Source organism: Acaryochloris thomasi RCC1774 (assembly GCF_003231495.1).
Classification (GTDB): Bacteria; Cyanobacteriota; Cyanobacteriia; order Thermosynechococcales; family Thermosynechococcaceae; genus RCC1774.
In genome coordinates this window covers 1-56,650 of sequence record NZ_PQWO01000024.1, presented here as the reverse complement: position 1 = coordinate 56,650, position 56,650 = coordinate 1, and the positions used below count along the sequence as shown (strand labels likewise).

Sequence of the window (56,650 nt, the reverse complement as noted above, 5' to 3'; positions counted from 1 at the left end):
TCAAGCAATTAAGAAAAGCGCCATTTCACCAGTTTTTGCAAGGGGCAGCGAATTGACTTGCAATTTAGATCCACATTTTAGTGCCTGAAAGGCTGGTGATATATGGGCTAATGAGGTTTTTCAGGGAGGACTAATTATTCCGATGCCGAATGGGAATACAAATTATTGGGTCTTTTGAATCGCCAAGGGCAACCGCGACATTTAGATTGGGTTGATGAGCAAACTCAACAGTTACAGCCTATCCCCAATCCTCTGCGCCAGCAAATCCTAACCTCACCAGGACTCACCCGCTTCCCCATAGATCATGATCCAGCCCTAGCCGAAAGCCGCAACATCGTTGTTACAGCTACCGCAAACCAACCGCTATTGTTGGTAGCCCGCCCAGTCCTAACAAGTACTTCCGAAGGCCCCGGCATGGCACAGTGGTTGTAGGTAAAGTTATCGATCAGTCCTTTCTTGAGCAATTAGTGAGCAACAATAGGCTCAAGGTACAGCTAATTCCTATTACGCCAAGCACTCCTCTATCTGTGCCAGCCAAGCCGGATCAAGTCTTGTAAATCCCCCCCACATCGAGGTCTTAAATCATCAGTGGGTATCAACCACTTAAAGGCAGTCAAAATCTTGGAAAAAGCTGATTTTGAGGTGATTCGGCAGGGGAAACATATCGTGATGTCCAATGGCAATCGCATCTTGACCATTCCCAGACATAATCCGGTAAATGCCTTCACAATGGCTGGAATTATTCGAGATGCTGGGTTTAGTATTGAGGAATTTAGAAAGTTTCTATAAAGCTGTGTGGACTCATATCTCTGGGCACTGTCTCCTGCCCACGCTGAGAACTCTTTTCTGAATGGACTGATTAAGATTCTCAACGACTGGACTGTTGCGATGGTCTCCGACCAGCCTATGTCTTTTGGATAGACTGACCTTGTTCAGAGGACAAATACAACAGCTCTATCTATAGATGGATTTTTCGGTTTCCTACACGCAAAATGCGTTGAGTTTCATACCATCAAGGGAGTAGGCTTCTAAAAAATCGATTAGTAAGTCTGCCTGTATTGAATACAACGATATTTTGATTATGGCTTCCCTTAACGCTCAGCAAGAAAATAATTTGACGGCTTTTATGACCGCTCTGAGTCGGCAAGAAGATCCCTTGCCCTCTAGTTTGCAGGCCCAGCTTCACGCAATTGGCCAGAACTTAGAGAATAGGTCAGTGGAACTACCCACAATCGCAGCCAGCCTCCCGAGCCTTAGCAAAGCCTACCGAGAAGCAATGGCTGAGGAAAGAACAGATGGAAATGCGACCCTCGTTTCTGCTACGGAACAAGATCACAGTGATGAACTTTTAGAGCACGCTACTCGAATTCTAACGGATTCAGATCCTGTCAAAGCAGCTCAGCAAGACTTGTCCCGCGTGTCAGGCTTGGTGGCCTCGAATCCTTTAAAGCGTCTCTTTCGCAGAGGCTGATCCCAAACCAGAACCATCTACAATTCGATATGAAAAATCATCAAGCCTTTAATCATGGCCTTTCTCCTGCAGAAGCGGCTCGGCATTTAGGACTGAGTGAACGTAAAGTCCATGACGCTTTACGGTCTGGTCATCTAATGAGTGAGAAAACAGATCAGGGGCACACCGTTGTCAGCCACAGCGCCCTCAAGGAATATCAGCGACGTCATCCAGTCAGTGCTTCGGGGAGCGCCCACATTGACCGTGCTCAAATAGATAAAGCGACAATTGATCGGGCAACGCTGTAGCGGATAGCACCTCCTCCAAAGCCTGTTTCATTGAGAAGGCATTCCAGAGGATCTCAATTCTCTACCTGACCGAGGCAGAGATTACAGGTATGGATGCCCATGGCAATACGATCTCACAGTCAAGGAATTTGCTGCTTCAGAATCACCCTTCCCTACCCACTGGCAACAGAAGAGAAGGAACAACACCTTGAATCTCTATCGAGTGATACTTCCATTGGCCTCTAAAATCTATCATCAGGTTGATACATAATATTGGGACTAGCCTTACACTAGATGGGGCCAATTGAGGGATGGGTACTCTCAATTCAGCAAGTTTCTCATGACCAGAAAATTTGGTTGAATCGAGTAGCCGCAGTCTAACCCATTGCTTTGCACATTCTGTGGGGTAGATGGTTCCCATCCGTCATGGAGAACCAAGATACGCATGATGGAGACAAAAAAGCAGACATGAATAATTTCTGGATTCAGCCTAATTTTTGGCTGTACTGGTTTGTTTTTTGCGGAATCATCATGGGCGGGTATTTTCTGACGGCTTCGGGAGCTTACTATTTGCTCCATTCGACAATTGGCAAAGTTCCGACACTCCCATTAAAGTCTAAAGCAGCTCAGCAAGAGAGCGAGACAATGGTGGGAGACATTAAGCTCTCAGTGCTGTCGGTCATCTTCTTTGCTTTGGGTGCAGCCTGCTTTATGGCCTGCTATGACTGGGGCATTACCCAGGTTTATACCCACTGGAAAATTCAGGACATGGGGTACTTGGCCTGCAGCTATATTGTGGTTTTGCTGCTCCAAGACACCTATTTCTACTTTACCCACCGTCTTTTTCACCTGCCGTTGCTGTTCAAGTGGTTTCATCAAGGACACCATGTGTCGAGGCCCCCAACGCCTTGGACCTTCTTTGCCCTAGAGCCAATGGAAGCCTTTACTCAGGCTTCTTTCTTGTTGGGGATAACGCTCATTATTCCCTTACACGTTGGTGTTCTAATTGCTATTTTGCTGACGATGACAATTTGGGCAACAGGTAACCACCTCGGTTTACAGATTATCCCGCGTTCACGCCAGAGTCGTTGGTGGGGACAATGGTGCATTGGCGCTTCGCATCATCTTGTTCACCACTCACGGTTCACCCGACACTATGGTCTCTACTTCACCTTTTGGGACCGGATTATGGGGACTCAAGACGCAACCTACAAAGCACGTTTTCTACAGTAGCCTCTGTGCAGGTTGTTTCTAAATCAACCGAACGATAGAGCAACCGCGCCATAGATGTATGACTTAAGGGGCTTATCTGAAGCGGCATAGGAGGGTTAGGGTATGCCTAGAAGATAAGTTTAGAAAAAACTGTGATATTTACACGCGTCGAAAAACTTTTAATTACTGGCATTCTTGGATCTCTGACGGTTGGGGGAGTAGCAGGAATAGTCCAAGCAAACTCCACTCTGCAAGCATCGAATCAGCGCTCCAGCTCAGCTCCGGCAGCGGCCACAAACGCAATCCAGTTTTATGGGCAGACACCTCAGCCTAACCAGCTACGGAAAGGCTACGTTGTCTTTCAGCAGCAGGACAGTCAAGTGGTAGGGGCATACTATCAGCCTCGCTCAGAATTCAGTTGTTTCGTCGGTGATTTAGAGAATCGTCGGTTAGATGTTGACCTCCTGTCACCTCAGGGACAAAAGCGGGATGAAGCTCAGATACTGCTGTCAACACTGCACGATTTGGACTCTCCCGACGCTAATGCCAGAAGGATTTTGGGTGTGTGTCGTCAGCAGATGCTCCAATCTTTCCGTTAAAGCAGATCAGATGGATGAATGAGAGCGATGACACAACCTTTCTTGCTGAGTCGAGTACTGCTGCAGTTTAGTAGCAAAGATGAAGATCTAATCGGAGAACTCTCAGCGATCACCCTGACTCCTGACGGTAGCTTGTGGGTTGGCTCTGACGAATTTTTAACCCTAGAGCGCTTGTCCCTCGTCGAACCTTATGTGTACGGTCAGCATCAGCCGTTTGAAATTTCAGACTATATTGACCTATTCAATTCAGACGATGAAATTGATATTGAAGGCATGGACTATGCCGAACCTTACCTCTGGTTCACGGGGTCTCACAGCAAGAAACGAGGTAAATCTAAAGGTAAAAAACCAGAAAAGGATATTGAGAATTTAGCTGAAATCAAGACCGATCTGAATCGTTATTTGATTGCTCGGATTCCAGTTTTTCAGGGAGAGCCGCTTAGATCGAGTTCTCACCCCACCGATCCCGATCGCACTGTTGCGGCAGCCATGCTGCAGAAGGCTGACACTGGCAACCAGTTGATGGAAGTCCTGCAGACGGATCCGCATCTGGGTCCATTTATTGAGATGGATATCCCTAGCAAAGAAAACGGGTTAGATATTGAAGGCTTGGCTGCCTGCGGTGACAAGCTGTTTCTGGGTTTGCGCGGTCCTGTTCTACGCGGGTGGGCCGTCATTTTAGAAATTGAGGTCGAAGAGGCTGAATCGGGTATTCTGTCGCTCAAAGAAATAAGCAAAGATGGCGCAAAATATCGAAAGCACTTCGTTAACCTCAATGGCTTGGGAGTGCGGGAACTCTGCCTGAGGGGCGAAGATTTAATTATTCTTGCAGGTCCCACAATGGATCTAGAAGGAGCAATGCAGGTCTTTCAGCTCAAGGATGTTTTAGAGCATTCTGACAATACCCTATGGGATCAGTCTGCTGACGATCTTGAGCTGTTATTTGATCTGCCGTTCACGATTGGTAGCGATCATGCAGAGGGTCTTGCTCTGATACCCTGCCTGGGACAGCCTGAAGCTTTGCTCGTGGTTTATGACTCTCCAAGTGCGGCTCGACGCAGACAGCCATACACAGTCATGGCCGATATTTTTCGACTAGATCCGTAATGCCGGTTTTAAAGGGATAAGGCGATTTGATTAATACGTATATCTCGTTTCTCCTGATTATCGGTTTGCTGATTTTGGCAGTCACCCTGGGTTCAGGATGGATCAAGCGCCTACCCATCTCCTATGCTCTACTTTATTTGCTTGTAGGCGTCACCCTTGGTTCTTATGGCCTCAATATTTTACCGATGCAGCCCGGCCCAAAGTTGATCGAGCGGCTGACTGAATTCGTTGTGATCGTATCCGTGTTTGGGTGCGGTCTGAAGATGAACCGGCCCCTGAATGCAGCAAGCTGGCAGACGACGGGACGGCTGATCGGGATTGTGATGCCTGTTTCAATTGTTGCGATCGCAACTATAAGCCATTGGCTCCTCGAATTTGATTGGGGACCGGCCATTTTGTTGGGCGCAATTCTGGCTCCCACCGACCCTGTTCTTGCCTCTGAAGTACAGCTTGATCACGAAGCCGATCAAGACGAGCTCCGCTTTGGTCTCACATCAGAGGGGGGCTTAAATGACTCACTTGCCTTCCCCTTTGTTTACTTCGGACTGTACTGGATTCAAAAGGGCGATTTAAACACCTGGTTTCGGCAGTGGGTCCTTATCGATCTGCTGTGGGCAATCACGGCAGGTCTGTTCATGGGCTTTGCCGTTGCCAAGGCCGTTTACTGGATTGACCAGCGTATACAGCAGCAGCAACCTGTCGATGACCTCATGGAAGATCTGGTGGCGCTCAGTACGATTCTGCTCACCTATGCACTAACAGAAATTGTGAATGGCTACGGCTTCTTGGCTGTATTCGTAGCTGGACTGACGATTCGAAATAGCTATCATCACGATCAAAACAAGCGGTTAGCGCAACTAGCCTTCACTGAACAAATTGAAAAGCTACTCGAGATCGTGATCATCGTACTCCTGGGTTCACTTCTCTTGGCAGAGCCGATACAACAATATGCAGGTCAGGCCGGAATCTTAACCGGGCTGCTGCTGTTTGTTATTCGTCCTCTCAGCGCCTGGCTGAGCTTGGGAGGCAGTCGGCTGCCCACTCAAACCCGCTGGCTGTTTGGGTGGTTTGGTATTCGTGGCGTCGGGTCACTCTACTACTTGGCCTACGCGATCGGAAAGGGACTAGAGAGCGATACCGCTGAGTCGTTGACCTGGACAGTATATCTTGTCATTGTTACATCTATTGTCTTGCACGGCGTCAGCACCTCGCCTCTGATGAGATGGTATCAACGTGACATTGAAGATCAGTCTTCTCAAGGTTCTTCAGATTCACAGGTCCCAGATAAGGTTTAGCGTTAGGAGCGCTGTCATGACAAAGAACATAGCTCAATCAGACAATCAATCCTTTGATGAGCCTCCGATCATTCCCGAAGCGTCTGGCAACCGAATCTTCACAGTTCCCTTACCGGACCCGATCTCTAAAAACGTCGAGGCAATTGCCGCCCTCCAGAGTCGTGAAGTCCAGGATCTTCCCTTCCATCAGCGGCTGCTAGAAAGTATTGCCCACCTCTTTGACCAACCTCAGTTTCTCTACTTCTTGCTGATCGGCCTAGCAATTTGGATCCTAGGCGGCTTTCTCGCTAAAACCGGGATTTTTCCCTTTGATTGGCCCATGTTTAGCTGGTCAGGGCAGGGATTGGATGCTGCGGCACTTCTGATCTCGACAGGGGTTTTGGTCCGCCAGTCCCGTCAGGAAAGCTTTGCGGAACAAAGATCGCAACTCACGCTACAGCTCAACCTGCTATCAGAGCAGAAAATCGCCAAAATTATTGCGCTACTAGAAGAGCTACGCACAGATCTACCGAACGTTGTTGAGCGCCATGACCCCGAAGCTCAAATTATGCAAGAGGCAGCCGATCCCCTCCAAGTTATCGATGCTCTACAGGAAAATCTAGAGCGTGAACTGCTATTGGACCCACTGTCTGAGCTGTCCAGTGACCGCACTAATTCTCAATAGTTTTTCAGCGTTGAAGGATACTGGAATCAAACAGATTAAATATTCGCTCGCTTAGCCCATTTGGTCAACAACCCAAGGGCATCCACAAAGTCTGAGAACCGTCAAATCAGAATTAGTCAAGCAATGGACATGATTCTCAGCCAGATTGAAGCTAATTTGAATTGAGTTGTGAGTACGGGGCATGGCAAGACGACTCGCGTAGCGCTCAGAGGATAGACCGTACTTAGAGGTTGCAATGGAAGCTCTTCTCGATCTGATCAACCCAGTACTTGGATTAGAGGCACCAGAAATAACAGTTTGGCAGATGGGAACTCGCGCTGTTGTTGTTTATATTTTCGGTTTAGTCACCATCAGACTGGTTGGAGACCGCCGGTTCATCGGCAAATATGCGGCCTTCGATGTTCTGCTTGGTGTGATTATGGGGGCGACTCTCAGTCGAGCCATCAACGGCAGCGCATCCTTTTTTCCTACCTTGGCTGCAGCCTCTGTCCTTGTAGGGCTACACTGGCTGTTTGGCCTTCTCTCTTTCTACTTCGGCGCTTTTGAGACCCTTCTGAAAGGACAGCCTCACCCGCTAATCACGGAGGGGCAGCTACGGCTGCAGACGATGCGGAAAAGTCACATTACTCGCCGTGATTTAGAGTCTGTTTTATATCTCAAACACCAAACAACAGAGCTGTCGCAAGTGAAGCAAGCTCGTTTAGAGTGTAGCGGTGACATCAGCATCATTCTCAACAGACAATCTCCACCGGTTGTAGACGTCGATGTCGCACCCGGGATACAGACAATTCGGATTCAGCTAGAGCCGTAGCTATCGAGACGATAGACTGCGAAGATATCGCCGCATCCTCTGCCTTATAACACCCAAAGGCCAAGACAGCAGCAGGAGAACTGGAATAATCTCTAGCCGCCCCATCCACATGAACAGAATGAGCACCAACTTCCCAAGCCAGGGCAAATCAGGGTGCGTAATGCCGGTTGTGAGTCCAGCACTGCCTAGGGCGGAAGCAGTCTCGAACACAACATCGCTCAGAGTATAGTCAGGCAAACTAACGTGGCGAAGTACGAAAATACCCAGCAATATCAGGCTCACCCACAGCACAGCTAAGACAGCGGCTGACTCAATTCGACGATTGGCCTCTGCTTCTGGAATCGCCTTGCCCTCTAGAATGTAGCGCATCACTTGATGAGGCTTGAGGGATAGTCTTTGAAACCGCCAAAGGATAGCCTTAAACAAGGACGACACTCGACTCATCTTCAGTCCGCCGGCTGTGGAACCTGCCGCGCCACCGAAAACCATGCCAATGGCAAGTAGAAGTTTTGATGTCGCATTCCAGTCCTGGAGGTCTGCCGTTGTAAACCCACAGGTTCCTAAAGCTGAGGCCCAGAGGAATAGGGCGTCGCTCCAGGGTCTAAATCCAGATAGTTCTAAAAGTAGGGCCAGAAATCCGAGAACAAGCACGATCCAAAGTGCCCTATGCTGCGTGTCTGTCCACAGAACTCGCCAGTTTCGCTTCCGTAGAACCTGATAGTGGATGGCGAAACTCATGCTGCCTAGAATCATGATGGGAATCATCGCAAGCTGGATGCCTAGGTCATAGCTGCCGATACTGTTGTCCGCTACAGAGAATCCGCCCGTTGATATGCCGGTCATGCTGTGATTGAGGGCTTCCCACCAAGACATACCTACAAGATGAAGCCAAAGAATGCCGCCGCCGGTGTAAACCAGATAGATCCACCAAATATGCCGGACCGTTGCATTTAGAGTGAGGCCGATTCGCTGCTGCCGTCCCTCCGCGCTATAAAGCTGATAGGCGTCGGTGCTGGGTTCTAAAACGGTAAGCATAAGCACAATGACACCAACACCGCCAACCCACTGCATAAGGCTGCGCCACCATTGCAGAGAATAGGGCAGCTCGCTGGCATGGAGCGTCACTGTTAGGCCTGCGCTTGTGAAGCCTGAAAATGCCTCAAAAACTGGATTCCAAAAGTTGTGAAACTCAGTCACCGTGAGCGGGGTGGTTGCAGAGTCGGCAAGGTGTGCGGCAATGAGATAGATGGGCAGTGCTCCCACTAATGGAATCAGCAGCCAGCTGAGGGCCACTGTCAAAACGGCATGGCGAAGGCGAGACGGTGCTGAGTTACGGCAGGGATAGCGGAGCAGTTGTCCCGATGCGATCGCAACTCCAGCCGTCAGTGCAAAGGGCCAAGCCGCGTAGGTTTCACCTGCTAGCAAACAAACGGGAATTGTGACCAGCGCCATGATGCCAGGTATGTGGAGCAATGTTCCGACACCGCGACCAATGATTTGGAGATAGGGATTGAAGATCTTTCGTCGGGAGACAGTCATTAACGATCAGACTCATCTTGCCTTTGGGTCAAATGGTAGAGATGTTGGGCAATCAGTCGCTCCGGTTTTGCGAGGACTTGGGCTCCTAGGCGCTCGAACATCGACTGATGATGCGGCTGACTGACGGTGGTAACGAGCGTTTCTATGTTGTGCTCTTTGCCCAGAACCATTGCCATTAAGTTGGCAGAGTCATCATTGGTCGTTGCGATTAGAGCATCTGCTTGCGCGGCCCCGGCTTCGTCCAAAATTTGATCATCTGCGATATCTGCATTGAGAACCGTTACATCGTGTTGTTGCAGAACGGCCCTTGCCCGTTTCTCATCAGACTCGATCAGAACGACTTGGTGGCCTTCTTTTAAGGCCAGATCGACCAAGCTGGCCCCTTCTGGTCCCCCTCCGACAATGATTAAATACATAGGCTGCGTTTATCTGCCGATAGAGTGAATAAGAATTCAAAGAATGCTGTTTGCTCACTTGCATACCCATACGAAAGCAGGACAGCTCATCGACTGTCATCTATCTGCAGTTTGAGTTTTCGCTTGATGCCCCTGTAGTTCTTCCAGTTCGAAGAGGCTAATCAGTACACCCGCAATGGGGATTGATAAAAATAGGCCCATGAGACCCGCAACTCTAGTTCCTATCAGGAGTGCAAGAAACATAACAACCGGATTCATATCGATTGAACCCTGCATGATGCGGGGCATAAGTAAATTCTCCTCGACTTGCTGTAGCACAATGCAGATAATCAGAACTTTGAGACTTAGCCACAGCCCTTGGGGGAGGACGATAACTGACACCAGAGCTACCCCCACCGTGGCTCCGATACCGGGGATCAGATCGAAGACGGCGGCAATGGCGGCGAGTGCAATCGCATAGGGCACCCCTAAAATCAGGAAGATCACGAATGCTGAGATTCCGAAGAAGACAGAAAGCAGCAGCCGTCCCCAGAAGAATCCAATAAAATTACTTTGAATGGCTGCGGTAACCTTCGGGCGAACAGGTTTCGGAAATGCCTTCAGAATCAGCCACCAGATTCGCCGTCCGTCCAGCAGCATAAAATAGGTAATGACGGCAATCAGAACTGTGTCAACGACGCTAAAGAAAACATCTTGAAACACCGTGAAGTTTGTTTCTACGATTTCTAAAGCTCGTCCGCGAAACTGCTCTTCTAGAGCCGTAAAATCCACCTGTAGATTCCAGCGCGACAGGAACATCTGAAGACGTTCTGATAGGTCAATCACTGACTCTACAAGCTGTGGAGACTGGGTTAAGAGCTGCTGGAACTGAGAAACAATCGCCAACCCGAGAGTTGTGACAAGTCCTCCAGCTAGCAATAAACTCAAGAGGAAAACCGCCGTTACGGCCAATCCTCGGGGCAAAAAGCGAGCAACCCACTGCACAGGGTAGTTGAGCAGAAAGGCAAAGATAGCAGCACAGACAAAGATAACCAGAACGGCCTCAAAGTAGGCTAGGAACTGAGCAATCGCCCAGCCCAATGCAAGCAGCAGCAGATAGCGAATGAGCTGAGCCGTTTGCAAATGCGTCCAGAAGGTAGACGTTGCTTTCATTTAGCGGATACAGGCTAGGGCTGTTTAGATCTTTCACTATTTTGGCCTAACACTTTCTGCTTAGTGCTGCGGTATTTGGCTGTAAGTTCTTGGCGATTCTCGGCATAGAGCAGGTAGCGCCATGTAAACCATCCGATGTAGCCAAGGCCGACTAATTCTAGGCTGGGGGCGACCAAAGGGAGCGCGTCAAGGACTCGAAGGACACCGGATGCGATCGCAACCGTCAGCAGCCCCAAAAACGAAACGCCTAATAGATTGATCGGTCTTTGATAGGCACGGTAGAATGCCGCAATCTGTCTCGGCAGATTCTCAATAGCTTGACTGAGCTTTGTGCCTAGTTCCTGCAGATTAGGATCCACTGGCTCACGAACCGACGTGCCTGTTTCAGGAACAATAATTTCTACCTTGCCTTGAGGGGCCTGAACACGCGGATCGATAATATCTACGTCACCCTCTGGTTTCTCATGAACGCGCGGGTCGATAATATCGGCCTCGCTCTGAGGCATCTCGGCATAGGGGTCAACAATAACGGACTCTTCTAAATCTATACTCATAATCTATCTCCATATTCCTAGCTGCATCAATGTGTAGAAAAGAGCAGCAGTCCAATTCACAGTGACTGCTGCTCCCCTACCTCTCAGAGGCAATCACTCTTTTTCTTCTGTGTGCTGCACGTTACTTTGAGTCGCAGAGCTGTTGATCGCAATGTTCCCAGACCCTGGCTGAGACTCCGGCATAGCGGTATCGCGACCGTCTGCCTGCATCTTGTCGATTGCCTTGCGAGAGCCAGGGGCAATAGGCGTTTGCTCGCCCCCTTCATTTAGATCGGGTGCTTGCTCTTTTACATAATTTTCGTCTGGCATGGTTTGACCTCTGTTGAGTGAGTTTTACTAAGGATAAGAATGAAGCTGAGGCTAGAGATCGTTTTTATCCCTGCTCATAGAATTTGCGATAGCAGAGTATCAAACGTGCTACGAACTGGCAGAAAAGCTTCTCAATGTCTGAATCTTTTCAGGAACGAAAGCTCTTTTCAGCAAGAGCTTCAACGTTATCCTTTGACGCTACGATAGCTTTTCCATCAGACCTGATAGATCAGGCTTTGGATAGAGTCTTTGCTTGTCTGCAGATGTAGATCGAATCAAGAGGGAGGCAATCTATCCCTTCAGTGCGATCCTGCTACCCCAGAGGCTGTGAATATACTAAAGACTCTGCCTTACTTATCTATCTCAAGAGCGAGGTGTAATAAGTCTATAGGTCACTAGAATGAGCAGCGAATGAGAGCCAGAGCGAAGGTCGCCGGTTGTCATTTCCGCCTGTACGTATCGCAATAGTTTCCCTCGCTTTCACCTATGTTCTCCCACGATCATTTCCTTACTCCTCGGGATTGGTCTTTAACGGTTTCTCAAGGATTGTTAAAGGCTTTGGGGGCTTGCGTCTCAGGTCATTTTCTAGATCGAGTCCCTATGGGGGAAACGCTTTTGGTGATCAGTAACCACCGCAGCTTTCTGGATGCACCTGTTTTGATGAGTGGTTTAGGACGGGCCATAAACTTCGCCTGTCATCCTTATATGGGCCAGGTGCCTCTGATGCGAGATGTCATTCAAGGATTAGGCGGGTTCCCACTCGACGCTGCAGATAGTGGAGGGCGAAGCTTGCTCAAGCAGGCGGATGCTTTGCTGCAGAGCCAGCGCTGGGTTGGTATTTTCCCTGAGGGTGGAGAACCCATGGTCAACTCAACCCAACCTGGGCAGCTCAGTACGTTTCATCGAGGATTTGCTCACCTCGCGTTGCGATCGCAAGTGCCCAACTTAACAATTTTGCCGGTTGCGATCGCATCCCACAACGAAACCAGCGTACAGACGTTTCCGCTACAGGTCTTGAGCTGGTTTGATCCCGCAGAGCCTTTGTTCAAAGCAGCCGGTCGTCATCCTGCAGTGTTTTATCAGACCGTCAACCTAATGGTGGGCCATGCTATCCGGGTCACGCCTCAACAAAAGCGGCAATATCAGGGTAAGGGTGCTAAGGGAATGGCAACAGAGCTGACTCAACGATGTCATGCTGAGATTTCTGATTTATTGAAGCAGGGTTTGAGCTGATGTCAGAGCTGCTATCGTCCCTCCGGTTCTTAACGCCAAAACCGCTCAGGCCCGACGATCCACTCTTCATTTTTTTGCCAGGGATGGACGGTACAGGACAACTGCTAAAGCGGCAGCTCGACGGGTTGAGTCAACACTTTGATATCCGGTGCCTATCGATTCCAGCAACTGACCTATCTGATTGGGAGCATTTGACAGCCAGCGTCGTGACCTTGATCCAGAAAGAGCAGCGGCAGCGGCCGATCTACTTATGCGGCGAATCATTCGGAGGATGTCTCGCACTCAGAGTTGCGGCAGCAGCCCCAGAACTTTTCGACCGCCTGGTTTTAATCAATTCAGCGACAGCCTTCTCGCGGCTGCCTTGGATGCGCCTAGCCAGCAGTGCTGCAAAGTTCTTACCCTCACCGCTCTATACACTGTCAGCTTCCGGGCTGATACCATTTCTAATCGCTTGGGATCGGGTTGAGTCAAGTGACCGCATCGATCTGCTGAATGCCATGCAGTCTGTCGAGTCTCATAGTGCCACTTGGCGTTTGAACTTGCTGCGTCAGTTTGATTTGCTGCAGTTACCACTCTCGACACTGATGATACCAACGCTGATTATTACTGGAGCCAAAGATCGATTGTTGCCTTCAATGACTGAAGGCCAACGCCTTGTCGGCTGCTTGCCGAAAGCGCAGGTAACCGTACTGGAAAATAGCGGTCACGCCTGTCTGCTAGAGAAAGAAGTGAATCTCTATGAAATTCTTAGCCAGCAAGGTTTCTTGACCTGTCGTTGGCAAGAGCTGGGTGAAGAACTCTCGTCTTGAACGAGTCGGAACCCTGGCTCCGATGTCGTTGAATCGCTTCGGTGACCGGAGAAATCCAACGACATCCTCTAGCTCAGCTTCAGGCTTTTCTACACCGACAACATAGAGACAGGCGCTCCCCGCCTACAAACCTGCGACCGATCCTCCATCAACGCGATAATTAGCACCCACGACAAAGCTCGAGAGTTCAGAGCAAAGGAAAGAGATAACCGCTGCAACTTCCTCGGGTTTGCCGCGTCTCTGTAGCTCTAAATGAGGACGTTTCTCTTTCAAGAATGTATCAATGGCTTCATCAAAGCTCATACCCTTCTCTTTTGCGCGCTTCTGCATCATTTCGTCTGTCATGGGTGTCGCAACATAGGCCGGAGAGACTGAGTTCACCAGTACCCCATCTTTCGCATAGGCCTTGGACAAATTCTTCGCGAGATTCCAAACCGCTGCTTTAGCTGCACAGTAGGGCATCTCGTCGGTGTAGGGCTGCAGAGCATCTTCAGAGGCAATCAAGACAATTCGGCCCCAACCGGCTTCCTGCATGCAGGGAATAAAGGCACGGCAAACGCGAACAGCAGCCATGAAATCTGTTTCGATGGTTTCATACCAGTCATCATCGCTCAGTTCTAGGAATGGATCCGTTGCGCCTGTGATGCCTGCACAGTTGACTAGAATATGGACAGCACCATAGTGATCGAGTATCTTCTGCTTGGCAGCTTTGACATCTTCTAGATTTCGAAGATCGGCCTGGACGGATATCACTTCGCCCATCGTGTCTATTTCTCTGGTGGTCTCCTGCAGGTTATCGGTTGTTTTATCAAGTAGCGCAATTTTGGCACCCTCTTGGGCCAATATTTTGGCAGTCTCGCGACCCATACCAGAGTCGCCTCCCGTAATCACGGCAATCTTGCCCTTAATCCCTAAATCCATGAAATGCTCCTAGGCTGCAATGGGTGATTTAACGTCATTTAGATACTTCTCATATCGCCCGAGGATGCCTTGCTTAGCGTCCGCCCTCAGACGGAAATTTGCTCTGGGTCGATTCAAAGAGCCTCTATCTCAGGTCAGATGACAGAATGAGACTTGTTTTCTGGTTTATCTCACAGGGGCTAGGTCACTGCTATCTGTAGACAGATCTCTATCTATGGTCAGAGGCTATCAGACGGCTGAACTTGAAAAATCAAGAAGGTGCCACGGACTGAGTAACAGGTTTTATATCAGTGAACAAAGCAAGTATGGACAATGTTGGTGATGCTTTTATTCAGTGGGGAGACGAAGGTGAAGTATTGGTCTTTCTTCATTACTTTGGGGGGGCTGCGTCTAGCTGGCAATGGGTGGCGGAGAAACTTCAGCCTGACCACCGCTGCGTTGCATTGAACCTTCCGGGGTTTGGCGGTGCGCCCGTTCTGCATCAGCTTTCACTACAGCAGTATGCCGATGCTGTTCAGTCTCAACTTCAGCAGTTGGGGGTTGAGTCCTACACGCTGATCGGACATTCAATGGGAGGCAAAGTTGCGCTGCAGATGTCGGCCAATCAAGCCACTGGTTTACAGCGCGTGATTCTGATCGCTCCTTCTCCTGCAACCCAAGAGCCAATGCCGTCGGAGGAGAAGAAACGTCTTTTAGGGAATCATCCTAGTCGAGAGAATGCAGAAACCACAATTGAAAGTGCAGCGAAGCAGTCTTTGAGTGAGGAGCAACGTGAGGTTGCGATCGCAACCCACATCACAGTCGATAGCAGCGTATGGCGCTGGTGGCTGTTAGAGGGAATGGACCACAGCATTGCCGATCAAATGTCGCAGATCCAGGTTCCCATCACCGTGATCGCCTCCAAGGATGACCCAGTGATTCCCTGTCAGACCATTCAACGCGACGTGATTGATTTAATTGAAAACGCTCAACTGATCACCACTGAGAATGTAGGTCACCTGATGCCTCTTGAGCAGCCTGAATTTGTTGCCACTCAGATCCGCCACGTCGTAGGGACGTAACTGAGACTACGAATTCTGATATACCTCTATCCCACGATAGAGAAGAGACAAGCCTATCGCGTCTGACTTTCGATCTCTAGGAAGATGCTGTTTAAGGGCCAGAAAGATTTGATTAAGGGTGAGTGTGGTTGTGTGACTCACTTTGAAATTCCCGTTCATGGAGTGACCCAACCGTTTGATGAGTGGCGCTAACTCTGGAGTAGCCCGTTAAACAGGGAAACAGAGCGTTGGAGCTGGAAATCTTCTAGGAGTGAGGATCTACCACGGGTCAACGAAAAGGAATTTCGCAACAAAAGATTTATATCCCAAGAGAGGAAAGATCATGATTGACAGTGCAGTGCTGCTGCAAACCTACTTACAGACTGCCAGTGTAAGGTTGGCGCAGGTTCCCATCGATACGCCAGAAGAGGCCTCTGCTCTGTTTTCGGGTCCGCAATTTTTTGCCGCGCTACTTTCGGGTTTGATTCTGGCCTTCGGATTTCAGATGCTACTGACGAACCTTTCAGTGGCGATCGGCGTTTCAGTTTTAAGCGCCACTTCTGGCTCTTCGGATTCGTCCGATGACGGCGGCGTACCCGTTCGTACTATCACGGTGGGGGCTGGCCTGTGGACACTAATTACAGTGACCTTGGCATTATTCGCAGCCTGTTTTTTGGCCATCAAAATGGGTCTGTTTACGAGTGAACTGCTAGGAGCAACGACCGGACTCGTGATCTGGGCACTGTATTTCACCACCCTAGTTTGGGTCAGTTCCACAACAGTAGGTTCACTGATCGGCTCAGTGGTCAGTACAGCGACCTCTAGCTTTCAAGCCATTATGGGCACGGCAACAGCAGCGCTAGGAGCTAAAGCAGTCAGCAATCAGGTCGTGGCAACAGCAGAGGCAACGGCTGCTGCCGTACGTCAGGAGCTAATGGGCCAGGTCGACCCCGACGAGATTCAAGACAAGCTACAGGATTACATCAAAGCGTTGCGATCGCCTCAGCTAGACCTACAGGGCGTCAAGCAAGAATTCGAAACGTTGCTATCAGAGTCGGACCTAGAATCTGTCGATGACATCGATAGCCTGCAGCACATTGACCGACAAGCCTTTGTTGATTTGGTGAGCAGCCGTACCGATCTATCACAGGCAGAAGTTGATCAGGTGGTTGATCAACTGTATACAAGCTGGCAGCAAACCGTCGGCAAGAATTCCAGCAATACCTGGATGAAAGAACTGGTCAACTACTTCCAGTCAGCCAAGCCCGAACAGCTTGTCTCTGAAGAAGTGGGACATCGACTGGACCAGCTCCTAGAAGAGATGCGCAAAAAGCGAAAGGCTGACAGCAGCCAGGATTCAGGTGGCATGGTGGGAATGGGACTAGCACAGCTATCAAGTGTAGTGATGGGGCGCTCGGATCTATCTGATTTTGATGTAGAAAGAATCACAGAGCAGATCAAGTCCGCACAGAGCCAGCTTACGGACCAAGCCGATCAGCTTGTGGCTCAGTTCTCCAGTGAGGAGCAAACTCCCAGCGTAATCCGGGCTGATGTTGAAAGTTACCTCCGTAACGTCTACGTGTGGCAATTGTCTCCAGAGCGTCTGCGTCTAGACTTTCGGCAAGTTCTTTATGATCCAGAGGCGAACCCTAGCCTGATTCGCAGAGAGTTAGAGCAGCTCAACCGTTCCTTTTTCTCTGATATCCTCAGCTCTCGCGGACTGATGACCCAAGCTGAATTGCATAATGTGACGCAGCGCTTAGATGCAGTCCGCAAGGATTTACTGCGGGAGATGAAGGCAACGGAAATGGCTCTGGCACAGCAAGAGCTGGGACAGCGGGTCGAGACCTACCTGAAGTTCACGCCCAAAGATGAGCTGTTCTCGAACATGGGTGACCGCGCCTTCGAAGCTATTCTCGAAGATACGGTAGCAGACTCTGACCATCCTCAACAGCTTTTGGGGCAGCTCGATCGTGGACGATTATTGCTTCCCCTTAACAACCGCGACGACATCTCGGCAGGTGAAGCAGAGCAGATTCTCAGTCGTTTAGAGCCAATTATCCGCAAAGTCAGTGCTGATGCCGAAGGACTACAGGAGGCGGCGAAAGTACGCCTCGAGCAGCAGCAGCAGAAACTAGAGGACTATCTTCGCAACACTGGCAGGGCTGAGCTCAACCCTGCAGGAATTAAGCGAGACCTCAAAACGCTGATGGAAGAACCGGATACGGGCATAAGACGGGTGCGGTCTCGCCTAGCTGAATTCGATCGCGAAACTCTCGTACAGCTCCTGAATCAGCGACGTGATCTTAGCGAGTCTGACATAAATAACGTTATCGATCAGGTCGAGTCGAACTGGTATCAGCTCCTTAGTGCACCGGCTTCCTTGACATCCCAAGCTCAGGCTCAATACGACCGAGCCACAACCTCGATTGAGAACTATTTGAGATCGACAGGAAAGCCGGAGTTAAATCCGGACGGCATCAAGCGTGATTTGCAGAAGCTGATGGATGACCCTCAAGTGGGAGCATCCGCAATCCGCGATCGGTTTAGCAGGATGGACCGTGATACTTTAGTTCAGCTATTGAGTCAGCGCGGTGACCTCAGTGAAGCAGAGGTTAATCAAACCATTAATGAACTGCAGGAGACAATGCAGCAGGTTCTGCAAACGCCGAAGCGGCTAGCGCGACGAGCCCAGGCTCAGACTCAAGACTTCCAGATGTCTATGGAAGACTACCTCCGTAGTACAGATAAAGCCGAGCTGAACCCTCAGGGCATCAAACGTGATCTGCAGGTGCTGCTCGACGATCCGAGATTAGGAGCCGAGAAGATCGGCGATCGCCTCTCTCGTTTTGACCGCAGTACGTTAGTGGCGTTACTGTCGCAGCGGGATGATTTGTCAGAGCAAGAAGTCAATCAAGTCATCGACCAAGTTCTGGCGGTTCGCGATCAGATTCAGTCTCGAATTACAATGCTGCAGCAGCGTCTGCAGTCGGTGATTGACCAGGTCTTCGCCAAGATTCGTGCCTATCTCAACAGTCTAAATCGGCCTGAACTGAACTACGAAGGCGTCAAGCGCGATGTCCGCACGTTGTTCGATGATCCGCAGGCCGGGACTGAGGCGTTGAGAGAGCGTCTTGCCCGATTTGATCGAGAAACATTAGTGGCAGTGGTTAGCTCTCACGACGCAATTGCTGAATCTGACGTCAATCGTGTGATTGACCAAATCGAGTCAGCACGCGACAGCGTCGTGCAAAAAGCAGAGCGGATCGAGACTCAAGTGCAGCAGCGTTTGGGTGAGATGAAATACCAGACCCAGAGACAGTTTGAAGCCACACAGAAAGCTGCCGTGGTCGCAGCTTGGTGGCTGTTTGCAACAGCCCTGATCTCTGGCGGTGCGGCGGCAGGCGCAGGCATCTTAGCTGCAGCGGGGTAGAGCAAATGCGGTCGGTCAAGCTTAGCAAGCTGTTGAGATTCCTCCGTCGCGACTTGGGACTGCCTTCCCAGTCTCTGCGACTGGCTCTGCGACATTCTGAGACGGAGGAATCGATCCAGTTGCCTATGATTTTGTGGCACTACGGCCTCATTTCACTGCAGCAGCTTGACCAGATCTTTGACTGGTTAGATCAGGAGCGTAGTCCGGCCTGCAAATCTTAGCCCAGCCCTTTTCACAAGCCTCATTTTCGTCAAGGAACCATCGAGTATGACAGTTAAACAAGTTGGGCGGTTACTGGTCGCAGCCTTCAAGGAGTGGAATCAGGACAAAGCCCCTCGGATGGCAGCGGCGTTGGCCTACTACACGGTGTTTTCTTTGGCACCGCTCCTGCTTTTAATCATTGCGATCGCAGGTATTTTCCTGGGTCAAGAAGCCGCCCAAGGGCAGATCCTCAGCCAGTTCCAAGGGCTGTTAGGAGAACAGGGCGCCAAAGCAATTCAATCGGCAGTGGAAAACGCGAGTCAGTCGGGGGGCGGTTTTCTAGCCTCTGCGATTAGCATCGTAGCGCTGCTGTTTGGGGCTTCGGGTGTATTTACACAACTGCAAGCCGCACTAAATTCTGCCTGGGAAGTCAAGGCGAAACCGAAACTCGGATTTTGGGGCTTTATTCGGAGTCGGTTTCTGTCCTTCTCAATGATTTTGGTCATTGCTTTCTTATTAGTAGTGTCCCTGGTGGTCAGTGCGGGACTAGCGGCTCTCAATACATACATGAGTGAGCTGCTACCGGGCGTTGATGTTCTCTGGCAGATTCTCAATATTGTCATCACCCTCGGCGTATTGACGCTATTGTTCGCCATGATTTACAAGGTTTTGCCCGATGCAAAAGTGGCCTGGAAAGATGTTTGGACAGGCGCTTTAGTGACTGCAGTCCTATTCTCGGTGGGAAAAGTTGCTTTGGGCGTCTACATCGGTAATGGCAGTGTGGGCTCTGCCTATGGTGCCGCTTCCTTTTTGTTGATTTTGCTAGTCTGGATCTACTACTCAGCCCAAATTCTGTTTTTCGGCGCGGAACTCACTCAGGTCTACGCCAGTCGTTATGGCTCTAAAATTGTTCCTACCGAGTATGCGGTTTCGGTGGGAGAAGAAAGCGATCCGACCTCTAGGAGTACGCCGTAATGAATAATCCGATTACCAGACTTGTGCTGCTTGGATTTTTGCTCTGCCTTACGATCTCACCTTTTGCAGGCTTAGCACCGCTCATGATCATATTACTCGTCGCCAGCGTGGCCTGGATGCTGGGGATTGTGCAACGGATTATCTTGGGGCAGCCGACTAGAGAAAAAGTAAAAGGCTGAGATAACCAAGCTCAGCACAATAAAATAGCTCACGAGTGCGGCATCAACGATCAAGCACTTGGTCTATCCAATCACCTCATTTCACATATTCGGAAAATCGTTCCTTGCAGATCTGGGAAACACGATCTACTCCTTATTTTCAATACAGTAGAGTTTACAAATGACTAAACTAGAGAATATTTAGACTCACTTCACCTCTTGAATGCGAGATTACTTTCGCCTCTCGCGGGATGATAGGTTCAAACAACTATGCCTAAAATCCATTTCCTATATCCAGATTTAATCGAGAACAGACACGCTAAATCATTTTTTTTATCATTTAAGAGAAAAGCTGGAATCATAATTGTTTCACAGCAATCGTCTGTGCAAATTCATTGCTAGCCTATGATTGCGCAGGAGGTTGGCAATGCAAATTGCTTATATCCCTATTGAGGTGGGGAAGTTCATCCATTCTAAATCAAATATATTTTCAGAACCTAATATTGGAACAGGGATAGATTTTTTTGAGTTCCTCTGCAATTCCCTCTATTGTTCAGCCTGAAAATTCATCTCAGAAATCAGGCTGGATTAGCTCATTCATTCTATCCGCAAGAAAAGATTCCATGAGCTTGCTTTTCTTTGTCTCCAGGGGGAGATAACTAGATACACCAAAAATATCTCAGATGCCTTTCAAGGTCAAAGCAAAATTCGGTTAACCTCACCAGCATTTCGGTAAACCAAACTTGAGGTGTGTCAAAAATGGCTTTAAAAATAGAGATAACATCCTTCAGTTGAATTTAATCTAGGAGGTTAAAACTATGGCAATCGTGCGTTTTCAACCTTATCGAGAAATGGAAGATATTCAGAGACAGATGAACCGTCTTTTTGAAGATATGATTACGCCCACTAACCGCCAGGATGGTGTGGATCTTGCATTTACACCTGCGGCTGAATTTGACGAAACGGATGATGCTTATCAGCTCAAGCTAGAAGTTCCTGGCTTAGAGCCTGATGACATCAATATTGAGGCGACAGCAGAAGCCATTTCAATCAGCGGCGAGCGCCAATCTGAGACGAAAGCCCAAAGGCAGACCCGTTCTGAATTTCGTTATGGAAAGTTTCAGCGGATTCTGCCATTACCCGGTCGAATCAAGCATCAAGATGTCGCAGCTGACTACAAGAATGGCGTTCTGAAACTAACGTTACCAAAAGCTGACGAGGAGAAAAATCGAGTGGTCAAGGTAAGCCTCAACCACAGCTAAGCTTCACTCAGATTTGGAGGACTAAAGAAATAGTCCTCCAAATCTGGAGTTTACAGAATTTTTGCAGCAACACACAAAATTGGGGACATCAGACAATGGCAAAAGTAGTTGGAATTGACCTTGGAACAACCAATTCCTGCGTGGCGGTAATGGAGGGGGGACAGCCCACCGTAATCGCCAATGCGGAGGGGCAACGAACCACTCCTTCAGTGGTGGCCTATGCGAAAAATGGCGATCGCCTCGTGGGTCAAATCGCCAAGCGCCAGGCGGTTATGAATCCAGAAAATACGTTTTACTCTGTGAAACGCTTTCTCGGTCGTAAATACGATGAAGTTTCGAACGAGATGACCGAAGTTTCATATAAGGTGCAGCGAAACAGCAGCGGCAACGTCAAGCTAGACTGCTCCGCTGCTGGCAAGGAATTTGCACCCGAAGAAATTTCAGCCCAGGTTCTGCGAAAGCTGGCCGACGATGCCAGCGCCTATTTGGGCGAAAAGGTAACGCAGGCCGTTATTACGGTTCCAGCTTACTTCAACGATTCCCAGCGTCAGGCCACTAAAGACGCCGGAAAGATTGCCGGTCTCGAAGTCCTACGGATCGTTAACGAACCCACCGCGGCATCATTGGCCTATGGCTTAGATAAGAAAACAAACGAAACGATCTTAGTCTTCGATCTCGGAGGCGGAACCTTTGACGTCTCTGTTTTAGAAGTGGGTGATGGCGTTGTTGAAGTGAAGTCCACGAACGGTGATACCCACCTTGGTGGTGATGACTTTGACAAAAAGATTGTTGATTGGCTCGCTAATGAGTTCAAGGCCAATGAAGGTGTCGATCTACGACAGGATAAGCAAGCGCTACAGCGTCTCACCGAAGCGGCGGAGAAAGCCAAGATTGAGCTATCCGGCGCAACGCAGGCCAATATCAACTTACCTTTTGTCACAGCAACTCAGGAGGGTCCAAAACACTTAGATACAACTCTCACTCGGCGTCAGTTTGAGGAGATGTGTGCTGATCTGCTGGATCGATGCCGCGTGCCGGTAGAGCAGGCACTTAGAGATGCCAAGCTCTCCAATAGCGATATCAATGAAGTGGTGTTGGTGGGCGGTTCTACCCGTATCCCAGCGGTTCAAGAACTCGTGAAGCGCACCATCGGCAAAGAGCCATCTCAGGGCGTCAACCCCGACGAAGTTGTGGCGATTGGCGCTGCCGTTCAGGCGGGTGTCTTAGCAGGTGAAGTTAAGGATCTGCTCCTGCTGGACGTGACGCCACTCTCTCTCGGCGTTGAGACCCTGGGAGGCGTGATGACACGACTGATTGATCGCAACACAACCGTTCCTGCTAAGAAATCAGAAGTGTTCTCCACGGCTGATGATGGTCAAACAAGCGTTGAGATTCATGTGCTGCAGGGCGAGCGCGAGCTAGCGTCTGCTAACAAAAGCCTGGGTACTTTCAAGCTGGACGGCATTCCATCTGCCCCCAGAGGCATTCCTCAAATTGAGGTGACGTTTGACATCGACGCGAACGGGATTCTATCTGTTTCAGCAAAGGACAAAGGTTCGGGCAAAGAGCAGTCGATCACAATTTCAGGTTCCTCAACGCTGGATAACAGCGAAGTGGATCGGATGGTCAAAGATGCTGAGTCTCACGCCGATGAAGACCGTCAGCGCCGTGAGCGGATTGATGCCAAGAATAATGCTGATGCAGCCGTTTACCAGGCTGAAAAGCAGCTTCAGGAGCTGGATGATAGGATCGCAGCCTCAGACAAGGCGCGCGCTGAAGGGTTGATTAAGGAGCTGAAAGATGCGATCGCATCTGAAGACACCAACCGCATGCAGTCTCTGACTCAGGATCTACAGCAGGCGCTGATGCAAGTTGGAAGTTCCCTCTATGGCCAAGCAGCGGCTGATGCCCCTTCTGCTCCATCAGATTCTCCCAGCAGCGACGACGTGATTGATGCTGATTTCGTCGAGAGCAAATAGCCCCACCTCAGCGTTATGATGCAATGTGACAGACTAACTAAGCTAGCCTGTCACATTGCAAAACTTTTAGATGATCTGTATTAGGCTGAGCCTAACTACCATCAGCAAAAAGACCACAGTCTAGCTACGCTCCAGTCAAGTATTCTCTAGCCATAGAGGCTTTAATTATGAGTCCATCTCCTCCAGAACCTAGCATTCCAAGAGATCTAGCTATCGTTAAAGTGAGTCCTGAAACTGATGCTCTCGTTGAACGAGACATGCCGGATGCCGAAGAATCTGTCAAACAGGAAACAAAGAATCTCGTCGAGGCTCTCAAGCGGAAAGCGCAAGCCGAAGTTCAAGGTGCGCAAAACGTGGCTTTAGATACCTACCTCGCAGCAGTACAAACAGCAAAAGAAGCGGTCAATGAAACCCAGCTCATTGATCCGAAGCAAATTGAGCGATCCGCCAATCTTTTAGCTCAAGATGCTCAAGATAACTGGCAGGGCATGGTGGATGAAATGACATTACTGGGCGATCGTCTGGCCGAAGCGGCCCAAGCCGCCTGGGATGTCCTAACTCGGCCCAAATAAAAGGAGGAGGAAAGAGCCTAGAACAGCCTTTTGCAGGCCGCTTTTTACTTTTTTGTGCTCACCCTGGGGATTCGCCGATCATCTCTTCAACCTCAGCTCGTGAAAGATAGGACCATGGCGTCCCCGGTTTCGGCAGCGTAAACCCGTCCTTCGCCCATTCAATCGGAATCTTACGGAACGCACCCAGTAAATCTAATGGTTCTGGGGTGCAAGAGAGCCATGTTGTGCGGTCTGGATCGAGCTGATAAGTATCCGTTGCCCCCGTCACAATCGCCTCAATGCGCTTGATCGCGAGTGTCTCGTCCTCAGCTTCAGAATTTTCGACAATCACTACGTCGAAATTGGGCCTCCGGTAAATCGTGAGCTGACAAGTTGAAGGCGTACCTTCAAGTCCCTGGAACGTATAGGTGACCACTTCTGCAGGCATAGCTTCTCTCTTAATTCCTTTCCGCCGACGGTTGAGTCACTCTTACTGTACTCTATGTACCCAGCGCTCAAGATTCAAGACGACAGGGATGCCTTGTAATCTACATCCCACCAGCAGCGGGGCAAACTCTCACCAGAAGGAAACCGCAGTTGTTCCTTGGGGTAATCTGTGGGCGGCTGCTCTTCTTCACCTGCTTGTGAGCGACCAGATACCTCTTGGTGCATAGGGTTAAACAGAGTCTCAACATCCAAAATCTTGATGAGCGTTTCAGTTTGCTTATTTTGTAAAAACATAGGTCGCTAATTGAGTTAACAGATAGTACCGATCACCGATGATCACGCATGGCTTGAGATAGCCCTTCGCTATGCGGCTCAGTGGCCCATAATCTAACAGCTTCAGAGAAGGCAGAGCATCTATCAATTGGCGTAAGTTTTCATAGATCAGCAAAGCATTTTGGGCAGAGACAAACTCAAGGGCAATGCTATTTTTCTCTTCTTTATTTCTTTCTCTATCTTTAGATACAGGCAGGCTGGAACTGAGCTTGTCTAGACTTATGAGAATGGTTTACTGCAGTATGGCCTGCAAGTCCATTATTTATGACAGCACCAATCTTGATTAGCCTCTAAACTGAGCTTCGCTGCATCTCTGCACTCAAGCCCTTAATACTTAGCCGTCTCGCATCAGCCGACACCTAAGAGTAGATAAGAGTCAGTAGAGATCCAGGCTATGCTCCTGATTTAATCAACATTCCTGAAGTCAATAGGCAGCTTGTGTCTCAGAACAGGTTTGCCCGCTGCTCTAAGCGAAACAGCACTGCAGTTAAGAGAACGGTTCTTGACCACTGGTGTTTCCTAGTTCCGCACGCTCCAGACTCATAGGAACATTCATTGTGAATCAAAATACTTCGGCAAACCAGTTGCTAGCGGCTTTGCCTGCGGCTGAGTATGGAAAGCTTGTCTCCAGTTTAGAAAAGGTATCCTTAGAGAGTGGGCAAATTCTCTATGAACCCGGTGAACCCATCCAGGATGTTTACTTCCCGCTGCGAGCCGTTGTTTCTTTAGTCTCAATCATGGAGAACGGTGCGACGACTGAGGTCGGAATAGTCGGATCTGAAGGCATGGTTGGGCTGCCGATTCTTTGGGGTGGCCAATCCATGACCAGTCGGGCCATTGTCCAAATTCCTGATGGTGCCTTTAGGCTGACGGCCGAAAAATTGATGGAGTTCGCTCAACCCGGTACTGTTCTTTTCAAGCACTTGCTGCTTTACACGCAGGCGCTATTCAGCCAGGTTTCTCAGACGGCGGCCTGTAACCGGCAACATACGATTGAAGAACGTCTTGCCCGCTGGCTGCTCTCAGCCCAGGACTGCGTGCAGCAAGATGAACTGGGGCTGACCCAAGAATTTATTAGTAATATGCTGGGCATCAATCGTCCCGGTGTCACCATTGCGGCCGGCATTCTGCAGCGAGCAGGTCTGATTCGCTATCGACGGGGCCGGATTACGATCCTAGATCGAGATGAGCTGGAGGCTGCTAGCTGCGAGTGCTATTCCCTCGTAAAGACAGAGTATCGGCGATTAAATCGCCTCCAAAAGCAGGGAGAGTCCCTTGGCTAACTTTTTTGACTATGTTCGAGGTCTAACAGACGCTCATAATCAGCTATGGAAGGCTGAAATGCAGTACAGGCGAGTTTTTCGCTGTTCAATGACACCTCTCGCTAGTGATTTATAGAGAACCTTGGCAAAAACAGACAGGCGACATCTTGAGTGCCTCATGCTGTTGGTGCGATCGCATTCTCTTTCAAGAAAATGGGATTTTGTTTTGTCAGCATTGCTGGCAGAAGCCCGCCGGAGAGCGACAACCGCCGCGAATTTTAGCCGTTGATGATAATTTTGATAGCCTACTGGTGATCTCTGCTACCTTGGAATCGTTTGGGTTTCCCTACGTTGGCCTATCGGAGGGGTTGAGGATGATTCCGTTCCTGCAGCAGTACGAAGCCGATCTGATTTTGCTAGATGCGTTGTTGACCGACATCGACAGTCAAGCTCTGCTTGAATCCCTGCGGCGGAATGTTGCGACCCAAGACATTCCGATTGTGGCGGTGACGGCCTTGGCTAACATGAGCGATCGCGAGCGCCTATTGTCTGTTGGCTTCAATGACTATCTCAGTAAACCCTACCAGCTTGATGATCTCAGAAGAGTCATATTGAAGAACCTGCCCAAGTCCTCCTTACCCTAAAGCCACACATATTTTTGCAGCGTATATTCTTTGTGCGTGACTCTGTAGACAAGATAGTAGGATGTGCTTGCCTCTACAGACTTTCCCTGTCTTTCCTTTTACAATTACTGTCACTCATCATCAACATTGGCCTATGACTGCGTCTAATGCTTTGCTAAGTTCATTTGAGCTGCGAGATCTGTCACTGCAGAACCGAGTAGTGATGGCTCCGATGACGCGATCTCGAGCGGGCAAAGAACAGTTGGCAAATGCTCTGATGGCGGAATACTATACCCAGCGAGCCTCTGCAGGATTAATCATTACGGAGGGAACGTTTATTTCCGATCAGGCCATCGGTTGGCAGCACGTTCCCGGCATCTATACGGATGAACAGACTCAGGCTTGGCAGCAGGTTACAGATGCTGTTCATGCTCAGGGAGGAACCATCTTTCTGCAACTATGGCACTGCGGACGTGCGTCCCACAGCAGCTTTCATGAGCACAATCAGCCTCCGGTTGCACCGTCAGCGATCAAGATTGACGGCGATTCAATTCACACACCGGAGGGTAAGCAGCCTTACGAAACGCCTCGTTCTTTGGAAACTGATGAAATTGCGCAGGTCGTGGATGATTATCGACGCGCGGCTAAGAATGCGAAGGCTGCAGGCTTCGATGGCGTTGAAGTTCACAGTGCCAACGGATATTTGCTCGACAGCTTTCTGCAGAGCAAAACAAATCAGCGCCAAGATGATTACGGCGGCAGTCTGGAAAACCGCTATCGCTTGCTCAAGGAAGTTGTGGAGGCTGTTACTGCGGTTTGGCCTGCTAACCGAATCGGCGTGCGGCTGTCGCCTAACGGTAACTACAACAGCATGGGATCTCCTGACTACCGCGAGACGTTTTCCTATGTGGCACAGCAACTCAATAGCTTCGGATTAGCCTACCTGCACGTGCTTGATGGTTTGGCGTTTGGGTTCCACGAGCTGGGTGAACCGATGCAGCTTAGTGAGTTTCGCTCATTGTTTGATGGCCCGCTCATGGGTAACTGCGGATATAGCCGAGAAGAGGCAGAAGATGCGATCGCAAACCAACAGGCAGACTTAATCTCCTTTGGTCGTCCGTTCATCAGCAATCCCGATTTGGTGAAGCGTTTCACGAACGACTGGCCCCTTAACCCGTCGCCGGATCAAGGCATTTGGTATTCCTTCGATAAAGAAGGGTATACCGACTTTCCTACTTACGCGGAGTAGAACTAGCAAGTGGTGCCCCAAACTTGCTTCAGTCCTCCTTGAGGTGATGGGTATATAGCCAAAATCTATCTCGCTAAGACAATGGATGTCTATCTTTTGGTCGAGGCTCTGCCAGTGTTTGCCTCCTACTCTGATGGTGGAATAAATACTATTGTTTAGACCCCAAGAGCTATGAGCCAGCCGACAGATTCCAAGCAGGACAGTGTGCAGCAGCCTCTCACGCCTGAGCAAATTTCACCAGAGAAGCAGACCCAGCCAGAAGCAGACCCAGCAGATCTAGCGGTTAATTCCGGTGACGTTGTTAATTCAGAAAAGACCGTAGAAGAGAAAGCTCAACAGGTGGCAGTGAACGCCTCAGATATTACGGGTGATCGTGAAGTGGTTCCCACATACTTTGTGGTTGATCAGCCCGATGGTGAGCAAGAAGCGCTCCACCACGTTAAAGATGCGGAGAAAATTTCTGATACGATTCGGCAAGCGAGAGTCGACGAAGAGGGCGATCGCAAATGGCGGTAATGCTCTTTATACATCGATGAGGTTCCCTGCATGACTCGCATCCTTGTTTTGTACGCCTCACTCGGTTCTGGACACGTCAGTGCCGCGCGAGCGTTGTGCGATGCCTTCTCTAAAATCCCCGATTTAGAGGTTCACAGCGAAGACGCTCTGGCCCACGCCAGCCCTATCTATCGGGGCCTGATCGTGCGCACCTATGAGCAGCTCAGCGAAAACATGCCGATTTTATACAAGGCATACTACGAAGGCAGCGACGTTGATGATTTAGAGCGATCGCTCGACAATAATCTGGCTTGGGCCAAACTAGAGCGACTGTTCTTCCGTGAACTGGGCCAACTGGTTCGCAATATTGATCCTGATATCGTGGTCTGCGTGCAGCAGATTCCGAGCCGTTTACTGCAGCTTCTAGAATCTGAAGATCAGGTCTCAATGCCGCAGTATGTGGTGGTGACCGATGCCGTGGTTCACAGCACCTGGATCAATAACGGCGTTGATAAGTACTTCCTGCCCAACGAAATTAGCAAGCGGATGCTGATGCAGCGCGGCATCGACGCTGACGCACTTCACATCTCTGGGATTCCCGTAGACCTTAAGATTGCAGAGCCAAAGGTGAAAGCGGAGGTGCGATCGCAACATAGTCTTCCCCCCAACCAACCGATCATCACTCTCTTTGGGGGTGGCCTGAACGCCAAGCGAGTCCGCAGGATGGTTCAGGATTTGCTAGAGTCCCCGGAATCTGGACTCTTAGTCGTCGCTGCAGGCCGTAGTGATGAACTGCTAGAGGCCCTGGAAGATATGGATGATGGGCCACACATGCGGCTCAAGAAAGTTGGCATGATTGATTATGTAGATGATTTGATTGTGGCTAGCGACCTAGTGATTACCAAAGCTGGAGGCTTAATTACCAGCGAAGTTCTCGCCCGCAGCACTCCAATGGTGATTGTTGACCCGATCCCCGGCCAAGAAGAAGAGAATGCAGACGTGATTGCTGCTGCGGGTGCAGGGGTGCAAATTCGATTGCCTGAAATGGTAGCTCCTGCTGTTCGGTTTTTGCTCAAGCACCCAGAGCGACTAAAAGAGATGCAGCAGTGGGCCAATGCGTTGGGGCGCCCTCACGCCGCGCTTGAAATCACTGAACAAATTATGGCAGATGCGCAGTCTCGCACGTTGTCCCAAGCTTCCTAGCAAAAGGCTGGCGATCCAAAGCTGGCCGTACATCGGCCTCTCCTCTGGGAGGAGATTACTAAAAACCTCAAAAAACGGATATGACTTCTACCCAACCCTTTCTCTGGGGTGTTGCCACCTCTGGTTATCAAAGCGAAGGGGGCTTCAACGGCCCCGACCAGCCCCAAAACAACTGGTCTCAAGCAGAACAATCCGGAGAGGTGATGACAACGGGTGCAGCGTCAGAGTTCTGGCAGCGCTATGAAGACGACTTTACAACCTGCAAACAGATGGGGCTAACGGCATTCCGAATGGGCCTAGAATGGCCACGGATTCAGCCAACCACGGACCACCAAACGGGCCTTGCTCCCACCTATGACCGCGCCGCCATCGATGCCTATGCCGATCGGATCGCCGCCTGTCGCCGCCAGGGGTTAGAACCGATTGTCACGCTGCAGCACTTTACCCATCCCGCTTGGCTGGGAATAGATGCATGGCTAGAGGAGCGGACCATTAGCGCTTTTGCTGATTACGTTCAGGTGACGGTGACGCAGCTCAATCGTCGATTAGTAGAGGTTCATGAGCTAGCGCCAATCCACTGGTATATCACGATTAACGAACCCAATATTCTCGTCAACAACACCTATCTCAATGATCAATTTCCTTCAGAGACAAAGGGCGGTCTGGACCATATTTTTCGAGCCTACAGTCATTTATTAGCGGCCCATGTCTACGCCTACAATTTAATTCACGACACCTACGAAGCCCAGGGATGGCCAACGCCGAAGGTCTCGCTCAACACCTACTGTAGCGATCTGTACTGGTCTGACCAGCTGATCTGGGATTTGTTGCTCAGCAGACAGCGAGGTATTCAGCGTGCCGACCTATCGGACTACGTATACAACAGTGCCAAACGATTAGAGACAGCCTTGAGTGAAGCTAACTTTCCATTCAAGCGCGACTTACCCTACCGATTGGGACAAGCGGTGCGCTGGGTCGCAAACCAGGCTGGGCATCGGACCTTCGAAGCCAGCAAGCTAGAGAAGTTCTTTCAGGTTTTGGAAGGATCGGTGCGATCGCAAGTCGTCGATTACCTCGCTTTTGACTACTACGATCCGTTTTTAGCTCACACATTGAGGTTTCCAATCTTTTCAGACTTTGAGTTCGAAACAAAAGGTCTAAGAAGCTGGCTCGTGAGCGGCATGATGAGCAAATGGTGGGAATGGCGCAGTCTACCCAATGGGCTATATTTCTTCACCCAATACTATGCCCAAGCTTTTCCTGACCTACCCATTCTGATTGCAGAAAATGGCATGGCCCTACGGCGCAAACCGGACAACAGTATTGTCGCGCCCCGACAGGATCAGCTCAGCCGCAGTGACTTTTTGAAAGCCCACCTTGGGCAAGTACAGCGCTTACGAGAGGAAAAGATTCCGCTGGTGGGCTACATGCATTGGTCGTTAACCGACAACTACGAATGGGGGTCCTATACACCCCGGTTCGGGCTATTTAGCATTGATTTCACCCAGGGTGGAGAGCGGCAAAAAGTAGATCAGCTCGGCGATTGCCCCTCAGAAACCTATGCAGCATTTATCCAGCAGCAGAAATCAACGGCAATTGTTAAGCTTCATGCTGATGGTTCTTGAGATGACAGTCGCTCTCAGCAAGGGAAAATATCACCCTGCCGCAGACACCTCCGATCAAATAGATTTCAGCTGCAGCGTGGAGCTAAGTAGAACAGACTCCCCTGAGAGAATATTAGGGAATCTAGAACCTCAACAGCTTGGCTAAGCCAACAAGTTTCAACTTGCCTATTTTTGCGATTGATGAGCCAGCGACATTGTCCTAGATCGTTTCCTTGAACGGAGTATCAACTTTTTCAAGACAAGGTCACTGGAGCTTTTGGAAGCAGGCGAAGACATTGTAGGAATCAGTGGCGAGTAGCCCCACCATCCCTTCAAAAACAACGCCCCACCAAAAGGCAAGGCGCTTTGTAATTTCAAACCGAGAAGCAGTTATTCAACCCCTTCAATTTTGTCTTCGACCTCTTGGTAAAGCTCACGCAGCTTATCGAGGTTCTCTTCACTGGTTTCCCAATAGCCGCGACCATTGACCTCCAGCAAAGTGCTAACCACCTTACGAAACGAGTGAGGGTTGAGGTTCATCAAGCGATTCCGCATCTCTTCATCGTCGATGAAGGTAGTGTTCACATCTTCATAAACCCAGTTATCTACGGCACCAGCCGTTGCCGACCAGCCCATTGTATTGACCAATCGCTTGGATAGCTCACGCACACCTTCGTAACCGTGGCTAAGCATTCCCTCATACCACTTGGGATTGAGGAGCTTCGTACGGGCATCAAGACGGACGGTTTCGCTGAGCGATCGCACTTGTGCATTCGCCGTTGTTGTATCAGCAATATACGAATTTGGCTTCTTCTTATCGTCCCGAAGACTCGAAACCACCTTTGTTGGATCCGAGTCAAAGTAGTGACTCACGTCCGTGAGGCTAATCTCAGAGGAATCTAGGTTTTGGAATGTGGCATCTACAGTTTTGAGCGATGCTTCCAAAATCTGCCGAGACTGGTCCATATCGCCAGGGCTATCTGACGAGAAGGCAAAGGACTTGCGCTGCAGATACATCTCCTGCAGTTCAGCCTCTTCGTCCCAACTGCTGTTTTCAACTGCCAGGTTTACGTTGGCTGCGTAAGAACCAGAGGCATTGGAGAAGATTCGAGTCGCGGCCTGTCGGACACTGACACCTAAATCGTCGGCCTGCTGCATCGCGTGCTTACGAACAAAGTTCATCTCTAGCGGCTCGTCAGCTTCCGCTGCCATCTTCACAGCTTTGTCGAGCAGCGCCATTTGGTTGATGAACAAATCTCGGAAGACGCCAGAACAATTCACCACCACGTCAATACGAGGGCGACCCAATTCCTCAAGAGACAGCAGCTCGATCTTATTGACGCGACCAAGAGAGTCAGGCATGGGCTTAGCGCCTACCATCCACATAACCTGGGCAAGAGATTCACCATAGGTTTTGATGTTGTCTGTGCCCCAGAGAACAAGAGCAATAGACTCAGGCCACTCACCATTATTCTCAATCTTCTGACGCTCTAGAAGCCGGTCGACAACTACTTTGGCCGACTGCACGGCTGCGGCAGTTGGAATCGCCTGCGGATCGAGGGCATGGATATTCTTGCCCGTGGGCAGTACATCTGGATTGCGAATGGGGTCGCCGCCAGGGCCAGGAAGAACGTACTCACCTTCTAAAGCCTGGACTAGAGCACCGACTTCGTTGTCGGCTACCACCTGCTTGAGGCAGAACTCTAGATACTCAATCAGCGGCTGCAGCGTCTCTTCATCCACGTCAGGATAGCCGGATTCTGCAAGAGCTTTGACCCAAGGCTCTTGCTTTTTGCCGAAGTTGAATAGCTTCAGCGGTGACAGCTTAGAAACGCGGCCCTCTTCATCAATTTGGGTATGGACAAGAGCGGAGACTGCCGCGCGGGTCGCTTCAGTGATGGAGTTGAGTAACTCCACATCCTCAAGCACACCGCGATCGCTGTTGTGAAAAATCTCTTCTCGGTCACGATTGACGCTGCGGGCAATCAGGCTGGGCAGACTGACGATTTCTTCTTCTTCACGATCAAGGCTGGCGATGTTGACTAGAGTTGCGATCGCTTCTTCTGCAGTCGGGGGCTTACCCACCACATGCAGACCACAGGGCAGCAGACGCGCCTCAATCTCCATTAGCTTGATGTAGATCTTGCCGACTATCGTGTCGCGCTCTCCAGCGGACATCGTTTCAGCATCTACATCTGGCAGGTTTACATCCTGATCGAGATTACAAAGACGAGCCTTGTCCATAATCGTGTTGACAATCGCGACACCGCGACCGCTGTCTTTTAGCGTCTGATAAGAGCCAATGAGTTCATTGAGTTCCTTCAGCCCTTTATAAAGACCAGCATTCTCCGCTGGAGGCGTGAGGTAGCTGATCGTGTTGGCATAACTGCGTCGCTTTGCAATCGTCGCCTCTGACGGATTGTTAGCCGCATAGTAATAAAGGTTGGGAATATTGCCGATTAGCGTGTCGGGATAGCAGTCGTTAGACATACCGATCTGCTTTCCGGGCATGAACTCCAGAGAGCCGTGGGTACCGAAGTGAAGAACCGCATCCGCCTGCCATACTTTCTCTAGATAGGTGTAGTAGGCCGCAAATCCGTGGTGAGGACTCGCTGAGCGAGAGAACAGCAGCCGCATCGGATCGCCTTCATAACCAAAAGTAGGCTGAACACCGATAAACAAATTGCCGTAGTGCTTACCAAAGATTAGAAGGTTCTGACCGTCGCTATTAAGATTTCCCGGTGGCTTACCCCAGGACTCCTCTAAACGCTGTGAATAGGGTGTCAGGGATTCGTACTCACTGACAGACATCCGATGAGCGATGTTGAGTTCAGGACTGTTGTACTGAGCTTGCGCATCATGGAGAATCTCCAGCATTAGCTCTTCTGACGTCTCCGGCAGACCTTCGATGGAGTAGCCTTCTTCTTTGAGAGTTTCCATCACTTTATAAATAGAACCGAAGACATCTAGGTAGGCGGCTGTACCGACGTTGCCTTTATCTGGCGGGAAACTGAAGACCGTGATCGCCAACTTCTTTTCAGCCCGTTTCTTATGGCGGAGGTTGACCCACTTCATGGCTCGCTGGGCGACCATCTCAATACGATCTTGAAGTGCGATCGCACGTCCGGTCACCCCGTCACGACCCGACAAAACAATCGGCTCAATCGCACCATCTAATTCAGGAATCGCAATCTGCAGCGCTGCCTGAATTGGGTGAAGGCCCAGATCGCTCTCCTCCCATTCCTCAGTGGTTTGGAACACCAGCGGCAGCGCCACCATATAGGGGCGATTCAGCTTCTTGAGCGCATCCACCGCCTTGGGATGATCCTGACGCGCAGGACCGCCGACTAGGGCAAAACCCGTGAGAGAAACAACCGCATCTACAAGCGGAGTCTGCCCGTTGGCCGGATCATAGAAGTACTCCTCAACGGGCTTCGAAAAGTCTAGACCACTTGCGAATACGGGAATGACCCGAGCGCCGCGAGACTCTAGCTCTTGAACGGTCGCAACGTAGTGAGCATCATCGCCTGTTACCAAATGTGTCCGTTGCAAAATCAGGCCCACGGTAGGCGCATCGACTGCCCGCAGAGCCTCAGGGATATCTTTACGAGAAGAGAACCAGTTGAGGTACTCTTTAACATCGCTGAACATTTCCAACGCTAGCGGATGCCAAATCCCTGTATCAAGATAGGTGACCGGATCGGCAAATTGAACCTTATCCTCAAGCTCAGGAATATACCGATTCGCCAGCATCAGCAGGAAGTTCTCAAGGTTGTCCTCTGAGCCACCGAGCCAATACTGAAAGCTGAGCATGAAGTTGCGAGCATCCTGCGCCTTGTCTACTGGCAGGTACTTAAGCACCTTGGGCAATGTCCGCAAGAGCTTCAACATGCCGTCTTGGAAAGAGGCCCCCTTCTCTTCTTTCCGCTTGCGCATGAACTGTGCGATCGCACTTTGGGACTGACCCAAATTCGCCATCGTAAAGCTACCCATCTTGTTGAGGCGCATAACCTGCGGCATCGATGGGAACACCACCGCTACATCTAAATTGTCACGGTGGGGCTGAACAGCTTCGACAACCTTATCGGCAAGGTCTTCAATAAAGATTAAAGATGCAATAAAGATATTGGCGTTCGCGACATCTTCTTGAAAGGCTTCATAGTTCTCAGGAGAGCGCAACTCTTCGAGCAAATAGCCACTTAACTCAATGGCTAACTCCGAGTGACCCTTATTAATGGCCTTAGCTGCCGCCGTGAGCGAGCTTTGATACTGCGGCTCTAACACGACATAGACCACTTTCATCAAGGAGCGACCGCGCAAATCATTAGGCGCAACGTGTCTAATCGTGGATTTGACGTGGGTGAACATGCAAGCGAACTCCTTAGGGACAGGGTATACGTTTGTTGACGATCCTTCGTTTATATTTACGATCTCTATCAAAGAAATCGAAACTAAAACGACGACAACACTGGAACTGACACAATTTGATAGAAATTTCGCAACACTTGTTTACGGTGCGTTACAAAACCGGCAGTAATTGCTTACAAAAGCACCTTAGCTTGTAAGGCCAAGAGAACAGGGCGAAGGCAGTCACTCTATAGGTTAGCGACCGTACACATACTTAATTGTAAGGGCTAGACGGATGGAGCAAAAGGAAGAGATGCCTAAGATTACGACAAGTACTTAGCGATGCGTTCCGGCACTATCGCACTAGTGGAGGAGAGAAGATACTCTGGTCGGCGCATCTTTGTCCATAAGCTTAAGGAAACATTAGGTTAACTTTTATTCGGCCCCAGAGCCGATATTGTATAGAAGCATTGCAAGTTGAAGGCTGCAATAGAGGCTCTATAGAGAGTTAAAGTTCTTGCAGTTCAGCAGTTTGCACCATGCACTCTTCTAGAAAAACATGCTATAAATAGAAGAGTAGAGTTAACAAAAAGTAACGTTAGCTTCATTAACAATCTGTTTTACCGAGCTTGTTACAGCAGATTTGTTGCCTTTAAAATGTTGATTTTTAGGAACAGTACCTGTCATGGATTTTTTGGATAAAGTACTGGAAAAGCTTAAGGACGTTGCCCGACGGGTCGCTGAGATCCTTCTTGGTCCTGATATGGAACCAGAAATGGAGCCTGTGCCAATTCCTGTTCGGAACCGCGAAATCTACCGCTAGCCAGTCGGCTACCCAGAATTTTGAGCATCGGTGACTTGAGCATCTTGGTTCTGCATGGGCCAAACTTGAACCTTTTAGGGCAGCGTGAACCAGAGATATATGGTTCGTCCACCTTAAATGACATTGATCAAGCTCTGATACAGCTCTCTGCTGAACTTGACGCTAAGATTCAGCCGCTACAGTCAAATCATGAAGGCAGTCTGGTAGACGCGGTTCAAAGTGCGGCAAAGCAGCACCAAGGCATCCTTATTAATGCTGCAGCTTACACACATACGAGTGTCGCATTGAGAGATGCGATCGCATCTGTTGGTCTCCCCGCAGTCGAGGTGCACCTTAGCAACATCTACAAGCGCGAAGATTTTCGTCATCATTCATACATCGCGCCAGTAGTGGTTGGCCAGATTAGTGGCTTTGGTGCTGATAGCTATACCTTGGGGCTACGTGCCCTCGTGAACCATATTCGGTCGCAGCACTGAAGCTGATTTCGCACCGTCTTGATAAACAGTTTGCCCTAGAGTCGAAAAGCAGCAAGGTCTTCGCTTGCTTTAGGCTGGTCCTTGCTTCGCTTACCATTGCTTGAAGCGGCAGACGCTGAAGATATCGAAGAACTTACTTCAGAGTTCACCTGTACCTGAGTGACTAGATCCTTCCAGGATACCTGCTTATTTTGCTCCAGCACCGCTAGCAGATCGACAAAGGCTTTAATTGTGTTTCGGGGAGTGCGGAAATAGGCTTCGCCGATATACTGCGAGCAGTGGGCCATGAAAGCCTGGATACCGTCATCGGGAATCAACTTCTGCTTAGGATTGCCGCTGGTAAACACCATCCGAATTTTGCTGAGCAATATATATAAGTCTTCTGCACTCAGGTTCGCGAGCCGGATCACAGGGCCAGTGTAGTCGACCAGTCCTTGAGCAGCAAAGCTATTCTCGGCCAAACGGGTCTGAAGCGCCGGATAGCTGTAGAGACCCTTGCGCGAATCCATGAGAAATTCTGGTGTGCCGCCCATGATAAAACCAATACCAGAGGCTGTGCCCTGCAGGCTATCGTTGAGGATGCGTAAGATTTGCTCGTAGTTCGTTTTGCGGGACTGGGTATGGGCCATTTTATAGAGATTGACCATCTCATCCATGCACACCAGGAAACCGCTGTAGCCTGCTAGCTTCACGAGCTGGGCAAACAGCTTTAGCTGATCATAAACAGAGGCATCATCTACGATGGAGCGCACCCCCAAAGCCGCACGGGCTTCAGTTTTAGTGGTGAATTCTCCTCGCAGCCAGCGGACAGCATTGGCTTTGAGAGTATCGTCTCCAGAGTCGTGGCCCCGCCAGTAGGCAGCAATGACTTCGGCGAAGTCATAGCCCCCCACATACTCAGAAAGATGAGCCAATCGCTCTCGGATGATTTCTTCGGGGTCTAAGTTGCGATCGCGTCCCTCTGCAATAGCGGATGTCACAAACCGCTCCACGACACTAGACAGGGCACCACCTTCAGGCTTCGTGCGCGTAGACAAATTCGCCATCAACTCAGAATACAGAGCACGGGCCTGTCCGTTTGTGGCATGGAGCCTGCGATCGGGCGTGAGATCAGCCTGGGTGGTGACAAACTTCTTTTCCATTGCGATCGTACGCATTAGCGACAGAAAGAAGGTTTTACCCGAACCATATTCGCCAATCACAAAGCGGGTTGCAGAGCCACCATCAGTAATCCGCTCAATGTCACGCAATAGTGCCTTAATTTCTTCTACACGGCCCACCTGGATCAGATGCTGACCTTTACGGGGAACAACACCAGCCTGCAAAGCCTGAATGACGGCATCTCGTTCCTTTGGCTTAATTTTGGCCGTAGCCATTCTCGACTCCCGTTGCTGAACCATGCTGGCGTCTATGACCGCCACGCTGGCAACAGTCTAAGGGAAACCCACAGCAATAACAATCTTGCCTTAGCCCATTGCACCATCGGGAGTACAGCGCATCTATCCTTGCAGTTGCTTCAAAACGGCCTGAGCCACCGCCGCCGAGGATGCTGGATTCTGACCCGTGATCAATTTTCCATCCGTGAGGATGTAGGGTTGCCAGTCTTCGCCCTTGGAGTAGTTGCCACCCCTAGATTTGAGTTCATCTTCAACTAAAAAGGGGACGATCTCAGTCAATTCAACAGCAGCCTCTTCCGTATTGCTAAAGCCAGTCACAGATTTTCCTTGCACAAGAGGCGCGCCATCAGGCGTCTTAGTATGGCGAAATACAGCAGGAGCATGACACACAGCAGAGACCGTTTTCCCAGCGGCAAACATCGCCTCAATCACCGCAATAGACTTAGAGTCTTCTGCCAGATCCCATAGCGGCCCGTGACCTCCGGGATAGAAAACGGCATCATAGTCAGCAGCGTTGATGCTGTTCAGGGTCACTGTATTGGCAAGTGCGGCTTGGGCTTCTGGATCGGCATCAAAACGATGGGTAGAATCAGTTTGCTGGCTCGGGTCATTGCTTTTCGGGTCAAGGGGAGGCTGTCCTCCTTTAGGAGAAGCGAGTGTGATCTGGGCCTGAGCATCTTTAAAGACGTAATAGGGGGCCGTAAATTCTTCTAGCCAAAAGCCTGTTTTCTTATCGGTGTCGCCCAAGCGATCGTGGGAGGTCAAAATCATGAGAATCTTCATATTGATGGCTCCAGTTGTGATCTTTTCTAGCTGTAGAATAGCCGCGTAGTGCCTAGCTTTGCGCCTTCGCTATCACCTTAATTCATTCAGAACTAGAGTAATTGAGGAAATCCTGAGACATTAATGAATTCTGAGACTCAAAATGGTTTCACGTACAGAATGGGTTAACGACCTTAACATCGGTCCCCTCAAAATCACGAACGTTCCAATTCACGAGGGTTAATCCATAGCTCAGAGCCGTAGCAGCAATCTGTTTGTCCAAAGCATTTTGAGAATGGGGTACGCGCAACTTCCCCCACACCTGTGATTCAATAGCGGTGAAATCTAGAACATGATCGGCATAGTCACCTAGTACTCAGTCATCAGACAGAGAAGCGACTCTGGTTCATGCTGCTTCACCTTCGTTCGTTCTTTTTCACCAACCTTGGTATTCCTAACGGTGTATAGATTTTGATCATTGTATATTCATAAATTGAGACGACAGGATGGGGCTATCCAGTTGAGGAAGATTTACCTATGCCCAGTGCCTATATCAATGAGATCGGAAAGTTTCTGCCGGGGGATGCAATTCCCAACCATGAAATAGAAGCCCACCTTGGCCAGGTCAACGGTCAACCCTCTAGAGCCAGAAAATGTGTTCTCAAGCGCAACGGCATCCAGCAGCGCTATTACGCGATCGATGCGCAGCAAAAAACCTGCTATTCCAACAGTCAAATGGCAGCCCATGCCGTTCGAGATGGCTTAGCCAATGCTCCACTGATGGCTCAAGAGGTTGACCTCCTTGCCTGTGGAACGACACTCCCAGACCTCTTAGTACCCGGATTTGCCAGTATGGTTCATGGTGAACTGCCCGAGCTGTCACCATTGGAGATTGTTTCGACCCAAGGCGTTTGCTGTTCTGGCGTTGCGGCACTTAACTATGCGATCTCGCAGCTTGAGTTGGGGAAACGAAAGAATGCGATCTCAACTGCTTCCGAGTTCGCCTCACGATTGTTCAAGCACACCAAATTTGAAGCCGAAACCTCCATTCAGACCGGTGCCTCACTCCCCTTCGATACCGAATTCCTGCGCTGGATGCTCTCAGACGGAGCCGGAGCCTTCATTCTTCAAGATCGCCCTAACCCAAAAGGTTTGAGCCTACGCGTCGATTGGATTGAACTGATCTCTCATGCCAATGCCTATCCCGTCTGCATGTCTGCTGGGTCCGTAGATGGTCATAAAAGCTGGCTAGACTATCCTTCCTATATCGAAGCCGCCCAGGCTGGAGCCATGAATCTCCGCCAAAATACTCGGCTACTAGATCAGGTGGTCAAGCTCGGGGTTGAAGGCTGGCTGAAGTTAATTGAAATGGGTCGTGTGAATCCGCAAGAGATCGATTGGCTGCTCTGTCACTATTCCTCTCACTTCTTCAAAAGCAAAATTGTGGACCTGCTGGAGAAAGCCAACTGCATGATTCCTGAACACAAATGGTTTACGAACCTCTACACAAGGGGCAATACCGGCTGTGCTTCGATTTATCTGATGCTGGAAGAATTATTCCATTCCGGCAAACTACAGGCCGACCAAAAAATCTTTTGTTTCGTACCCGAAAGCGGACGATTTACTACCGCATACATGATGCTAACCGTTGTGCAGGCTAAGCCCCAATCTTTACCGGCAAGTCCTCAATTCTCCTCAGTCAACAAACCTGAGAGCAAGCAACAGCCAGCCCCCATAGAGGTATCAAAATCAGCCGATCTACTGCGTCAACTCACCTTAACGTGGCTTGAGTTCGAGCGCCAACTTCGCTCAGTGCCCCTCGTGCATAGGCTCCATAACGGCACCTTCTCGCTCGAGGACTATCAGGCGCTGCTGCGTAACCTGCGTCCACAGGTTGCTGAGGGTGCAAGGTGGATTGCCCGGGCAGCCTCTAATTTCACAGACTTTCAGCTCCGCTCCACCTTTATCAAACATGCTCAAGAAGAGCATCGAGACTTCCAAATGCTAGAGCAGAATTATGTTGCGGTAGGCGGTAACCCCATAGAGATTCTCAATGCCCAAAAGAACATTGGTGGTGAAGCTCTCTCAGCCTTTATCTTCCATAAAGCTTCTCAGCTCGACCCCGTTGATCTGATCGGCAGCATGATGATCATTGAAGGGGTTGGCAACCAGCTTGCCGGACAATGGGCAAAGCGAATCCAGGCCACGCTAAATCTATCGACGGAGCAGGTTTCTTTTTTGGCCTACCACGGCGACAACGACGCATCGCACCTACAAAAGCTCGATGCACTGCTGCAGGCTGACTGGATGACGGACGACATTGCCCAGAGAATTTTCAAAACGGCTCAAGTCACGGCCCGACTCTATCGACTTCAGCTAGAGGAGATTGAATAACATGCCACATACCTCTTCCCAGACGCCGCCGGGTTGCTCCGAGTCGCCCGTCTATACTCCTCAACCCTATAATCGCCGTGATCCGAACACTTGGGATGTTTTATACATCGATCAGGCGATTCCCCTCGATCCAGTGGCGAAATCCTACATGCTCAAGGATTTGCAGCACTGGACCCGGAGCTATTTGCTGATTCCAATTAAAGCGATCGCAAATATCTTCCTCGCCATCATCATGACGATCAAGCGTCTATTACCATTCCAGTTCCGAGCCTATCGCTTGATGCATCAGGTTGCGGCTTTCTTTCTCAATCACTTCGTTACGCCCGAAGCCTGCTACCTGATTATTCGCCACATCGGCCTCGGATCTAACATCGCTAATTTCTTAATTGAGAATGGTCCCGATCCTGAAATTGAACGCTCAACCCTGTACCCAAAAACGGTCCATGACTTAGCCGACCGCATGGCGTTTCTAGAACATGATCTGATTCTGTATAACTTCGTTTGGGACTATCACCAGGCCCAAGAAGAACATCCCCAGTGGCTGGCAGCGGTTCAAGAGCGAGGGTTATGCTTCGATAGTATTCAGCCCATTGAAGTCAATATTGACTTTGACAAGCGCCGCTGGTGCAGGATTCTCGATCTCGAATCCGCGATCGAGCTATTCAAGGTCTTTTATTCCCTTTGTTTAACAAGCGATGAGTTTGCCCGAGCGGTTTTATCACTGCAGCTCGATGAGAATTTTGGCCTTTATATCAGCAACCTGACAGGAGACAGCCGCTGGAACCATGTGATCACCAATCGCCATCCGCTGATTCCCAACAGTCCCTTTAACGCTGCCAGAGATCTCTTTCTCCACGGCCTACTAACGGAATATCTGCACCGCTATTTAGAACTTTATCAAGCCAGCCGATAAGCTTTGAAGCTCGGGCAAAAGCGTGGGCCTTTGATCTCAGCAGTAGGTGCGATCGCAGCTTTGTTCAACGGCTTCATGCGAGGCTTAACTCGCTGTGTCCGTGGCAGCATTGGTTTGAAGATTCATAGAGCCGGGATACTTGAAAAGTTAATTCAAAGCAGCAAAAAGCCCCCACCCAGAAGGCGGAGGCTTTTTGTTGATTATGTAAAGCCCCTTCGGAACTAACAGCATCCATACCCCTAAGATGGTTTTTAGGTCTGCTAGTTTGCGTCTTGCCCTTTCGGAACAAGTTGCCATTTCGGGGACTCAGCTGGGCTATATGCGGGGGGTATGACAGCCCGATAAATCTATACTAATTTCTCTACCCAAAGAGTATCACCGTATAAATACGGAACATTGCCTAAGTTATTTGTACTTTTGTCGCAAAGGTAACAGACAGCCCTCAGAAATGGCATCTGAACAGAACTTCACTCGCTGCACTGATTATTCGCCAACCTCAAACGGCTCAATTGACAACGGCAACGAATGGTCCCGGAATCGGTCAAGATAAAAGGGTGATTCTTGGAGAAAGTTTAGGATTGACTGGGATTCAACCCCTATCGACGGAACTGGTGCATCGCATCGCAGCCGGAGAGGTGATTGATTCACCGGCTGCAGTCGTGCGAGAGCTGATTGATAATGCAATCGATGCCCAAGCCACTCGGATTGTCATTGCCCTGTGGCCGGATAACTGGCGCATTAAAGTTTCTGATAATGGAGTAGGGCTAAGCTGGGCCGATCTCAAGCAGGCGGCGGCTCCGCACACGACCAGCAAGCTGCGGAGTGGTGATCTCTCGCAGATTAGAACGTTAGGATTTCGGGGTGAAGCCCTCCATAGCTTGACTCAGGTGGGCCAACTTAATATCTGTAGTCGCAGGGGTGATGAAGGATGGCAGGTTACCTATGACCGGCAGGGACAAGTAGCGGAGGTGAATCAGGTTGCGATCGCATCCGGTACTATCGCCACGGTAGACCAACTTTTTTGGGACTGGCCGGCCCGCAAACAGGCTCTTCCCTCTCTAACGCAGCAGTTACGGAGCATTCAGGCCGTTATCCACAGCCATGCCCTGTGCCATCCCCAGATCACGTGGCAGGTCTATCAAGGCGAGCGTCAATGGTTTAGCATCGCCCCCGGTCAAACAGCTCAAGACATCTTGCCCCAGATTCTCAGCACCCTCGACCCTGGAGATCTGCGCTGCCTAAAAGTTCCGTTCAATAACGGTACAGAATACTTAGAAGTTTTGCTGGGTCTACCCGACCGCTGCCACCGCCACCGTCCCGACTGGGTGCGAGTGGCCGTCAATGGACGCTGCGTACAGGTGAGCGGCGACGATAATTTTACGGCCCTAAGACCACTAGAGCAGACGATTTTACGCAACTTTCGGCAAACCCTGCCACGCCATCGATATCCACTGTGTTTTATACATCTATACATCGAACCCGAGCAGGTTGACTGGAACCGTCATCCGGCAAAAACCGATATTTACCTTCGAGATCTTGAACAGTGGCAGCAGCGGGTAGCAGCGGTGATTCAAGAGCTGCTCAAGATTCCAGACGATGCTGATGCAGGACACAGTCAAAAAATTCAGCAGTTAGTGAAGGTCGCAGAAGGTAAAGGTGTATATAACCTACAACAGTCTTCGCTGTTGTCTAACACTGAGGAAGACCATGAGAGGCTGCATGAACTACGTGCGATCGCACAGCTTCATCAAACCTACATTTTGGCCGAGCATACGAGCGGCATGTGGCTCATAGAACAACACATTGCTCACGAGCGCGTTCTCTACGAACAGCTCCAGAAAGATTGGCAGTTGGTACCGCTAACGCCCCCAATCATGCTGCCAGATCTCACTGAACAGCAAGTTAACCAGTTAACTCATTTTGGACTAGAGATAGAGATCTTCGGTCCACACTTGTGGGCGATTCGCTCTGCACCTGAACCGCTAGCCAAACGTTCTGACTGCCAGGAAGCTCTACTGGAACTAAGTCAATGTACAGAGCTAGATGCAGCATTGGTTGCCACAGCCTGTCGTAGCGCGATTCGCAACGGCACCCCGCTTGCCTTACCAGAGATGCAAACGCTGTTAGATCAATGGCAGCGTACTCAACGTCCTCGAACCTGTCCCCACGGTCGTCCAATTTACCTTTCTCTTGAAGAGACAAATCTAGCTCGATTCTTCCGACGACATTGGGTGATTGGTAAGAGTCATGGTATTTGAGCTGCGATCTGAGTGACACGATCCACTTATAAAATATGTCAAAGGTCTACAGCACGACTTGACTGCATGGCAAAGGAGATAATTTCATCCACATCAGGGCAATAGCCATCCGTGGTGTCAACAGAGAGCAACGGCACAGGCAGCGCGGGTGGACAGTAATCAAACTTCGACAATTCAGTTCCTTCTTTAGCGGCGAGTATAGCCGAGTCACCGTGAAAGCGCTCTCGAGTCATATCCTTCGTGCTTCTTTCGATACATCGAGATCTTGCCAAGCCCGGAGCGACGGTGCAGATGACGAGAGAAACGTTAGCAATCTGCGTCAGTGGGAGTAACTTAGGTGCCCAGAGCTTATGCTGGAACGCCGCTTCGATCACAAGGCTAATTCCCTTTGAAGCCACAAAATCGACAGTCTCAAAGAAGGTTTCATAGATATCCCAATTCACGTCTTGGCCCAGCGATTCGTGGTTTCCCCCCACAGTATGCACGAAACCTTCCTTGAATTCATCGCGGCAAAATGCCGGACAGTGAATTCGGTTAGCCAAAAGATGGGCCAAAGTTGTTTCTCCTGACCCCGGTCGGCCTGTCACGACGACAACAAAAGGTTTCTTCATCGAAAATCTGAGTTTCTCATGGCTGCTGAAACCTATCTAAATTTCATCTTTTATGATCGATGCCAGCTTGTGACGCCTCCAGCTTGGTCAATAAGCGTGATGCCCTGAGCTGTAAGCTGATCACGGATGCGATCGCTCTCTGCAAAATCCTTCGCCTGCCGAGCAGCCTGCCGCAGGGCAATCAGTTCCTCAATTTCATCATCACCAGTTCCCACCGGATCTGCCTTCGCCTCTGGTTGAACTTCCAAACCCAGCACCTGTGCCAAGCAAACCAACGTTTGCCACCGACCTCGCAACTCATCAGCCGTCTCACTAATCTCTCCCTGATGGGTTAATACATTGCCAACCCGCCGCAACTCTTTCGCCAACTCAAACAACACCACCAAAGCACTGGATGTATTAAAGTCATCATCCATTGCCACCTTGAAGCGCTCAACCAATGCCCCCTCTGGCATCCGCATGGCAGCCGAATCGCCAAAGTCTTGATCTTCAACATCAGACCATCCCAGTTGACCACCATAGTCAAACCCGAACAGCAGCCCATCCCGCAGCGTTTGCCAGCTCTGATTCGCCGCAATCACAGCATCATCGGTAAAATCAATCGGCTTGCGATACTGCGCCTGCAGCACAAACAGACGCATCGCCATCGGATGAAACAACGCGCCATCCAACGCCGGAATCGGGCTGTCTAACAATTGACGAATCGTGGTGAAGTTTCCCAAAGACTTTGACATCTTTTCTCCCCCCACATTCACAAACCCATTGTGCATCCAGTAACGCGCCAAGCGCTCAGACCCCGACGCCTCAGACTGGGCAATTTCATTCTCATGATGCGGAAAAGTTAGATCGGACCCGCCGGCATGAATATCGATTTCAGTCCCCAGACAGTCCTTAGCCATTGCCGAGCATTCAAGGTGCCAACCCGGACGTCCAGCCCCCCAAGGAGAGTCCCAAGCCGGTTCACCAGGTTTTGTCGCCTTCCACAATGCGAAATCGAGGGGGTGGCGCTTCCGTACATCAGCTTGCACCCTGCCGCTAGCCCCCACCTCCATCTGATCAAGCTTACGGCCCGATAATTTGCCATACCCCGGGAATTTTTCGACCGCGTAGTAGACATCACCCTCCGCAGCATAGGCATGACCCCGCTGCTCCAGAGACTCAATCAACGCAATCATTTGAGGGATAAACTCAGTAGCCTTCGGATAAACATCCGCAGGTAAAATATTGAGCCGACTCATATCTTCTTGGTATGCAGTGATATATCGCTGGGTAATCACCTGCCAATCTTCGTTTTGTTCGCGGGCACGCTTGAGAATTTTGTCATCAATGTCGGTGTAATTCTGCACATACTGCACGTCATACCCACACCACTGCAGGTAACGCCGCACCACATCCCAGACAATGTAAGAGCGGGCATGCCCCAGGTGGCAATAGTCATAGACCGTGACACCACAACAGTAAAAGCGGACTTTACCCAGAGCAATTGGCTCAAAAGTTTCTTTTTGGCGAGTGAGCGTGTTGTAAAGCGTCAACGGCATAGGGTAAGACACCTAAGGTAAAAGTCAGCGGTAGAAAGCCTATCGCCCATCATCAAGCTAGCGCTCAACCGTATCGTGAGACAAGAGTCAAAAGAAACACACGTGATTTCAGACAACATTCTGTCTTGTCGCGCCGAAGATGACAAGATTTCATTGTTAGCATGTGATATGCGTCGAAAAAGTAAACTTTTACGTACAACTGCAACTTTTTTAAAGACCGTCCCTGCGCTTCATAAAAAAGAGGCACTATTGGTACAGGTGAAATACAAGTTATTATTTTATTTTCGGAGGAAAATATTTTCTTCAGTGTCAATATTGTGAAGAGACAAGGGAACACTAGCGTAGAGCCTGAAGTTATATGGTTAATGAAAGAAATGTTCTACCGACACTTTTGGAAGAGTTGGGGCTTTCTGCGCAGCAAAGAAAATGACTCGGAACATGATTGCCCCTGTTGCGGCCTTAATCTACCTTGGCCCCAATCTGCCAATTTGAGTCCGGAGACAGTCGAAACGCAGATTCAAGACGGTCAGCTAATCTACCGTCTCGAAGGAACTAGAACCTGCCCGCGCTGTTGTCATCAGTGGTCTGCAGTAATCATCAACGATACAGTTGAAGGCTACAATACTGAACAGTCTCGAGAGTTACCCACAGGTGGCAACCTTGAAGAAAATACTACTTGGTCTTCGCCTGCGACAACATAGCCAAAACTTGATGCAACAGCAACGATAATTAGCAGTTGCCATTCTAACTTTTCAAAAGTAGCTGTCTCTACACAGTCTCAGCTTTTGATAGGCGAGATGTTCGCGGCCTAAACTGCAAAAAATCTAGCTCACAACCTAGATGGCGAGCGTAGGCATAAGGTATTTCTCAAACTGTATGCACTTCTTAAATGATGGGTTGGAGTAGACAGAATTTAGGTATACACAAGTTATGTCTGTAAAAGACGCTTCCTTTCTTAAAGGTTGTACTGATTTAGCGACGGACCCGTTGAAGAACCCGCAGATCTTCTTCGTCTAGTTCCACAGGCACACCGCTTTGAATCAGTTCAACAAAGTCTTCGTTCGGCACCATAAAGCAAAGGGCATAGAGCCGTCCTGCACCTGTATTGATAATTTGGTGGGTACCGGTCGGCGGCACGAGTAAGCTGTCACCGGCTTGAATGCAAACCTCTTTGCCATCACAGCTCGCAATCCCTTGGCCTTCAAGGATAAAAAACATCTCCACTGCAATTTGATGACGATTAGGAGGCGTTGCTCCACCCGGATCGAAGATTTCGACACAGACCGTCAGCGACGCGGCGGCATTATTGGGGTCAAAGATAATCGCCAGCCGGTTTGTATCGTGATTATGAATTCGGAAGGCTCTATAGTCTGCTGGTGTCTTTACGACCGGAATCATGCAGTGGTCAGAGGCATTAGATGTCAGTGTACGTACAGCGGGTGGGGTCAGTAAAGTTGACATCGTGAACACCAATGTTTAGTTATGTTGCAGCACATTTGAGCCTATAGCGCCACGCTAACAGACATTCTTCAGTAAAGAGCTTGAGCAAACCTTAATCTTTGAAGATTGAAAGCACCGTTTTGTCGATGTCGATCTGCATATCTACGGGACTATGACGTAATAGACACGAATAGCTTTATCTACAGTTGCAAGTGTCAGCTAGCCAAGTTGTGTAAATTGACCCAAGAGATGCCATCTCTTTTCGAGACAATGCAGTAAAGAGACTGGCACAACAAATGACGAATTTCCGATGGCAATTTTGGATCGATCGCGGCGGCACCTTTACCGACATTGTGGCTCGCAAGCCAGACGGTTCACGAAGCGTTCATAAGCTGCTCTCTGAGAATCCATCTGTCTACCCAGATGCAGCACTGCAGGGAATTCGAGAGCTGATGGGTATCAAAGCAGACCAACCTCTCCCAACAGAGAAAATTGAGGTGGTGAAAATGGGGACCACGGTGGCAACCAATGCGCTGTTAGAACGAAAAGGCGATCGCAACCTATTGATCACAACCAAGGGCTTTGCCGATTTGCTGCGGATTGGCGATCAGCATCGCCCCGATATCTTTGCTCTAGAGATTGTCCTGCCGGAGATGCTGTACGAGCAGGTGGTTGAAGTTAACGAACGCTATAGCGCCCACGGCGAAGAGCTGCAGCCGGTAGATTTAGAGGCAGCTCGGGCAGATTTGCAGGTCGCCTATGATGACGGCATTCGGAGCTGTGCGATCGCATGTCTCCACAGCTATCGCTACCCCGACCACGAGCAGCAGGTCGCCGACCTGGCAAAAGAGATGGGCTTTACCCAAATTTCTGTCTCTCACCAAATCAGTCCCCTGATCAAACTCGTGAGCCGGGGCGACACCACCGTCGTCGATGCCTATCTTTCTCCCATTCTGCGACGCTATGTAAACCGAACGGTAGCGGAGTTGGGAGACACTCGCCTGATGTTTATGCAGTCCAGCGGTGGCCTCGTAGATGCCCAGTATTTTCAAGGGAAAGACAGCATTCTTTCAGGTCCGGCTGGCGGTGTGGTGGGGGCAGTGCAAACCTGCGCGTTGGCGGGTCGCACTCAACTGATTGGCTTCGATATGGGCGGCACCTCTACAGATGTTTGCCACTATCAGGGAAGCTATGAACGAGTCCTGGAGACGGAGCTAACCGGGGTGCGATTGCGAACCCCCATGCTGGATATCCACACGGTTGCGGCAGGGGGCGGCTCGATTCTAAATTTTGATGGGTCCAGGTTCCGGGTCGGGCCGGAATCGGCAGGCGCAAGTCCTGGACCAACTTGCTATCGACAGAGTGGGCCGCTGACGGTGACGGACTGCAATGTGATGGTGGGTAAAATTCAGCCGCAGTTCTTCCCACAGGTGTTTGGTCCCGAGCACAATCTGCCGTTAGATATAGAGCCAGTTCAACGAGCGTTTGCGAAACTGGCGCGGCGCATCCAGAGCGAGACGAAACAGGTGCAGACGCCAGAGCAGGTAGCGGCAGGATTCCTGACCATCGCAGTGGAGAACATGGCGAATGCGATTAAGAAAATCTCGCTGCAGCGGGGCCACGATGTTTCGGACTACACGCTGTGCTGCTTTGGGAGTGCGGGGGGACAGCATGTCTGTCAGATTGCTGAAGTTTTAGGAATCCAAGAGATTTTGATTCATCCCTTTGCAGGGGTGCTGTCGGCGTTTGGGATGGGGCTGGCCGATCTGCGGGCCAGTCGGCAGCAAACGGTGGAGGTTTTGCTTTCAGAAGGACTCACTCAACTGGAATCGGACTTAGAGAAGCTGAAGACGATGGTGGCGAATGATCTTTTACAGCAGGGGGTAGTGAGGGATGAAGTTGAGTTGCGATCGCAACTCTATCTCCGCTACACCGGCACTGACGCGCCACTACTAGTAGATCTCGCAGACCCAGCGATGATGCAAGCTGAATTTGAAACCCTGCACCAGCAGCGCTATGGATTCATCGTTTCTGACCGAGCACTAATAGTGGAATCACTATCAGTAGAAGGCATCGCCACCACTCCAAAAACTGCAGATTTACAAGATCTCCCCCAGCGTTCTAGACCGGCTCAGGCAATCTCAAGCACACAGATCTTCACGTACAATCGTTGGCATGAGACTCTCATTTATCAACGTCAAGACCTGCGCCCTGGCGATCAGATTGATGGCCCTGCTTTGATTATGGAAGCCACTGGCACCAACGTGATTGAACCTGGCTGGCAAGCCCAAGTGATTCCGCAACAGCATTTGCTGATCACGCGATCAGCGGCAGTGCTAGCTCTAGCTCCTGCAGTCTCCGAGGCCCTAAACCCTAAACCCTTTCCAATATCCTCCGACACACCGGATCCGGTCCTATTAGAGATCTTCAATAATTTGTTTCGAGCCATTGCCGAGCAGATGGGCGTCACGCTACAAAACACCAGCTATTCCGTCAACATCAAAGAACGTTTAGATTTTTCCTGTGCACTATTCGACGGTAAAGGGCAGCTAATCGCTAATGCCCCCCACATCCCCGTTCACCTAGGTTCAATGGAAGATAGCGTTCAGTCTGTAATTGAGACCGCAGGCGATCGACTCCAGCAAGGAGATGTCTACGTTCTTAATGATCCCTACAGTGGCGGGACTCATTTACCTGACATTACGGTAGTCACTCCCGTCTTTATCGAGTCAGAACGTCTGTTCTATGTAGCTTCGCGAGGACACCATGCCGATATTGGGGGCATCACGCCGGGTTCAATGCCTGCCCACAGCAAAAGCCTCGAAGAGGAAGGGGTGTTGATCGCACCATTCCGAGTCGTTGAGCAAGGAAAGCTTCAAGCAGTAACGTTTCGGAGGTTGTTAACAGAGCATCCCCACCCCGCTCGAAACCCAGACCAAAATCTAGCAGATCTGCAGGCCCAGATTGCGGCCAATCAATGCGGTGTCCAAGAACTGCTCAAGATGGTCAATCACTACGGTCTATCAACGGTGCAGACTTACATGGAGCATGTGCAGCAGAATGCGGAACAGTCAGTGCGGCGCGTGATTGATCACCTGCAGGATGGGCAGTTTACTTACGTGATGGATGGCGAGCGACAGATTCAGGTGGCGATCACAGTGCATGCTCCAACGCGTAGCGCTCGTGTTGACTTCAGTGGGACTTCACCTCAGCAGGACGACAACTTTAATGCGCCAGTTGCGATCGCAAAAGCAGCCGTTCTCTACGTCTTTCGCACCCTAGTATCCACCGATATCCCCCTCAATGCAGGCTGTCTTAAACCCATCGAAATATATATCCCTGAGGATTGCTTTTTAAATCCCAAGCCCCCGGCAGCCATCGTGGCAGGCAACGTCGAAACCTCTCAAGCCATCGTCAATGCACTGTACGGCGCTTTAGGGAAACTGGCCGCCAGCCAAGGCACCATGAATAACCTCACCTTTGGCAACGAGAACTGTCAGTATTACGAAACCATCTGCGGAGGCTCAGGAGCGGGGCCGAACTTCAACGGAGCAGATGCGGTGCAAACGCACATGACCAACTCTCGCCTCACTGACCCCGAGATTTTGGAATGGCGGTTCCCGGTCAGGTTAGAACACTTTGGCCTTAGACCTCAAAGCGGCGGTCAAGGGCAATACTCGGGGGGAGATGGCGTTATTCGCCAGTTTCGTTTTTTAGAACCGATGACGGTCTCCATTCTATCGGGTCACCGCAGAGTAGCTCCCTTTGGCCTCCAGGGAGGACAGTCTGGCAAAACGGGGCAGAACCAACTAAAGCATCAGGGACATCTAACGAAGCTCGCTGGATGCACCACAAGAACGGTACAGATCGGCGATACGCTGACCATTAAGACGCCAGGGGGCGGTGGTTACTTTTCAAGAGCAGAAGATCAAACAGGAACAACAATCCTTGATCCGTCTACTTAACTCGCACGCAAATGTCTTGTACCCCCCTCCAATTGGGAACAATACATATATCGAGACATTAGGTGTAAACACCGAAGTCAGCTTTATATAAAAGCGAAGAAAATTATAGAAGGGCATCCCCACCCATACTTTAGTCAATAGCGTTTAAGCGACTCATTTATATACTCCCTAACCGCATTGATACAAATCAATGCCAAGGCAGTCTAGAGAACCATCTCAATCTCCCACATTTAGAGGCTTAAAGGTCTAGTCACTTAATAGTCAAAATTGAACACAGAAAAGTTGCCGATCACAAAAAGATTATGAATCAAGCTGCAGTTGATAAACGGAATACCCAACCCATTGAGTTGTTAAAAAGTGGACAGCTACTGGCGTTATCCCAGCATCAACCTGCAGGCTTAATTTTGCAGAAGCCATTTCATGCTGAATTTGTAGGCCCTGGAGCAGCGATTGGCGGCATGTTTGACGTCCAGTGCGTCACAATTCACACTCTGGGCAAAGCAGAATTTACGGTTCCAGAGAGCAAAGAAGATCGGCAGCAAGCTTTTGAGCGTCGCATGGACGATATTGCCGCGATCCAAACGCTCTGTGACGAAGTCCCCCTGAAACGGGCCATTGCCGTTCTTGAAATGTTCCGTCAGCAGCAATTTGATCTTAACGAGATTCGCACCATTCCCCATGAAATTTTAGCGAAGCTGGTCGGTGTCTTACCTAGCACCATTGAAATGGCTTGGCAGCACCAGCTCGGCCAGGCTGGCGGTGGAACACCCGCAGATCTAGCCTTTGCATAAGTTTTTAGGCTCGTAGATTTAGCAATCTAGCTCCTATTCCAGTTGCGATCGACAGTGAAGACGATCTGAAATCGTCACCTAAATCCTGCAAAGATTGTTCTGGACTGAATATGGCCGCTTCCAACACGATTGCATTCGACATAATTGGAACCTGCTTTAGCTTAGATCGCCCACAGGAGCGTCTACTAGCATTAGGCGCACCAAAATACGCACTACAGCTCTGGTTTGCCCAAGCTCTGAGAGATGCCTTCGCTTAGTCCCATGCCGATGGATATCGGCCTCTCAAGCAAGTATTAGAGGCGGAGTTGCCTCGAACGCTGGCATTGCTAGGGATAGAAACAAGCGCCGAAGTGCGGTCGCACATCGTCTCTGCCTTCAGTGAGCTAGAGTTGGTACCGGGAGCCTTAGATGTCTTTCAACAGCTGGAACGTGATCGCCCTGACCAACGGCAGCCTCGAGCTAACGCAAAAGCTTCTGGAGCAATCCGGCTCACGGCAGTACTTCACAGAAGTCCATTCCTGCGATGAGCTTGAAATTACCAAGCCCCATCCACGGGTTTACCAGCTATTACCGCAGATCGCAGGCAGCGTTTGGATGGTTGCCGCCCATACCTGGGATATTGCTGGCGCAATTCGAGCTGGGTTGAAGATGGCCTTTGTCACCGCTGGAGAAGGAGACTATCTCTCTATTTATCCACAGCCTGACGTACTGGCACCTGATTTAATGGGAGCTGTCGAGCAAATCATTGCCAGAGAGTCAGCGATCAGCCCATGACACCCTTCTTGCGTCCTCACTTACAGACAATACCGGGCTATACCCCTGGCGAACAGCCCCCTCCAGGGAGCACGGTGATTAAGCTCAATACCAATGAGAATCCTTATCCACCCTCGGATCGCGTTTTTGAGGCGCTCCAAAATATTGATGGGGAGCTGCTGCGTCGCTACCCCGATGCCTCCGCTCGAATGTTCCGGGAGGCGGCAGGTACAGTCTTCGATATCTCGCCTGATTGGATCACGGTTGCCAACGGCAGTGATGACCTACTGAGCATTATTATGCGTGCTTTTGTAGACGCTAACTCTAAGGTGGTCTACCCAATGCCCACCTACGTTCTCTATCGCACATTGGCGCAGCTTCAAGGGGTACAGCCCTGTGAGATTCCCTACGATGAGTCTTTCAATTTACCGATCTCGCAATTGGCAACAGCAGATGGGGCAGTAACGTTGGTCGCATCCCCCAATAGTCCTTCGGGAACAGCCATCCCGATTGAGCAGCTAGAGAAGCTGGCCGTCCAAGTCTCAGGTGTTCTAGTTATTGATGAAGCCTATGTTGATTTTGCTGAATCCAGTGCGCTGGCGCTAGTGCGAGACCATGACCATGTCATTGTTTTGAGGACACTATCTAAAGGATATTCACTGGCGGGGTTGCGGCTGGGATTTGCCATTGCCAATCCCCAAATCATTCAAGACCTCAACAAAGTGAAAGATAGCTATTGTGTCGATGCAATAGCAACTCTACTCGGCACGGCTGCCATTCAAGATCAAGATCACAAAAACAGAAACGCTGAGCGGGTCAAGCGCTCTCGGGGCACCTTAGCCCATGACTTAGAGCAGCTTGGTTTTCGGGTTTGGCCCTCTCAGACCAATTTCCTTTTAATTCAGCATCCCGACGCAAAGGCACTAGAACTCCAGCAGTGGCTCAAGCAGCGAAACATTTTGGTGCGCCATTTCAATCTACCCAGCGTGGTTGATAAGCTTAGAATCACAGTGGGCACCGATGAACAGAATGCCGTTCTGTGCCAACACTTTACTCATTATCTATCTGCGCTGAAGTCCTCATGAACCCATCAGACCCCCGTGTCGTACTGCAGCAGCGCCGAGAAAAACTGGCTCAGCATTTCTGTGGTCCGGCAATTCTGTGGTCCGGCAGCGAAAGCCCGCGCAACTTCCCAGCCAATCGATTTCCGTTTCGAGCCAGCAGCCATTTTCTGTTCTTTGCAGGCCGGTCTCTTGCCAATGCTGCCATTCACTTAGAGGCAGGTAAGCTAACCCTATTTATGGATGACGCCGATGCTAACGATGCTCTCTGGCACGGTCCCAGTCCCCGACGGCAAGAGATAGCCAAGCAGATGGGAGCAGATCAAGACTATCCCCTCAGTAAGTTGGCAAGCTGGACCCAAGATGTAGCAACGATTCCGGTTCAAGACTCTGCAACACGACAGATCCAAGAAAAGCAGATCGGGCGCACTCTAGGAAGCGCCAAACAACTACAGGGCCACAATCGCCAGCTAGCGAAGGCGATTGTGGCCGTGCGGATGATTCACGATCAAAGTGCGATCTCATCGATCCGAGAGGCAGCAGCGGTAACCGTTAAGGCGCATCTAGCGGGAATGACCGCTACCTATAACGCCCAAACAGAAGCAGAGATCCGAGCGGCGATGGAAGCTGTGATCATGGCCCACAACCTCACCTGTGCCTATAACAGCATTGTGACCGTGCAGGGCGAAGTTCTGCATAACCAGAGCTACCATCGCCCCATCCGAGCCGGAGACCTCCTGCTGGCCGACGTTGGCGCAGAGAAAGAGGGCTGGGCCTCAGATGTGACCCGCACATGGCCGATCTCCGGCTCTTTTTCCAGCACCCAACACGATATCTACGACATTGTGTTAGCAGCTCACGACATCTGTATTGCAAAAGCGGCCCCTGGCGTTGAATTTCGAGACTTGCACTTACTAGCTGCCTTAACGTTGGCTGAGGGTCTTGTGAGTCTCGGCATTCTCAAAGGTAAAGCTGAAACCCTCGTGGAACGGGATGCCCATGCCCTATTTTTTCCCCACGGCGTTGGTCATTTACTAGGGTTAGACGTTCACGACATGGAGGATCTAGGAGATTTAGCTGGGTATGCACCCGGAAGGAAGAGATGCGATCGCTTTGGCCTCGGCTTCCTGAGGCTCGATCGCCCACTGCAGAAGAGCATGATTGTGACCATCGAGCCTGGCTTCTATCAAGTGCCGAGTCTTCTGAAGAATCCAGAGCGACAATCTCATTACCAAGACTGCATCAACTGGGATCAGCTTGTTAAATTTAAAGATGTGCAGGGCATTCGCATCGAAGATGACATTTTAATTACAGCAAAAGGTGCTGAAGTCCTAACTGCTGCTCTACCCAGCGTACCCTCTCAGATAGAAAGCTATATGAATCGCTGTATCTGAGACACCTTTCCGGCGAGACGTTTCCTGTTCCACTTGATACAACCGAGATCTCGTTAGTGCTACTTGACGTAATGACGTCAGGAATCAGTGGCCTTGAAACCCTGCATCAAATTCGTCAGCGCTATAGTTGTTTAGAGATACCAACAAAAATGGTTACGGCCAGGGATCAAAGCGAAGACATTGAAGTCCCATCAGGTATTCCAATTAGTCAAATCTTCACGGCCCAAGACCCAGAAAACAGTGACTAAGCACTCAAGATTATCCAAAAGATCCGGTTTCAAATTCATGATCCCAAGCATCTAGAAGCCATCAAGAAGCACCACGAGATTTTACTTCCCGTTGATGCATTTGAGAAAGGCGGCAACTCCTAACTAATTAGTCAATATATTAGAGGGTACCTGTTTTCGGTTGATACGACAGCCTCTTGAACAAGATAGAGCGGTGGTGTTTTGTGCTCAAAAATTGGATAAAGCAGCGCTAGGGAGCGTTTGAGACCTTTTGAGATTGTGTTGATGCTGCTTTTGGAAAAAGTCCTAATGTATATGCGTAGCGCG

The 56,650-nt window shown here is 50.1% G+C and carries 53 protein-coding genes and 1 riboswitch; of the genes, 38 read left to right on the top strand and 15 right to left on the bottom strand.

The features are described 5' to 3' along the window. Positions 1-165: 165 nt before the first annotated feature. The 10 genes from C1752_RS23740 (at position 166) to C1752_RS23695 (ending at position 7,425) form a co-directional block, all read left to right on the top strand. Positions 166-432, top strand: coding sequence for a hypothetical protein (locus C1752_RS23740; protein ID WP_110988535.1), 267 nt, complete (start codon positions 166-168; stop codon positions 430-432). 156 nt (positions 433-588) lie between these two features. Further along, positions 589-789: a type II toxin-antitoxin system HicA family toxin gene (locus tag C1752_RS23735; protein WP_199464501.1), complete on the top strand. Its 201-nt coding sequence runs from the start codon at positions 589-591 to the stop codon at positions 787-789. A gap of 292 nt (positions 790-1,081) precedes the next feature. Next, on the top strand, positions 1,082-1,471 hold the full coding sequence (locus C1752_RS23730) for a hypothetical protein (protein ID WP_110988533.1): 390 nt from the start codon (positions 1,082-1,084) through the stop codon (positions 1,469-1,471). Positions 1,472-1,500: 29 nt separating this feature from the next. Beyond that, positions 1,501-1,758 (top strand): helix-turn-helix domain-containing protein, encoded by a 258-nt coding sequence (locus C1752_RS23725; RefSeq protein ID WP_110988532.1) that lies wholly within the window; start codon positions 1,501-1,503, stop codon positions 1,756-1,758. Between the two features lie 447 nt (positions 1,759-2,205). Further along, positions 2,206-2,970, top strand: a complete 765-nt coding sequence (locus C1752_RS23720; RefSeq protein WP_110988540.1) for a sterol desaturase family protein — start codon at positions 2,206-2,208, stop codon at positions 2,968-2,970. A 131-nt stretch (positions 2,971-3,101) separates the two neighbouring features. Then, positions 3,102-3,548, top strand: a complete 447-nt coding sequence (locus C1752_RS23715; RefSeq protein WP_110988531.1) for a hypothetical protein — start codon at positions 3,102-3,104, stop codon at positions 3,546-3,548. Positions 3,549-3,575: 27 nt separating this feature from the next. Next, positions 3,576-4,655 (top strand): DUF3616 domain-containing protein, encoded by a 1,080-nt coding sequence (locus tag C1752_RS23710; RefSeq protein WP_110988530.1) that lies wholly within the window; start codon positions 3,576-3,578, stop codon positions 4,653-4,655. 26 nt (positions 4,656-4,681) lie between these two features. Beyond that, positions 4,682-5,950 (top strand): cation:proton antiporter, encoded by a 1,269-nt coding sequence (locus C1752_RS23705; RefSeq protein ID WP_110988529.1) that lies wholly within the window; start codon positions 4,682-4,684, stop codon positions 5,948-5,950. Positions 5,951-5,966: 16 nt separating this feature from the next. Further along, positions 5,967-6,614, top strand: a complete 648-nt coding sequence (locus C1752_RS23700) for a DUF1003 domain-containing protein (RefSeq protein WP_110988528.1) — start codon at positions 5,967-5,969, stop codon at positions 6,612-6,614. A 235-nt stretch (positions 6,615-6,849) separates the two neighbouring features. Then, entirely contained in the window at positions 6,850-7,425 is a 576-nt protein-coding gene (locus C1752_RS23695) for a DUF421 domain-containing protein (RefSeq protein ID WP_110988527.1), read from the top strand. Here C1752_RS23695 and C1752_RS23690 read toward each other — a convergent pair whose 3' ends face one another. From C1752_RS23690 to C1752_RS23670, 5 genes are all read right to left on the bottom strand, one after another. Continuing rightward, on the bottom strand, positions 7,426-8,964 hold the full coding sequence (locus C1752_RS23690) for a TrkH family potassium uptake protein (protein ID WP_199464500.1): 1,539 nt from the start codon (positions 8,962-8,964) through the stop codon (positions 7,426-7,428). Further along, complete coding sequence (locus tag C1752_RS23685) at positions 8,964-9,380, bottom strand: potassium channel family protein (protein ID WP_110988526.1); 417 nt, start codon at positions 9,378-9,380, stop codon at positions 8,964-8,966. Before C1752_RS23685 ends, C1752_RS23690 begins: the two co-directional genes overlap by 1 nt. Before the next feature lie 96 nt (positions 9,381-9,476). After that, on the bottom strand, positions 9,477-10,532 hold the full coding sequence (locus tag C1752_RS23680; protein ID WP_110988525.1) for an AI-2E family transporter: 1,056 nt from the start codon (positions 10,530-10,532) through the stop codon (positions 9,477-9,479). Between the two features lie 14 nt (positions 10,533-10,546). Continuing rightward, on the bottom strand, positions 10,547-11,086 hold the full coding sequence (locus C1752_RS23675) for a CAAD domain-containing protein (protein ID WP_110988524.1): 540 nt from the start codon (positions 11,084-11,086) through the stop codon (positions 10,547-10,549). Between the two features lie 93 nt (positions 11,087-11,179). Then, a complete protein-coding gene (locus C1752_RS23670) occupies positions 11,180-11,395 on the bottom strand; it encodes a hypothetical protein (RefSeq protein ID WP_110988523.1) in 216 nt (71 codons plus the stop codon). Between the two features lie 486 nt (positions 11,396-11,881). Between C1752_RS23670 and C1752_RS23665 the strand changes: the two genes are divergently transcribed. Both C1752_RS23665 and C1752_RS23660 read left to right on the top strand, forming a co-directional pair. After that, on the top strand, positions 11,882-12,628 hold the full coding sequence (locus C1752_RS23665; protein ID WP_110988522.1) for a lysophospholipid acyltransferase family protein: 747 nt from the start codon (positions 11,882-11,884) through the stop codon (positions 12,626-12,628). Next, a complete protein-coding gene (locus C1752_RS23660; protein WP_110988521.1) occupies positions 12,628-13,437 on the top strand; it encodes an alpha/beta fold hydrolase in 810 nt (269 codons plus the stop codon). The genes C1752_RS23665 and C1752_RS23660 overlap by 1 nt, the downstream gene beginning before the upstream one ends. 123 nt (positions 13,438-13,560) lie before the next feature. Here the strand turns inward: C1752_RS23660 and C1752_RS23655 are convergent, their stop codons facing one another. Beyond that, positions 13,561-14,358: an SDR family NAD(P)-dependent oxidoreductase gene (locus C1752_RS23655; protein WP_110988520.1), complete on the bottom strand. Its 798-nt coding sequence runs from the start codon at positions 14,356-14,358 to the stop codon at positions 13,561-13,563. Between the two features lie 290 nt (positions 14,359-14,648). Here C1752_RS23655 and C1752_RS23650 point away from each other — a divergent pair, with 290 nt between their 5' ends. The 8 genes from C1752_RS23650 (at position 14,649) to C1752_RS23615 (ending at position 23,978) form a co-directional block, all read left to right on the top strand. Continuing rightward, on the top strand, positions 14,649-15,419 hold the full coding sequence (locus C1752_RS23650) for an alpha/beta fold hydrolase (RefSeq protein WP_158535174.1): 771 nt from the start codon (positions 14,649-14,651) through the stop codon (positions 15,417-15,419). A gap of 322 nt (positions 15,420-15,741) precedes the next feature. Further along, the gene (locus C1752_RS23645) at positions 15,742-18,831 is read left to right on the top strand and encodes an MFS transporter (protein ID WP_110988518.1); all 3,090 of its coding nucleotides are present in this window, start codon (positions 15,742-15,744) and stop codon (positions 18,829-18,831) included. A gap of 5 nt (positions 18,832-18,836) precedes the next feature. Beyond that, positions 18,837-19,052 carry a DUF2949 domain-containing protein gene (locus C1752_RS23640; protein WP_110988517.1) on the top strand — a complete coding sequence of 72 codons (216 nt, stop codon included), beginning with the start codon at positions 18,837-18,839 and terminating at the stop codon, positions 19,050-19,052. A gap of 46 nt (positions 19,053-19,098) precedes the next feature. Continuing rightward, a complete protein-coding gene (locus C1752_RS23635; RefSeq protein ID WP_110988516.1) occupies positions 19,099-20,007 on the top strand; it encodes a YihY/virulence factor BrkB family protein in 909 nt (302 codons plus the stop codon). After that, positions 20,007-20,186 carry a hypothetical protein gene (locus C1752_RS23630; RefSeq protein ID WP_110988515.1) on the top strand — a complete coding sequence of 60 codons (180 nt, stop codon included), beginning with the start codon at positions 20,007-20,009 and terminating at the stop codon, positions 20,184-20,186. The genes C1752_RS23635 and C1752_RS23630 overlap by 1 nt, the downstream gene beginning before the upstream one ends. 797 nt (positions 20,187-20,983) lie before the next feature. Further along, entirely contained in the window at positions 20,984-21,427 is a 444-nt protein-coding gene (locus C1752_RS23625; protein WP_110988514.1) for an Hsp20/alpha crystallin family protein, read from the top strand. Between the two features lie 95 nt (positions 21,428-21,522). Continuing rightward, complete coding sequence (gene dnaK, locus C1752_RS23620; protein WP_110988513.1) at positions 21,523-23,406, top strand: molecular chaperone DnaK; 1,884 nt, start codon at positions 21,523-21,525, stop codon at positions 23,404-23,406. A gap of 167 nt (positions 23,407-23,573) precedes the next feature. Further along, complete coding sequence (locus tag C1752_RS23615; protein ID WP_110988512.1) at positions 23,574-23,978, top strand: hypothetical protein; 405 nt, start codon at positions 23,574-23,576, stop codon at positions 23,976-23,978. Between the two features lie 58 nt (positions 23,979-24,036). On the opposite strand, the gene C1752_RS23610 is transcribed toward C1752_RS23615, so the two are convergent. Continuing rightward, complete coding sequence (locus tag C1752_RS23610; protein ID WP_110988511.1) at positions 24,037-24,405, bottom strand: hypothetical protein; 369 nt, start codon at positions 24,403-24,405, stop codon at positions 24,037-24,039. Positions 24,406-24,479: 74 nt separating this feature from the next. Then, positions 24,480-24,698: an acetyltransferase gene (locus C1752_RS23605; RefSeq protein ID WP_110988510.1), complete on the bottom strand. Its 219-nt coding sequence runs from the start codon at positions 24,696-24,698 to the stop codon at positions 24,480-24,482. 593 nt (positions 24,699-25,291) lie between these two features. On the opposite strand from C1752_RS23605, the gene C1752_RS23600 reads away from it, so the two are divergent. The 6 genes from C1752_RS23600 to C1752_RS23575 all read left to right on the top strand — a co-directional run bounded on the left by C1752_RS23600 (position 25,292) and on the right by C1752_RS23575 (position 31,194). Beyond that, positions 25,292-26,020: a Crp/Fnr family transcriptional regulator gene (locus C1752_RS23600; protein WP_110988538.1), complete on the top strand. Its 729-nt coding sequence runs from the start codon at positions 25,292-25,294 to the stop codon at positions 26,018-26,020. A gap of 146 nt (positions 26,021-26,166) precedes the next feature. Next, on the top strand, positions 26,167-26,643 hold the full coding sequence (locus tag C1752_RS23595) for a response regulator (protein WP_158535173.1): 477 nt from the start codon (positions 26,167-26,169) through the stop codon (positions 26,641-26,643). 133 nt (positions 26,644-26,776) lie between these two features. Then, positions 26,777-27,871, top strand: a complete 1,095-nt coding sequence (locus tag C1752_RS23590) for an alkene reductase (RefSeq protein WP_110988508.1) — start codon at positions 26,777-26,779, stop codon at positions 27,869-27,871. 171 nt (positions 27,872-28,042) lie between these two features. Then, positions 28,043-28,387 carry a hypothetical protein gene (locus C1752_RS23585; RefSeq protein WP_110988507.1) on the top strand — a complete coding sequence of 115 codons (345 nt, stop codon included), beginning with the start codon at positions 28,043-28,045 and terminating at the stop codon, positions 28,385-28,387. A gap of 30 nt (positions 28,388-28,417) precedes the next feature. Continuing rightward, complete coding sequence (locus C1752_RS23580) at positions 28,418-29,569, top strand: MGDG synthase family glycosyltransferase (RefSeq protein WP_110988506.1); 1,152 nt, start codon at positions 28,418-28,420, stop codon at positions 29,567-29,569. 80 nt (positions 29,570-29,649) lie between these two features. Continuing rightward, entirely contained in the window at positions 29,650-31,194 is a 1,545-nt protein-coding gene (locus tag C1752_RS23575; protein WP_110988505.1) for a glycoside hydrolase family 1 protein, read from the top strand. Positions 31,195-31,563: 369 nt separating this feature from the next. Here the strand turns inward: C1752_RS23575 and C1752_RS23570 are convergent, their stop codons facing one another. Further along, entirely contained in the window at positions 31,564-35,541 is a 3,978-nt protein-coding gene (locus tag C1752_RS23570) for a magnesium chelatase subunit H (protein ID WP_110988504.1), read from the bottom strand. Positions 35,542-36,205: 664 nt separating this feature from the next. On the opposite strand from C1752_RS23570, the gene C1752_RS23565 reads away from it, so the two are divergent. Both C1752_RS23565 and aroQ read left to right on the top strand, forming a co-directional pair. Then, positions 36,206-36,343: a DNA topoisomerase I gene (locus tag C1752_RS23565; protein WP_110988503.1), complete on the top strand. Its 138-nt coding sequence runs from the start codon at positions 36,206-36,208 to the stop codon at positions 36,341-36,343. Between the two features lie 26 nt (positions 36,344-36,369). Continuing rightward, entirely contained in the window at positions 36,370-36,819 is a 450-nt protein-coding gene (aroQ, locus tag C1752_RS23560; RefSeq protein ID WP_110988537.1) for a type II 3-dehydroquinate dehydratase, read from the top strand. 35 nt (positions 36,820-36,854) lie between these two features. Here aroQ and C1752_RS23555 read toward each other — a convergent pair whose 3' ends face one another. Beyond that, a complete protein-coding gene (locus C1752_RS23555) occupies positions 36,855-38,195 on the bottom strand; it encodes an ATP-binding protein (protein WP_110988502.1) in 1,341 nt (446 codons plus the stop codon). A 123-nt stretch (positions 38,196-38,318) separates the two neighbouring features. Further along, positions 38,319-38,999 carry a type 1 glutamine amidotransferase domain-containing protein gene (locus tag C1752_RS23550; RefSeq protein WP_110988501.1) on the bottom strand — a complete coding sequence of 227 codons (681 nt, stop codon included), beginning with the start codon at positions 38,997-38,999 and terminating at the stop codon, positions 38,319-38,321. 516 nt (positions 39,000-39,515) lie between these two features. On the opposite strand from C1752_RS23550, the gene C1752_RS23540 reads away from it, so the two are divergent. Together C1752_RS23540 and C1752_RS23535 are read left to right on the top strand one after the other, a co-directional pair. Further along, positions 39,516-41,372: a beta-ketoacyl-ACP synthase III gene (locus tag C1752_RS23540; protein WP_110988500.1), complete on the top strand. Its 1,857-nt coding sequence runs from the start codon at positions 39,516-39,518 to the stop codon at positions 41,370-41,372. A 1-nt stretch (position 41,373) separates the two neighbouring features. Further along, complete coding sequence (locus tag C1752_RS23535; RefSeq protein ID WP_110988499.1) at positions 41,374-42,285, top strand: DUF6999 family protein; 912 nt, start codon at positions 41,374-41,376, stop codon at positions 42,283-42,285. On the opposite strand, the gene C1752_RS29770 is transcribed toward C1752_RS23535, so the two are convergent. Continuing rightward, the gene (locus tag C1752_RS29770) at positions 42,270-42,395 is read right to left on the bottom strand and encodes a hypothetical protein (RefSeq protein WP_274704536.1); all 126 of its coding nucleotides are present in this window, start codon (positions 42,393-42,395) and stop codon (positions 42,270-42,272) included. The genes C1752_RS23535 and C1752_RS29770 overlap by 16 nt on opposite strands. 104 nt (positions 42,396-42,499) lie before the next feature. Then, positions 42,500-42,590: riboswitch (cyclic di-GMP riboswitch) on the bottom strand. Positions 42,591-42,863: 273 nt separating this feature from the next. Here C1752_RS29770 and mutL point away from each other — a divergent pair. Continuing rightward, complete coding sequence (gene mutL / locus C1752_RS23530) at positions 42,864-44,543, top strand: DNA mismatch repair endonuclease MutL (RefSeq protein ID WP_110988536.1); 1,680 nt, start codon at positions 42,864-42,866, stop codon at positions 44,541-44,543. A 38-nt stretch (positions 44,544-44,581) separates the two neighbouring features. On the opposite strand, the gene C1752_RS23525 is transcribed toward mutL, so the two are convergent. The 3 genes from C1752_RS23525 to C1752_RS23510 all read right to left on the bottom strand — a co-directional run bounded on the left by C1752_RS23525 (position 44,582) and on the right by C1752_RS23510 (position 48,153). Next, entirely contained in the window at positions 44,582-45,154 is a 573-nt protein-coding gene (locus C1752_RS23525; protein WP_110988498.1) for a P-loop nucleotide/nucleoside kinase family protein, read from the bottom strand. 50 nt (positions 45,155-45,204) lie between these two features. Beyond that, positions 45,205-46,692 carry a cysteine--tRNA ligase gene (cysS, locus tag C1752_RS23520; protein WP_110988497.1) on the bottom strand — a complete coding sequence of 496 codons (1,488 nt, stop codon included), beginning with the start codon at positions 46,690-46,692 and terminating at the stop codon, positions 45,205-45,207. Positions 46,693-47,664: 972 nt separating this feature from the next. Beyond that, complete coding sequence (locus C1752_RS23510) at positions 47,665-48,153, bottom strand: cupin domain-containing protein (RefSeq protein WP_110988495.1); 489 nt, start codon at positions 48,151-48,153, stop codon at positions 47,665-47,667. Positions 48,154-48,428: 275 nt separating this feature from the next. On the opposite strand from C1752_RS23510, the gene C1752_RS23505 reads away from it, so the two are divergent. The 7 genes from C1752_RS23505 to C1752_RS23480 all read left to right on the top strand — a co-directional run bounded on the left by C1752_RS23505 (position 48,429) and on the right by C1752_RS23480 (position 56,344). Beyond that, positions 48,429-52,097: a hydantoinase B/oxoprolinase family protein gene (locus C1752_RS23505; protein ID WP_110988494.1), complete on the top strand. Its 3,669-nt coding sequence runs from the start codon at positions 48,429-48,431 to the stop codon at positions 52,095-52,097. A gap of 302 nt (positions 52,098-52,399) precedes the next feature. Then, positions 52,400-52,888, top strand: coding sequence for a hypothetical protein (locus C1752_RS23500; protein ID WP_110988493.1), 489 nt, complete (start codon positions 52,400-52,402; stop codon positions 52,886-52,888). A 110-nt stretch (positions 52,889-52,998) separates the two neighbouring features. Beyond that, positions 52,999-53,145: a hypothetical protein gene (locus C1752_RS28590; RefSeq protein WP_158535172.1), complete on the top strand. Its 147-nt coding sequence runs from the start codon at positions 52,999-53,001 to the stop codon at positions 53,143-53,145. 151 nt (positions 53,146-53,296) lie between these two features. Next, positions 53,297-53,662, top strand: coding sequence for an HAD family hydrolase (locus C1752_RS23495; protein ID WP_110988492.1), 366 nt, complete (start codon positions 53,297-53,299; stop codon positions 53,660-53,662). After that, positions 53,659-54,726, top strand: a complete 1,068-nt coding sequence (gene hisC / locus C1752_RS23490; RefSeq protein WP_110988491.1) for a histidinol-phosphate transaminase — start codon at positions 53,659-53,661, stop codon at positions 54,724-54,726. The genes C1752_RS23495 and hisC overlap by 4 nt, the downstream gene beginning before the upstream one ends. After that, positions 54,723-56,096 (top strand): aminopeptidase P family protein, encoded by a 1,374-nt coding sequence (locus C1752_RS23485; protein ID WP_110988490.1) that lies wholly within the window; start codon positions 54,723-54,725, stop codon positions 56,094-56,096. Before hisC ends, C1752_RS23485 begins: the two co-directional genes overlap by 4 nt. A 71-nt stretch (positions 56,097-56,167) precedes the next feature. Next, complete coding sequence (locus tag C1752_RS23480) at positions 56,168-56,344, top strand: hypothetical protein (protein WP_110988489.1); 177 nt, start codon at positions 56,168-56,170, stop codon at positions 56,342-56,344. Positions 56,345-56,650 lie beyond the last annotated feature (306 nt).

Excerpts from the sequence above, each read along its gene's own strand:
- C1752_RS23640 (WP_110988517.1), top strand. The coding sequence starts at position 18,837 with ATGCGGTCGGTCAAGCTTAGCAAGCTGTTGAGATTCCTCCGTCGCGAC.
- C1752_RS23585 (WP_110988507.1), top strand. The coding sequence starts at position 28,043 with ATGAGCCAGCCGACAGATTCCAAGCAGGACAGTGTGCAGCAGCCTCTC.
- C1752_RS23550 (WP_110988501.1), bottom strand. The coding sequence starts at position 38,999 with ATGAAGATTCTCATGATTTTGACCTCCCACGATCGCTTGGGCGACACC.
- C1752_RS23505 (WP_110988494.1), top strand. The coding sequence starts at position 48,429 with ATGACGAATTTCCGATGGCAATTTTGGATCGATCGCGGCGGCACCTTT.
- C1752_RS23725 (WP_110988532.1), top strand. The coding sequence starts at position 1,501 with ATGAAAAATCATCAAGCCTTTAATCATGGCCTTTCTCCTGCAGAAGCG.
- C1752_RS23660 (WP_110988521.1), top strand. The coding sequence starts at position 12,628 with ATGTCAGAGCTGCTATCGTCCCTCCGGTTCTTAACGCCAAAACCGCTC.
- C1752_RS23700 (WP_110988528.1), top strand. The coding sequence starts at position 5,967 with ATGACAAAGAACATAGCTCAATCAGACAATCAATCCTTTGATGAGCCT.
- C1752_RS23695 (WP_110988527.1), top strand. The coding sequence starts at position 6,850 with ATGGAAGCTCTTCTCGATCTGATCAACCCAGTACTTGGATTAGAGGCA.
- C1752_RS23685 (WP_110988526.1), bottom strand. The coding sequence starts at position 9,380 with ATGTATTTAATCATTGTCGGAGGGGGACCAGAAGGGGCCAGCTTGGTC.
- C1752_RS23615 (WP_110988512.1), top strand. The coding sequence starts at position 23,574 with ATGAGTCCATCTCCTCCAGAACCTAGCATTCCAAGAGATCTAGCTATC.
- C1752_RS23535 (WP_110988499.1), top strand. The coding sequence starts at position 41,374 with ATGCCACATACCTCTTCCCAGACGCCGCCGGGTTGCTCCGAGTCGCCC.
- C1752_RS29770 (WP_274704536.1), bottom strand. The coding sequence starts at position 42,395 with ATGCTGCCACGGACACAGCGAGTTAAGCCTCGCATGAAGCCGTTGAAC.
- C1752_RS23590 (WP_110988508.1), top strand. The coding sequence starts at position 26,777 with ATGACTGCGTCTAATGCTTTGCTAAGTTCATTTGAGCTGCGAGATCTG.
- C1752_RS23610 (WP_110988511.1), bottom strand. The coding sequence starts at position 24,405 with ATGCCTGCAGAAGTGGTCACCTATACGTTCCAGGGACTTGAAGGTACG.
- C1752_RS23555 (WP_110988502.1), bottom strand. The coding sequence starts at position 38,195 with ATGGCTACGGCCAAAATTAAGCCAAAGGAACGAGATGCCGTCATTCAG.
- cysS (WP_110988497.1), bottom strand. The coding sequence starts at position 46,692 with ATGCCGTTGACGCTTTACAACACGCTCACTCGCCAAAAAGAAACTTTT.
- C1752_RS23665 (WP_110988522.1), top strand. The coding sequence starts at position 11,882 with ATGTTCTCCCACGATCATTTCCTTACTCCTCGGGATTGGTCTTTAACG.
- C1752_RS23570 (WP_110988504.1), bottom strand. The coding sequence starts at position 35,541 with ATGTTCACCCACGTCAAATCCACGATTAGACACGTTGCGCCTAATGAT.
- C1752_RS28590 (WP_158535172.1), top strand. The coding sequence starts at position 52,999 with ATGGCCGCTTCCAACACGATTGCATTCGACATAATTGGAACCTGCTTT.
- dnaK (WP_110988513.1), top strand. The coding sequence starts at position 21,523 with ATGGCAAAAGTAGTTGGAATTGACCTTGGAACAACCAATTCCTGCGTG.
- C1752_RS23580 (WP_110988506.1), top strand. The coding sequence starts at position 28,418 with ATGACTCGCATCCTTGTTTTGTACGCCTCACTCGGTTCTGGACACGTC.
- C1752_RS23480 (WP_110988489.1), top strand. The coding sequence starts at position 56,168 with ATGACGTCAGGAATCAGTGGCCTTGAAACCCTGCATCAAATTCGTCAG.
- hisC (WP_110988491.1), top strand. The coding sequence starts at position 53,659 with ATGACACCCTTCTTGCGTCCTCACTTACAGACAATACCGGGCTATACC.
- C1752_RS23720 (WP_110988540.1), top strand. The coding sequence starts at position 2,206 with ATGAATAATTTCTGGATTCAGCCTAATTTTTGGCTGTACTGGTTTGTT.
- C1752_RS23655 (WP_110988520.1), bottom strand. The coding sequence starts at position 14,358 with ATGGATTTAGGGATTAAGGGCAAGATTGCCGTGATTACGGGAGGCGAC.
- C1752_RS23575 (WP_110988505.1), top strand. The coding sequence starts at position 29,650 with ATGACTTCTACCCAACCCTTTCTCTGGGGTGTTGCCACCTCTGGTTAT.
- C1752_RS23485 (WP_110988490.1), top strand. The coding sequence starts at position 54,723 with ATGAACCCATCAGACCCCCGTGTCGTACTGCAGCAGCGCCGAGAAAAA.
- C1752_RS23670 (WP_110988523.1), bottom strand. The coding sequence starts at position 11,395 with ATGCCAGACGAAAATTATGTAAAAGAGCAAGCACCCGATCTAAATGAA.
- C1752_RS23500 (WP_110988493.1), top strand. The coding sequence starts at position 52,400 with ATGAATCAAGCTGCAGTTGATAAACGGAATACCCAACCCATTGAGTTG.
- C1752_RS23710 (WP_110988530.1), top strand. The coding sequence starts at position 3,576 with ATGACACAACCTTTCTTGCTGAGTCGAGTACTGCTGCAGTTTAGTAGC.
- C1752_RS23540 (WP_110988500.1), top strand. The coding sequence starts at position 39,516 with ATGCCCAGTGCCTATATCAATGAGATCGGAAAGTTTCTGCCGGGGGAT.
- C1752_RS23525 (WP_110988498.1), bottom strand. The coding sequence starts at position 45,154 with ATGAAGAAACCTTTTGTTGTCGTCGTGACAGGCCGACCGGGGTCAGGA.
- C1752_RS23680 (WP_110988525.1), bottom strand. The coding sequence starts at position 10,532 with ATGAAAGCAACGTCTACCTTCTGGACGCATTTGCAAACGGCTCAGCTC.
- C1752_RS23690 (WP_199464500.1), bottom strand. The coding sequence starts at position 8,964 with ATGACTGTCTCCCGACGAAAGATCTTCAATCCCTATCTCCAAATCATT.
- C1752_RS23495 (WP_110988492.1), top strand. The coding sequence starts at position 53,297 with ATGTCTTTCAACAGCTGGAACGTGATCGCCCTGACCAACGGCAGCCTC.
- C1752_RS23730 (WP_110988533.1), top strand. The coding sequence starts at position 1,082 with ATGGCTTCCCTTAACGCTCAGCAAGAAAATAATTTGACGGCTTTTATG.
- C1752_RS23625 (WP_110988514.1), top strand. The coding sequence starts at position 20,984 with ATGGCAATCGTGCGTTTTCAACCTTATCGAGAAATGGAAGATATTCAG.
- C1752_RS23630 (WP_110988515.1), top strand. The coding sequence starts at position 20,007 with ATGAATAATCCGATTACCAGACTTGTGCTGCTTGGATTTTTGCTCTGC.
- C1752_RS23605 (WP_110988510.1), bottom strand. The coding sequence starts at position 24,698 with ATGTTTTTACAAAATAAGCAAACTGAAACGCTCATCAAGATTTTGGAT.
- C1752_RS23565 (WP_110988503.1), top strand. The coding sequence starts at position 36,206 with ATGGATTTTTTGGATAAAGTACTGGAAAAGCTTAAGGACGTTGCCCGA.
- C1752_RS23675 (WP_110988524.1), bottom strand. The coding sequence starts at position 11,086 with ATGAGTATAGATTTAGAAGAGTCCGTTATTGTTGACCCCTATGCCGAG.
- C1752_RS23645 (WP_110988518.1), top strand. The coding sequence starts at position 15,742 with ATGATTGACAGTGCAGTGCTGCTGCAAACCTACTTACAGACTGCCAGT.
- C1752_RS23635 (WP_110988516.1), top strand. The coding sequence starts at position 19,099 with ATGACAGTTAAACAAGTTGGGCGGTTACTGGTCGCAGCCTTCAAGGAG.
- C1752_RS23510 (WP_110988495.1), bottom strand. The coding sequence starts at position 48,153 with ATGTCAACTTTACTGACCCCACCCGCTGTACGTACACTGACATCTAAT.